Raw genomic sequence first — 54,851 nt, forward strand, 5'->3', positions numbered from 1 at the left:
CACCGAGCGCGATGAGCAGGATGGCCGCGAACGCCGCAACCGTGAACGAGGACATAAGCGAGCGGAAGAAGTTCAACGCGCCCGTGATGGTGCCGACCTGCGGACGGGCGACCGAATTCTGCACCGAGACGACGCAGACCGGAAAGGTGGTGCCGAGGCCAAGCGCAAACGCAGCCATCAGCGTCAGCAGCGCCCAGAGCGGCAACGTCGTCAACGTGAGGCCGAGGCCGCACAGCGCTGCCCAGGACGTTCCTACGATGGCGACCCGCTTGTAGTGCTTGGCCCGCGCCATGGTGCGACCAGCGATGGCCGCGCCGCAGGTCGAGACCGCCGCGAGCGGAATCAGCGCGAGGCCCGCTTCGCTGGCGCTGAGGTGATAGACCGCCTCGTAATAGAGCGGCAGCTGCACCGTGAGGCCCGTGATCGCACCGAGCGCGCAACCGCCGGCCGTCAGCCCGAACGGCACAACCGATCCTCCGAGCAGCGGCAGCGGCAGGAACGGCTCTTCCGCCCGGCGCGCGTGCCACACGAAGGTGACCGCGAGCGCTACAGCGCCGCCCACCATCGCAAGCACGGTGGGCGAGAGCCACGGGAAGCGCGTGCCCCCCCAGGTCAGCACCAGCATGAAGACGACGGCAGAGGCCATCAGCAGCACGCCGCCGATCCAGTCGACCTTGCGCTTGCGGTGGAACACCGGAATCTTCTTCATCCTGGGCAGCAGCAACGCGATCGCCGCCGCCGCGAGCGGCACATTGATCCAGAAGATCATCGACCAGTGCAGATGCTCGGCGAACACGCCGCCGATGACCGGGCCGAGAATGCCGCCGACCATCCAGACGCTGGAGAAATAGGCTTGATACTGGCCGCGCTCGCGTGGGCTCACGACGTCGGAGATCACGGTCTGCACCACCGGCATGATGCCGCCGCCACCCAGTCCCTGGAGACCGCGTGCAAGAATCAGCATCGGCAGGTTCGGAGCGATCGCGCACAGCACCGAGCCCGCGACGAACAGGCTGAGCGAGATGATGATCATCACACGGCGCCCGTAGATGTCGCTGAGCGTGCCGAAAACCGGCGCGACCGCGGTCGAGGCGAGCAGATAGGCGGTGATGACCCAGGAGAGATTGGAGACGTCGTGGAACTGGCGTCCGATGGTCGGCAGCGCGGTGGCGACGATGGTCTGGTCCAGTGCGGCCAGGAACATCGTCAACATCAGGCTGATGACGATGGTGCGGACCTCGTCCTGCGACAGCGGCGCCGGCGGCGCGAGCGAAGGAGCGTCATCGACGCTCAAGACCTCGCTCGGAAGGCGCGACAATTCCTCGGCGATGTCGTCGGGCAATGTCTGGGTGTCGGCAGAACTGCTCTGCCGCTCGAACTTGTTCATCTCGACCGGAAGCCATGAGGCGGCGCAACACCGCGAAGGATTCGTTCTATGCAGTCAATGTAGACAGCAAAGTTCTTCTCAGGCAGGCACCGCGGCGCATGGGAGCATCCCACCCCACGGCCATCGCGAGGACGTGATCTACCTGGTGCGGCGGATCAGTCCTTCGGACGTCGCTTCAGGCGCGCCCGTTTTGGCAGCTGCGCCGGCCACTGCACGATGTGGTTCTCGAGCTCATCGTCCGGAATCTCGACCTCGCTGCCTTCGACCCGTCCGCGTACGGAGACGCCCGCGTCATGCACGGTGTCGGGATCGCCTGACACCAGGGGATGCCACCAATAGAGGTCGCGGCCTTCCGCAACAAGCTTGTAGCCGCAGCTCGGCGGCAGCCAGTTCAGGGTGCGGACATTGGCCGGGGTCAGGCGGACGCAGTCCGGAACCTTGTCGGAACGATTCGCGTAGTCCTTGCAGCCGCAGGTCACCCCATCGAGCAGCTTGCAGCCGACATGGGTGAAATAGATGTCGCCGGTGCCATCTTCCTCGAGCTTGTTCAGGCAGCAGCGGCCGCAGCCGTCGCACAGGCTCTCCCATTCGGGCCCCGACATCTCTTCCAACGTCTTGGTTTTCCAGAAGAATCCTTCCTGGCCTGAAGGTCGTTTGGGAGCTGCGGTCATGCGCCTCAACAAAAGTTCGAAAGAGCTACGGTTGGTGCCATCTAGGGCGTGCGGCCGTGGGGCTGCAAGCAACGCCCGCGTGAGGCCCGTAATGAACCGGGGTCAATTAGGCCTGTTGTTCAAAATCGCAAGCGTGACCATTGGTTTATAGGCCCTGCTCGGCTAGAAGGAACAGCGAGTCCCCACCGTCGCTGGCCGGGCGCCTTGGGTTTGCCGCAACACTCCCGCAAGACGTCTCGATGCCGCCCCCGGCCGGGTGCTTGAACGCTTTCGAACCAAGCCGCAAGGGTTCTAGGTGCGCCAGATCATACCACCGCATTGGAAGGCCCGGATCCGGAATTTCTTCCTGGACCTCGATGCGCGCATCGACTCCTCGCTGTTCTCCTCGGCCAAGGGCATCCGCGAGCTCTACGAGCGCTACTCGACCTTCATGGACCGCTTCTATGTCGGGCGTTGGAAGCGCTGGGTGTTCATCGAGCCGCTGTCGGAGGCCGCGACGCTGGGCCTCGGCGGCCTGGTTGTGATGCTGACCCTGGCCATCCCCGCCTTCCGCGAGACCGCGGACGAGGACTGGCTGAAGAAGTCCGACCTCGCGGTGACCTTCCTCGACCGCTACGGCAACCCGATCGGCAGCCGCGGCATCAAGCACAACGATTCGATCCCGTTGGAAGATTTTCCGGACGTGCTGATCAAGGCGACGCTCGCGACCGAGGACCGCCGCTTCTACGAGCATTTCGGCATCGACATCGCCGGCACCGCGCGCGCGCTCGTCACCAACGCCCAGGCCGGCGGCGTCCGCCAGGGCGGCTCTTCGATCACCCAGCAGCTCGCCAAGAACCTGTTCCTGAGCAACGAGCGCACCATCGAGCGCAAGGTCAACGAAGCCTTCCTCGCGGTCTGGCTGGAATGGCGCCTGACCAAGAACGAGATCCTCAAACTGTATCTCGACCGCGCCTATATGGGCGGCGGCACCTTCGGCGTCGACGGCGCCGCGCATTTCTACTTCAACAAGTCGGCACGTGACGTGACGCTCGCCGAAGCCGCGATGCTCGCCGGCCTGTTCAAGGCGCCGACCAAATACGCGCCCCACATCAACCTGCCCGCCGCCCGCGCCCGCGCCAATGTCGTTCTCGACAATCTCGTCGACGCCGGCTTCATGACCGAGGGCCAGGTGTTCGGCGCCCGCCGCAACCCCGCCTTCGCGGTCGACCGCCGCTACGAGGCGTCGCCGAATTATTATCTCGACTACGCCTTCGACGAGATGCGCAAGCTGGTCGACACCTTCCCGAAATCCTACACTGAGCGCGTCTTCGTGGTCCGGCTCGCGATCGACACCAACGTGCAGAAGGCGGCGGAGGACGCGGTCGAGAACCAGCTGCGCCAGTTCGGCCGCGACTATCACGCGACGCAGGCCGCGACCGTCGTCTCCGATCTCGACGGCGGCATCCGCGCCATGGTCGGCGGCCGCGACTACGGCGCCAGCCAGTTCAACCGCGCCACCGACGCCTATCGCCAGCCGGGCTCGTCGTTCAAGCCTTACGTCTACACCACCGCGCTCCTCAACGGCTTCACGCCGAATTCGATCGTGGTCGACGGCCCGGTCTGCATCGGCAATTGGTGCCCGCAGAACTATGGCCATTCCTATTCCGGCGCGGTGACACTGACGCAGGCGATCACGCGCTCGATCAACGTTGTACCCGTCAAGCTGTCGATCGCGATCGGCCAGAAGGAGCAGCCGAAGGCGCCGAACCCGGCCAAGATCGGCCGCGCCAAGATCGTCGAGGTCGCGCGCCGCTTCGGCCTCAAGGCACCGCTGCCCGACACGCCGTCGCTGCCGATCGGCTCGGACGAAGTCACCGTGCTCGAGCACGCGGTGGCGTACGCGACTTTCCCCAACCGCGGCAAGGCAGTGACGCCGCATTCCGTGCTGGAAGTGCGCACCGGCGCGGGCGATCCGGTCTGGCGCTGGGACCGCGACGGGCCGAAGCCGCGCCAGGCGATTCCCGCCTCCGTAGCCGCCGACATGGCCGGCATGATGAGCCACGTCGTCAGCGAAGGCACCGCGCGCCGCGCAGCCCTCGACGGCATTCCGACCGCGGGCAAGACCGGCACGACGAATGCGTATCGCGACGCCTGGTTCGTCGGCTACACCGGCAATTTCACCTGCGCGGTCTGGTACGGCAATGACGACTATTCGCCGACCAACCGCATGACCGGCGGCTCGCTGCCGGCGCAGACCTGGCACGACATCATGCTCGCGGCGCATCAGGGCGTCGAGGTCCGGGAGATCGCCGGTATCGGCATGGGCCAGAAGCTGCCGCCCGAGCGGATCACCAACGCACAGGCCAATGCGGCGCCGAAGGTGCTGGAGACCAAGCCCGGTCCGCCGCCCGTATTGACCAAGCGCGGCGCCGACGTTTTGGTGCGCGTCGAGAAGCTGCTGGATGACGCGGCCAGGACCGCGGCCAAAGCGGCCGCCACCGACCCCAAGCAAGCCAAACCGGCATCGTCCACGAGCGCGCTCGCCTTCCCGCAGAACTATGCGGAAGAGAATGCGAACGCATCCGCCCCGCGCAAGAACTGACCGAACAAGTGCGGCTGATCCTGATCACATTGACGGCCCTTCTGCTCGCAACCGTGGTGGGCGTCGGCGCGACCTGGATGACGACGACGCGCGGCACCGAGATCGGCGCGCTGACCATCGGCCCCTGGACCGCGCGTCCGCGCACCGGCACCGCCGACGTCGATCCCTATTCGCGCGCCACCATCGTGCGCAACGGCGAGCTGCCTATCGGCACCGGCGACGGCGTCGCCTTCACCGCCACCGCCGACGACAAGAAGAAGGTGCTCGACGGCCGCTGCGACGTCGTGGTCTCCGGCGTGACACCGCCGGCACGGTTCTGGACGCTGACGCTCTATGACCGCAAGGGTCATCTCGTTCCCAATTCGCTGCAGCGCTACGGCTTCACCAGCCAGGAGATCGTGCGGCAGTCCGACGGCTCGTTCGAGATCCGCATCGCCTCGCGCTCGCGCGCCGGCAACTGGCTGCCGACTGGCGGCATCGAACGCTACACGCTGATGCTGCGGCTCTACGACACCCCGGTCGGCGTTGCCACGCGCACCCAGCGCGACGCGCCGATGCCCACGATCACGACGGCGGGCTGCTCATGATCCGGCTGTTGTTCACCATCGTTGCCGGCGTGGTGCTGGGCCTCGTGGTCCATCTCGTCAGCGTGCTGGCGTTGCCGCGGATCGCGACCCAGGACGCCTATTCGCGGCTGACGCCGATGACGAAACTCAACGCCGTCACGCAGCTTCCGCTCGCCGATCCGCAGACCTCGCCGATGCCGTTCATGGACCCGGCCTTTGCGCTCGCGATCTGCCGCTACGATCTGTCGAACGGGCCGATCAAGCTGACGGTCCCCGTCAGCCAGGCCTACACGTCGGTGTCGTTCTACACCCGCAACGAGATCGCCTACTACGCCATCAACGACCGCTCGGCCGGCAAGAAGGTGATCGAGCTCGACCTGATGACCGAGCCGCAGCACAACGAGCTGCCCGAAGACGAAGAGATCACCGCCGCCGACCGCCTGATCATCGATTCCCCCAGCACCACCGGCCTGATCGTGATGAAGGCGCTCGCCCCCGAGCCCGGCCTGATGCCGCAAGCGCAGTCAACCCTCGCTGCCGCGAGCTGCGGACCGCAGACCGAGCCGCCGGCCAAGGCGGAAGCACCGCGCGGACGGCGCTGAGGTGCGGCTTCGGCGGCGCAAAAACAAAAAAACGAAAAACAACCCCATGCACAGTAGCGGGGGTATTGAAATCATTAGCCATTTTGATTGCACCAACTAGGCGTTTGCCGAACCGATACATCCCTGCCCGTCGTGCTGTTCAGCTTTGACACGTCGGGCAAAACACTGGCAGAATGGCATCATCGAAAGTTCACCCGCGCGGAGCAATCCGCCGCGGGTTTTTTCATGCCGGAGCGCAGGTGCCATGATCGAGAAACACTATTGTCCCCCGTGCGGGCGGGACTAGCGACGCTGATGTCCCGAGCACCGGTCTGTTACTTCAAGATCCGTGCTGATTCCAAATCCTCAATTCCGCTCGGTTTGGCGTCAACTGTTCCCGATCACGGACGGCCGGTCACCAAGTGCTAAACGCGGAGATTGAGCAATGCCAAAGCATGACGAAACATCGAAGCAGCGGGAGAAGCGGGAACTCGACGAGGAATTGGACCGGCAATTGCAGCAAACCTTTCCGGCCAGCGATCCGCTGAAGATCACGCGGGGCTCAACCAAACCACAAGCAGCAAAGCCGGCTGCGCGCGACAGCGAACGACGGCGCCGCTAGTCTATCGATCAGCCGACAGAGCGGGAGCCGTGGTCTCGCGGAAAGAAGGGTTCGCCGGCGAGCGATGAGCCGCGGTACGCGTCACGCCTTCGGGTCGGTGCCGATCAGCGGATTTGACATTGTGCGTTCAGAGCCGGCGGGAGGAACAACGAGAACGTCCACACTCAACGAACGCAGGACTTCTTCCGTTACGCTCCCGATCAAGGCCCGAACCAATCCAGATCGCCCGTGCGTCCCCATCACCAGCATGTCAGGCTGCCTCTCCGAAACAGCACGGGTGATGACCTGCATGGGCCCGCCCTCGCCGACCTGGAGAGACCATCGTTGCGTGCCGAGCTTGTTCGCCACCAGAAACTTCGTCAGCTCCTCCGTTGCCTTCAGACGCTCGCTATCGACATATCCGCTGATGACGGCCGCGCTCGCACCGGAGCGGACCAATCGCGCTTTCGTCATCGGCGAGAAGGCGTGAAGGATCGTTGTTGCGCCCTGTGTCAAGAGTCCGGTGGACAGCCCCACGCGGATTGCATCGGCGGATGTATCCGACATATCGACCGGCACCAGAGCGCGTTCATAGCGCCGCTGCGCCTCGTTGTTCACCATCAGAACCGGATACCTTCCTCCGCGAATTACACGCTCGATTGTGGTGCCTGTGAAGATGTCGCGCAGAAACTGCTTACGATGGGCTCCCATTACAACGAGATCCGCGTCGGCTGCTGCAGCCGCTCGCAATATCCCGTCAAAGGGATGGCCCTTGACCACGATCGGGTAGCACTGAACGTTTTGCAGCTCCGGCATGGATGCGATCTGCTCAACCAGCACCCGCTGTGCCTCACGCTCTTCGATGCGGATCAGCTCGGCTGGCTGATCCTCGTCGACGACATGAACAAGGTGCAGAGTTGCATCAGGGGAGCGCGCCAGGAGGCCGGCCTGCCGCAAAGCGCGATTGGACCGCGTCGAGAAATCTGTCGCAGCGACGATATTCATGTCAGAATCCTTACAATTGCGAACGGCCGCCGGCCCGATGGCCTGCCAAGCTCGACCAGCGCGGCAATTCGGTTGCCTTGCGGAGGGCCTATGACGCTGTTGCCTGCCAGCTTCGTTCGTCCGGTTTGGCCTGGACCGACGATCTGGAGCCGAGAAGCAACCAAGCATCGCGCCCCGCGAACATGCGGCGCACGATATCTTTCTCGCTCATAAGCAACTGTTGTACGCGGTGACGGAGGTGAACCTCCCAACGTCACCTTTTAGGATCGTGAGGAATTGGCGCTCGGCGGCGAGCGAATGCCTCGCGGAAGCCATCGGGATCTGAAATCCAGATGAACATGACCCATGAGGTCAGGACGAGCAGCGCGAAGAACACCGACATGAGAAACTCCCGGCTTTGGTTGCAGAAATGTTGAGGTACCATCCCGGACGATCTGAATCGTCCGGGTTACCGGCGGATCTGCAGCTGGGTCCTATAAATCCGGCGTCGTAGCGTTGTAGTCATCACTGCCTCTGTTTGCGGTGCGGCTCGCTTGCGAGCGGCATGTGCATTGCTCGCTCTGCCGGGCACCGAGCTTCCAGCCCTCGCGAACGCGGCATGGACTGAGTTCGGGGCTGATTGCCTCCGATCAGGCGGCCAACATGCAAAGACTTCGGCGAACTCGCCTACTACTCAGCGTCATGCATCATGTACTTAGAGGTGGGCATGCGATGCAGGAAATCAAATGCGACATTTAGCCTGGATTGACCGACTGGCCGGTCAAGGAACCAAAAAATCGCGCGTCTCGCGCTAATTGCCCTCTGGTCCGCGAACTTGCGCACTCTTTTCGGCGGTATCGCGAAATCGCGCTGCGCCCACCAATACGGTCAGCGCAATAGGCGTGGTTACCACGCCAAGCCCGATGATCAGGATTTCGTGCAGCACGGGCCTGCTCTGAAGTACCGAAAAGCAAACGATTGAAGCAGCTGCAATGAATACGGTGCCCAGCGTTGTCCCGAGCGTCGGCGCGTGGACCCGCTCGTAGAATGTGCCGAACCGCAAAAGGCCCAGCGAACCGACCAGTGTGGCGGCGGCGCCGACAAGAAGGAGAAATGCCGTGAGAGCCGCAGCCCAGGGCGGCAGGTGTTCGATGCCGTTCATTCCATCACCTCGCCGCGCAGCAGAAACTTCGCTAGCGCAACCGTACCAACAAAACCGAAGAGGGCCATGGCCAGAGCCGCCTCGAAATAGAGCGTTTCGCCGGATCGAATCCCGAACGTCAGAAGCAATAACATCGCGTTCACGGACAGCGTGTCGAAACCCAGAACGCGATCCTGTGCTCGCGGCCCCCGAAAGATGCGAGCCGCGCCACAGCCGATAGCCAACACCAGAAGTACCTGTGCGGCGACAAGCGCGTAGATCAGCAAGAGCTGGCTCATTCGAATATCTCCAGCAGATGGCGTTCGTAGCGCTGCTTGATCGTGCGGATCCACTCGGCTTCATCGACCAGGTCGAGAACATGGATCATCAACAAGCCCTTCTGTGCATCGAAATTCACCCACAGCGTTCCGGGCGTCGAGGTGATGATGCAAGCCAACATGGCCAGTCCGTAGGGATTGCGCATGTCGAGCGGAATGTTCACGAACCCGGATTTTCGCTGCCGGCGCCCAAAGCCGAGAATGATCCGGCCAACCGCCAAGTTGGAGCGGATGATATCAATCGCTACCAATCCCAACAGGCGGAGAAGGACGCCGGGTCGCCTGACGTGCGTGCTTGGCAGCTCCAGCACGGTGAGGATCCGCCCGCCGACGAGCGCGATCACACAACCGAGGAGGACATGTCCGACCGTGACTGCTTGATTGAGCAGCAGCCACAATGCGAGAAGACAGAAGCTCACCCGCGGAAAGGGCAGGAATCGCGTCATTCGCCACCCGCCTTTCGGCTGCCTTGGACGCTGATCTCCAGGACGTCGCTGACGTAGCCCGCCGGGGCGTGCAGCGATTGCGCCGTTGCCTGCATGAAACGCATCACCGGACCGGCGAGCACTGTCTGGGTCGCGCAAATGATCAACAGGAACATGATGGGCGCCATTTCGATCAGGCGCACACGCGGCACGGTGCGATCTGGCGAGGCCCAGAAGGAGCGGATACCTGCTCGGGTCAGCGCGACCAACGCCGCAAAACTGGACACGAGGAGCGCCAACAGGAGCGCCCATCCACTGCCGGGAACGGCACCGCCCGGATGCATGTCTGAAGGATGAAGCGCCGCCGTCAGCAGCGCGAATTTGGCTATGAACCCCGACAGCGGCGGAAGCCCGGCGATGACCAGGGCGCATCCGATAAAGGCGACGCCGAGCAATCCCATCGTGGCCACAATGGCCATGCCGACTTCCTCTTCGGTATCGTCCGCACCGTGGTCTTCTCCGTAAGCTTCTCGCGTGACGGCGATCACGTCAGCTCCGGGTTCGCGGCCGCGCTCGATGAGTTCGGCCAGAAGGAAGAACGCGCTGATGCCGAGAGTCGAGCTGACCAGGTAAAACAGTGCTCCGCCGGCGACACTGACTTGCCCGGTCCCGGTGGCTGCCAGCACGGTTCCGGAGGATACGAGCACCGAAAAGCCGCCGAGACGGGCGGTGTCCTGGGATGCCAATGTGCCGATTGCTCCGAAGGCGATCGTCGCCACCCCGCCCCACAACAGCCAGTCACTGCCGAAGCCCGCTGACGCGCCGCTGCCCTCACCGAAAAGCAACAGCGATAGACGCAGGATGATATATACGCCGACCTTGGTCATGATCGCAAAGATCGACGCCACCGGTGGACTCGCAGATGCGTAGGCCGTCGGCAGCCAGAAACACAGAGGCCACATGCCGGCCTTGAGCAGGAAGGCCACGGCCAGCATGCCGGCGCCTGCTTCGAGCAAACCGCGGCTCTCCGCAGCGATTGCAGGTATCCGCGCCGAGAGGTCCGCCATATTGAGCGTCCCGGTGACGCCATAGATCAGGCTGACCCCGATCAGGAACAATAGAGACGCGACCAGATTCACGACGATGTAGTGCAACCCGGCCTTCACCCGTGCAAGACCGGAACCATGCAGCAGAAGTCCGTACGAAGCGGCCAGCAACAACTCGAAGAAGACAAACAGGTTGAAGAGATCGCCGGTCAGGAAGGCACCATTGAGGCCCATCAACAGAAATTGAAAGAGCGGATGAAAATGCGCGCCTGTCCGGTGCCAACGGGCAAGAGAGAACACAACCGACGCCAACGCCAGGATGCTGGTCAGGAGCAGCATGAGCGCGGAGAGCCGATCGAGAACGAGGACAATTCCGAACGGAGCAGGCCAATCGCCCAGGCGATAGACTTCCCTGATTCCGGGGTGACCCGAATCAGACATTCCGAGCAAGATCACCGCGACGCAAACGAGTGCAACCGTTGCGGCGACATTGACCGCAGCCACGATGTTGCGGTGCCGCTCTCCATTCAAGAGCAGCATGCCTGCGCCGGCAAGCAGGGGCAGGACGATAGGCGCAACGACGAGATTTGCGATTCCGCTCACGCCTCGGGCTCCTGACCATCGACGTGATCGGTGCGAGCCAGGCCGCGCGACGCGAGGAGAACGACAAGGAACAACGCCGTCGTCGCAAAACTGATGACGATTGCAGTCAGTACGAGCGCCTGTGGTAGCGGGTCAGCATGTTTCGTTGCATCCCCGATCTCCTTTGCGATCAGCACCGGCGCTCCCGTCCGCACCCGTCCCATGGCCACGATGAAGAGATTGACGGCGTAAGAGAGCAACGAAAGCCCGATGATGACTTGAAACGTGCGCGGCCTGAGGATCAGCCACACTCCGGACGCCGTAAGCGCACCTATGCCGATGGCCAGGCTAAGCTCCATTACACCAACTCCTCTTTCGCTCGCTCATCGTGCGCGCGTTGCCCCGCCTGGAGCGGCACGCCATAGCGACGCAGCGATTGATGCGCGATTGCGATGAGCATCAATACCGTGGCGCCGACGACGAGCGAGAACACACCGATATCGAAGAGAAGAGCGCTGGCCGTGGGGACGCGACCGAGCAGAGGCAGTTCGGCATATGCAAAGTACGAGGTCAGGAAGGGGTGTCCGAAAACGCAGGCGGCAGCTCCCGCACACCCTGCCAGCAAGAGGCCGAAACCCATCCAACGCACCGGCATGACGTGAAGACGAGCTTCCACCCACACCGTGCCGCGAGCCATATACTGCAGGATGAATGCTGTTGCCATGGCGATGCCGGCGATGAAGCCGCCGCCCGGAAGGTCGTGCCCGCGCAAGAGAAGGAAAATGGCCACGACGCCGATCACGGGAAACAGCAGCCCCATCATCAATGCCGCGGTAGCAAGCGTGTCTTTGGCAGTGTCGCCCTTCTGTCGATCGGGATGAGCCTCGTCGTGGGCATCCTGGGCATGCTGCTGTTCGGGAACGGGAATGCTTTCGGGGGCCGGACGGAAACGGCGCAAAAGCGCAAAGACGGTCAGTGCGACGACCGCAAGCACGGTGATCTCGCCGAGCGTATCGAACCCGCGAAAATCCACCAGGATGACGTTCACCACGTTGGTTCCGCCCCCCTTCGTGTAGGCGTTTTCCACGAAGTATCGCGAAATGCTGTGGTTGTCCGGGAGCTGCATGGCCGCCAGCGCAAGCGTGCCCAAACCGAGCCCGGCGAGGAGCGCGATGGAGAAATCGCGAACGCGGTGCCACCGAATGCTGTCGGGCGCCTCTGCCGGGCCTGGTCGCGCGATGCGTTTCGGCAGCCACCGCAAGCCGAGCAACAGGAGAACCGTCGTAACCGTCTCAACGACGATCTGCGTCAGCGCGACATCGGGAGCGGATAACCAGACGAAGCTGACGCAGGTGACGAGACCCGCGGTCCCGAGCAGTATCAGCGCCACCACCCGATGAAATTTGGCCTGGACCGCGGCCGCCACCGCGCAGCCAACGCCCACCACCCAGAGTAGTCCAAAGACGAGGTCGAATTCCCTCCTTGACGGTCCCGTCAGCGAGAGGCCGCGGGCGTAGAGGGGCAGCAGAGCAGCGACGAACGCCACGCCAGCCAACAGTCTCAATTGTGGTTGGAGACGCCTCGTGCCGAGATTGGTGGCGAGCCATCGCGCAAACCGCCAGGACAATGTCACCAACACCCAGTCAAAGATCCGCTTGCCATTGATGCGACCGAGCAAGGGCGGTCCCTCATGCGCGAGCAGGTAGGAGCGCAGCATGACGTAGACGCCCAACCCACCGGCCATCGCTACGATGCTCATCAGAAGTTCAGGCGTAATTCCGTGCCAGAGACGAAGGCTGTACTCCGGCATCGCGGAGCCGAGAACCGCCCGGGCAGCCGTATCGAGGATCGGCGCCACTGTGAGAGCCGGCGCGACACCGACGATGAGGCATGCCAGCACGAGCAGTTCGGCCGGAAGTCGCATCAACAGGGGCGGCTCATGTGGAACGCGTGGCAAGCCGGTTGGAGCCGGGCCGAAGAACACGTCGCGAATGAAGCGCAGCGAATAGGCAACCGTGAACGTGCTGGCGAGAGTGACGATGTACGGCAGCGCCTGATCGACGAGGGAATTGTCATGGACCTCGATCGTCTCGGCAAAAAACATTTCCTTCGACAGAAAACCATTCAGCAACGGCACTCCCGCCATTGCCGCGGCAGCCACCATGGCCAGCGTCGCCGTAATCGGCATGAAGGCCCATAGCCCGCTAAGGCGGCGGATGTCGCGCGTGCCGGTTTCGTGATCGATGATGCCGGCCGCCATGAACAGCGATGCCTTGAAGGTCGCGTGGTTCATGATATGGAAAATCGCCGCGATCTGTCCGAATGGGGTATCGAGTCCGGTCAAAAGCGTGATCAATCCGAGATGGCTGATCGTCGAGTAGGCCAATAGCCCCTTCAGATCCTGCTGGAACACGGCGAGAAAGGCGCCCAGAAAAAACGTGATCAGGCCGATCGAGCCCACCAGCCACAGCCATTCATTCGTTCCACCCATTGCCGGCCAGAGCCGCACTAGAAGGAACACTCCGGCCTTCACCATTGTTGCCGAATGGAGATAAGCTGAAACGGGAGTTGGAGCGGCCATCGCGTGCGGCAGCCAGAAATGAAACGGGAACTGGGCGCTTTTTGTGAGAGCGCCGAGAAGGATTAGAACGAGTGCGGGGACATAAAGCGCGTGCGAACGGATCGCGTTTCCGGAAGCCAGCACCTGCTCCAGGTCATAGCTGCCGACGATGTGCCCGATGAGCAGCACGCCGGCGAAGAGGCAAAGCCCACCCGTCGACGTGATCACCAGCGCCATCCGCGCGCCGTCTCTCGCCGCCGCGTTGTGGTGCCAGTAACTGATCAGCAGGAATGAAAAGAGACTGGTCAGCTCCCAGAAAAAAACCAGTTGGAGCAGGTTGCCGGAGAGCACGATTCCCAGCATTGCTCCCATGAAGGCGAGCAGCAGGGAGAAGAACCGCGGAACGGGATCACTGGGTGACATGTAGTACCGGGCATACAGCACCACCAGAAAACCGATGCCGGTGATCAGCATGGCGAAGGCCCATGCGAACCCGTCAAGCCGCAGCACAAATGCGAGTCCAAGTTCAGCGACCCAGTCCGTTCGCCACCCGACAACGCCACCATTCGTCACGTTCGGATAAGCCGCGCCGATGAGGCAAAAAGCTGTAAGTGCGACCGCTCCAGCGAGCCATGCCTCAGCGTTGCGTGCATTGACCCGCAAAAGTGCCGCAATAAAGCTTCCCGCGAAAGGAAGGACGAGAACGGCAAGCAGGAACATTTGCGTTCATTGCCCCAGGCTGCGAGGTGGAGAGATGCTTTCGCTGATCCTCAATTGCTTAGCCGAGGCGGATCGATATCTCCACTGCTAGATTTTAGCGCCATTGTGATGGTTTGGCCGGAAACCGCCATTCCCGCGGACACTGGCTCCGCGATCGAGCGGTTCAGATCCAGTGTGGAAGGGTGCCAGTCGCGGCGGCAACGACGGCGGCGAGAGCGCCCAGCAACGCACAGAATCCGCAGAGCGCGATCCCCCGCCAGCCACTCATCTCGACCGGCTCGGTGTCCTCAGCTGGGCTGACCTCGAAGCGGTATCGCATGTCATGGCGCCCGTTCAGTGTTCCATCGCCAGGTGCAAGCGATCGATGCCGACTATAATAATGGTTCTGTAGAACTACGGCTCACATTCACGTCAAACCGCCGCCCGGGGCCTACCGGTGCGACAAGAGCGTTCGCCTGCAGCAACGTCAGCCTGTCCATCCCACGCGATGTAATCTTCGACGCACGTTCTTGCGCAGCTGGGTAGACCCGCGTGATTGTTCGATGTCTCACTTCAATGACGCTCCTTGTCTCCTCTCGATATTTCGCGTGTACAGGTGCTGTGCGGTTTCGTCGCAATGTTTCCAGGGAAATGAACCACTATAGTCAGAGCAACATGGCTTATGACATCGACATTGATGCGCGCACCGCGCGTTTTGCTCTTCACGCCGGCCGCCTCCAAGCAGGCGGTTAGCCGGACGGTGTTCGCGCCGTCCGGGCTCTTTTCCAGCTTTCGTGACCTCCACTCGAGAGGTCGTCTTGAAGCAGAAGGAGTGCGCCGTGCTGCCTCTTCCGAAAATCGCACTGACCTCATCAGACTATCCGCGGCTCGAACAGCTCGCCCGCCTCGCCGTCCAAAAAGGAGATTTGGACGGGATATTCCTCATGGGCGAAATCAACCGCGCCGATATCGTCGCGGACGAAACGGACAACGTCCGTCCTTTCGTGACGATCGGATCATGGGTCACCCATTGCACGAATTGGGGCGTTCCGCGTCGCACCGTGCAACTGGTCTGGCCCGAGGAGTGCTGGTCGGATCCCGCCTGCATTTCGGTGTTGACCCCGCTGGGTACAGCTTTGATCGGACTGCGGGTCGGCGATCAGATGCCGTACTTCGTCGCCGGATGTCTGAATGTCGTCAGGGTCCAAAGCCTGACCCCATCGGATTCAAAGGTCGTCCCATTCTTCCGGAGAGGGCCGACGCGGTCAGGCAACCCGTTCGATGACGACCCCGGACCAACTGCAGCATAGGAGCGACCAATGCGCAATTTCGAAGCTGAGAGCCGGCGAGAACAGTCGGCGTTGCCGCCGATCAAGATTACTGAGGACGAATCACGGCGCCTCAGTTCCTTGGCCAATTCGAGCATGGATCTGTTTCCGCGAGTGGCCCATTTTCTGGCTCGAGAGATGGAACGTGCCACGGTGACGGACGAGAACAACTTGCGAGGCGTGATCAGGATGGGATCGAAAGTGACCTATCGCGATGACGAGACGGGTGCGAGCCGAGAGATCGTGCTGGTCTATCCGCATGAGGCAAACATCGAGCTCAGTCGGATTTCGATCCTGACGCCTGTTGGAGCGGCTTTGATCGGCCTATCGCCGGGGCAGCGGATCGACTTCGAGACGCCCCACAAGCGCACCAGGGGCCTGACCGTTCTCGCTGTGTCCGAATAAGGCACGTACGTTAAGTCAGACCGAGCATCGCCGTCTTGCGATGTGGGCGCGTAGTCCCGGGGGCGTCGCGCCCGGATCTGGCCCTTTCGTATGAATTCGACAGCGCACACGCCTTGGTTTCGTAGCGCTGTGGATCACCGCGCCTCTCACTATTGCAGGACTGGTCGCCCAACGACTCTGCGCGGCTTCGATCCATCATAGCGAGTTTGCAACGCGGTGTGTCCCCGGAGGACCGGGGCTCAGGGGGTCATGAAGTCCTTCACGAGGACGTCTCAAGTCGCGGCCGTGCGGTTGATCTACACACTCGCTCTTTGGAAAAGACAGGAACATTCCTGCGATTGCCAAGTTTTCCCGATGCCCTTCCCCAAGGGCGACCCCGAGTGGCCCCAGCTCCATGCCCCCCAATAGCCCCGCGAGCTGGGGCCCGTTTTTTTCTCGAAATTTGGGCTCATAACCGGGAACCAAGAACCACCTCTTTAGTTGGGCATCATTCGGAACCGCGCTCCAATAACGTGGTGCCGACACACGAAGGACCTCAGCTGGCCCAGCCCCGAGCTGAAGCCCTTCTTGTGTCGTGCGCGCATTTTTAAGCCGAATTCGGAACGAATATTCGACCCTTGAATCATTCCACGTCAGCTAAGTGTCGGATGTCCAACCGTGTCGCGCTTAAATCAGTTCGCCCGTGAGGCCGCAGCGGCATTGCTGCGCATGGCAAAAACAACAAAAAATCCCACGGTCGCTGCTGGCTTGGTCCAGCGTGCGGCAGACCTGAAAGACCGCACTGGCGAGCTTCCTGCCATTGATGTCGAGGCCATGGCCGAAGAGCCGCCCAAGCCCTTGACGAAGAACTAAGGCTGCCTCGGTCGGAGAAGGCTTCGTCCACTCCCCTCAGGACTGAGCGGGCGGAGTTCCGGTATTCAGAAGTTGAGCTACGGCGGTCACGATTTGCGCAGGTGCAAATGGCTTGGTCAGCAAGATGCTGTTGGGCACGCCGTGGGCGGGCCATTGATCGGCCGCCGCGCCTGTCATGTAAATCACAGAGATGTCCGGATTTAGCTCCCTGGCGCGATGGCCGACTTGCCAGCCATCGAGCTTTCCGAACAAATTTATATCGGTAACGAGTGCGCGATACTTGGTTTGGTTGCCCTGCAGAAGACTAACTGCATCCTCCCCGCTGACGGCGACTTCGGCTTCAAAGCCGCCATCTGACAATGCGTCGGCCACCATGTCGCGGATAAGCTGTTCGTCTTCGACGACGAGGATAGTAACTCCCGTCCCTTGCATGTGGCCCCCTGCGCACCCCGCTGTGCGATCGGGAAGGAACTCGCGATAAAGAGTTATGTTCCATTTTGAACACAGGGAGCAAGGGTCCCCCGCCCAACGGATGTCAGCTCGACTTCGGGAGTGCAGCTTCTTGCGCAACTTCCCGATCAATTCGCGAAAGCCCGCGACATACTCTTGGAGGATGCGTCACCGGGCCTCGTCGCCCTCGCTGACCAGCCGCACGGCCGCAGGCGGCCCTGATCCAGATCGATCTTTTAACTCTCTCAGGGCTGCGGCGCGTCTTCTGGCGGGCTTGGTGGCGGCAGTCCGTATTCCAAGGCGCGCTTTGCCGCCAGCTTTCTGTAAGCCGCGGCCTGGTTCAACAGCTGAGTTTTGAAGGTCGAATCCTGCTCGCCCGCCGCCAATTTCTCCAGACCGACGGCACGCTCCAGGTATTCGTTCAACAGTTTCATCGCCGCCCCCGGCTTTTTTCGGACCCTTAAAAATCTCACGGCGCGAAAAAAGGTCAAGCGGGGAAGTCCGGCTACCGATCCACTCCCTCAGGGTGAGCGCAGTATGGGAATCCTGGTGCCCGTTGAGGCACCAGGCAGTCAGGGAAGGGATGACGGCTAAGGCCCCAGAGAACGGACGGTGCTACGGTGGCCGCCGCCGGCCAGCGGTCAGGATAGTACCGCTGGTCAGACCCTGGTCATTCAAACTGATCCAGAATCTCTCGCACCTTCAGCGCCAGTTTTGCTTGCGAGATTGGCTTCTCCAGCAGGTTGACACCTTCATCAAGCCTTCCCTGATGGACCACGGCATTACGCGAATAGCCCGTCATGTACAGGATCTTCAGTCCCGGTCTAATTTGATGCGCGCGCCTGCCGAGTTCGCGACCATTGATCCCCGGCATGACCACGTCAGTGAGAAGAAGGTCCACCTTCGAGTCGTCTTGCAGGAGAATGGTCAGAGCGGCCTGAGCGCTGCGGGCCGAGAGGACGCGATAGTTGAGATCCCGCAGGACGTCAGAAATATAGACGCGCAGATCCTCATCGTCCTCGACGACGAGAACGGTCTCGGATAGCTCACCCTCGGCAATTTCCTCAGGTGCGATTTCTTCGGGCCGTGTGCTTCCGGAGAAGCGCGGAAAGTACATCTTGATGGTGGTGCCCTGCCCCACCTCGCTGTAGATTTTTGCGTGGCCTCCGGATTGCTTGACGAAGCCGTAGACCTGGCTCAGGCCAAGGCCGGTGCCGTGGCCCGGCTCCTTTGTCGTAAAGAAGGGCTCAAAAGCGTGACTGAGAACGTCGCGCGACATTCCGCCTCCGGTGTCAGTCACGCAAATGGCGACGTACTGACCGGGCGCCAGTTCAGGATTGAGCCGGCAGTAATCATCGTCGGCGGAGATGTTGGCTGCTTCCAAAGTCAGCTTTCCGCCGTCGGGCATGGCGTCACGAGCGTTGATTGCCAGGTTGACGATGGCTGACTCCAGATGATTGGCGTCGGCTTCGATTTCCCAAAGACCCGCACTTCCGACGGTCTGGACTTCGATGCGCTCTCCGAGCGTGCGCTGAAGGAATTCCTGCAGGCCATTGACGTAGTTGTTTACGTTGATTGGCTTGGGATCGAGCGCTTGTCGGCGCGAAAATGCCAACAAGCGACTGGTTAACGCCGCGGCTCTCTGTGCGCCGCGCTTCGCGTTTGCGAGCGCCCGGTTCAGATTGGCTCCGGGCGCCTTGGCGTGCCGCTCAGCTGTTTCGAGATTGCCAAGGACGATCATGAGCAGATTGTTGAAGTCGTGCGCGATGCCACCGCTGAGTTGCCCCACCGCTTCCAGCTTTTGGGATGCGGCGAGTTGCTCCTGAACGTGCTTGAGCTCGTCCTCGGCGCGCTTCCGGTCCGTAACGTCGCGCGTGACTTTGGCAAACCCGACGATGTTTCCGGCCTCGTCCGTGATGCGATCGATGATGACCGACGCCCAGAAGCGGGAGCCGTCTTTTCGCAAACGCCAGCCTTCCGCCTCGAAGCGACCATGCTCCGCCGCCTCTGAAAGCGCACGCTTGGGCACACCGAGTTCGATGTCTTCGGGCGTGTAAAAAGCGCTAAAATGCTGACCGATGATCTCCGGCGGCGCGTAGCCCTTGATCCGCTCTGCTCCGGGATTCCAGGTTGTCACGTTGCCCAGTGGGTCGAGCTGAAAGATCGCGTAATCGACCACGGCCTCGATTAGCTGGCGATAGCGCCGCTCACTATTGAGAAGCTCTTCATGGGCTTCCTGACGTTCGGTAACATCTCGCGTGACCTTGGCGAAGCCGATCACTTCGCCGGCTTGATTGCGGACGGCATCGATGATGACCGATGCCCAGAAACGGCTTCCGTCCTTGCGGACTCTCCATCCTTCGGCGCTGAAGCGGCCTTCTCGTGCTGCGACGCTCAAGGCGCGCTCTGGAAGCCCATTGGTGCGATCATCTGGCGTATAGAAGGATGCGAACGACTTGCCGATGATTTCGTCGGGCGAGTAGCCCTTCAACCGCTGGGCACCGGAGTTCCAGCTGCGGACTGTGCCGTCGAGGTCGATCATGTAGATGGCGTAATCAACGATTGCGTCGATGAGCAGTTGAAGGCGCGCAGTATCGTCGATCCCGTCAAGTTTTGACTGATGGGCTTGCAAATGGTCGACTCCGGTGTCGGGGGAGACCGTTTAACCGCGAAGTCTTTTTATTGTTCCGTGGTGCTGCTTCGTGCGTTGCATGCCTCTGTCGGAATCTGGATCTCAGTTGCACCACTGAGGGAGCGAGGATCTTAACCATCAGGCGGCGCTCCGATCAGTGCTCCTCGGTCGGATACACTCATTTGCAGGGTGTGATGCTTCGCGTTGCGGTCAGCTTGATCCAGTGGACGGGCGGCGCCGAACGTTCCTTTCAGCATGACCGGCACTCCAGCGACGCCTCCAGCTTCCAGATCAGCGGATCGCTTGTGCGGCAGAGACGAGCATGATAGAAAAGGCCATCGGGTCAAACACAACCGCCCGACCAGCTTTCGAGCCAAGCGTTGTTTCGCTCCATTATGGAGGTGAAACATGTCTTGCGACAGCACCACTGGCTCAATCGGCACATCCAGCGCAGCCTTCGTTCCTTCTCCAAGCCCTGCATGGTTCTGGAAACTCACGCTCGCGCTGCTGGACGGCATCACACGGCGCCGCCAATACGACGAGCTTCTCGAACTGGATGACCGGCTTCTCGCGGACATCGGCTTGTCGAGAACAATCGTTGGGGAAGCTCGACGGTGTTACTTCTCAGGTTGGCGCGACAAATCGGATATTGTCGATTCCTGTCGGTGAGCGCCCCACACCTGCGCGTGCGAAGGCGGCGCGTCTGCTTGTCCCTGTGGATCAGACGGCCGCCAGGCTCGTGAAAGGCCGAAGGACTTTTTGACCGCGATCTTGACGTCTTCTCAGAAGTCCAGCTTGTCGCGTATGGCATCAATTCCGGCTTTCGCGCACGCTTCGTCCGCGTCACCGCCCGGCGCGCCGGACACGCCGACCGCTCCGACCAGGGAGCCGCCGGCTTCAACGATCAGTCCTCCGGCAATGACGACCGCTCCGGGAAGGTTGCGAATGCCCGCCTGCATCATCCCCGGCTGGCTGATCGCATTGAGCTCGGTCGTGCTGGTCTTGAACGAGGCTGCTGTCCACGCCTTGCCTGCTGCCGTCGAGGGCGTGTGAGGGCCTGCAAAGCGATCGCGCAACATCACTTGCGTGACGCCGAAGCGATCGACGACGGCAACTGCAACCTGGTATCCACGGGTGCGGCAGTTCGCCAACGCAGCGCGCGCAAGATCGAGCGCCAGTTCTGGACCGAGCGATTTGTAGGCGACCAGACCTTCCTCCGCCCGTACTGGGCAGATGGACGCAATCAGCAGGGCCGTCGCGACCGACAGGCATCGAACGTTCATGGCAATCTCCGGCATAGGTGACCAAAGGCCTATTTGCTCTCACCATATGTCAGATCATCGAACAGGGTCACGCTATCTGCCTTGGTCCACAGGCCGATCATGCCCGCGTCCGGAATGGTGGCGTCTTCCACCTCGAACAATTGCTTTCCGTCATAGCTCACCTTGAACCGACTTCCTGCAAAGTCGCAGCGCAGCAGGTGCCATTGCCCGGACGACACCGGCGCGCTGACGCCATAGCCGCCTCTGCGACCCACGATCTCGAGCGACATTCGAACGCCATTGATCGTCTTGTAGAGAACGACATTGTCCTCCAGCGCGTTAGCCCGGACCACGTAGTAATTGTCGGCATCCTTCGCACGCCAAATGACTCCCGCGGCGCGATCCTCGGAGCCGGCAACGGCCTTGAATTTCACCTCGACGAAGCCGTCACGGATGGACGTATCGCGCTTGATGGCGAGGGGAAACGTCGCCCGTCCGGATTGCTTGAGAACGTTCGGCTTGCTTGGCGCCGTAGCCTCGGCCTCGACGGTCCATTTCGGCTGTCCCTTGCCGGTCATCGTCAAAGTCCACCCGTCGGGCGAAGTTCCGACAGCAGCGCTGTCGAAATTCAGGGTCTCGGCCATGGCATTTCCTCCCATCAACAAAGCCAGCATGGATGGCAGCGCAAGCCTGGCCCATGCAGAAGATTGAATTCGCGCGCGGCCTGCCGCGCTCGATCTGCACTCATCACTCATCGGAGAATGCGAGGAGGCCCCCGTGAAGACGCGGCGCGTCTTCGGATCGAACGCGGCGTGATCGAAATCGCTGTTCAGTCCGTTCGGGATGGCGATGGCGCCCAGTCGCTTCAATAGCATGATGCCCTTATCGATCAGCGGAAAAAGGGAGGGTCGAGACGACCAGCGAGAGCCCCGCCAACAGCAACAGTGCCAACACAGCCTTGCGAAAGGTCTCGTCCTGGATGGTCCCGAACATCTTGAAGCCGGACCAAAGGCCGGCGACCATGAAGGGAACGCCCAACGCGTACAGCACCAGTGTTTCCCTGGTAATGGAGCCGGCCGCTGCCTGGGACAAGGAGATGACCACGAAGGCGATGAACAGCACCGGCTGAAACACGGCCCGCTGCAAATCCTTCGGCCAACCGCGCCATTGGCACGATATCGTGGAGATCACGCCGCCGAGCCCCGTCAACCCGCCAAGCATCCCATTCGAGATGCCTATTGCGATGTCTGCTCCGGTGCCGATTCTCATGGGCGCGAACACAGGGCGCGCCAAGCCGTAAATGGAGTAAATCATCAACAACACACCGACTCCGAACCTCAGATAGAGGGGATTGAGATAGACGAGAATTTCAACGCCAATCGGAATGCCGATGACTGTTCCAAGCGCGAGAGGCCATGCCTTGCGCAGATCCAGGACATGTCGCAGCCTATAAATGCCGTAGCCTTGGGTGAGCAGACCGTACCCCGCGATCAAAGTGGCGGTCTGGATCGGCGTGATGATGTGCAGCCAGACACCAGAGACGACCAGGCCCATCGCGAAGCCAGAGAAGCCGCTGACGAAGCCACCGGCAAGGGCGGCAAGAGCAAAGATAGCGAAGCCAAGTGCGTCCATATGATCGTCCCCGGATCGAGGTGGCGAGCGCTTGGATGGGACTCCATCTCACGGGGAGGTCTCGGTATCCCCGAATCGTCAGTTGTTATGTCAGATGCTTCGCTCGCCCATCGAATAGCTTCGAAGCGTGCCGTCCTGGTCGTAGACGAAGCGATAATGGACTTCGTCCGACATGCCGCGGATTCGACTCGGGTCGCACGACAGCGGCTTCATGACGTAGGTCATGGCAGTCCTCCGTTGAGATCACGGATGAATTTCGAGTTGGATGGTTCACGATCGCTGCCCGCCCGGCAGAGTCCGTCGGCACGGTGATCCCACCGCCGACAGCGAGGCCCTGGCGGGCGCGAGACGGATAAAGCGGCTTGGAGAGGGGATCGGAAAACGGAAGACATGCAGCGTCCTTGTCGAAACCGGGACGCGATTCTTGGGCATGTCGCCTCGCGGGGAGATCGCTTCCCCGTGAGGCAAATATTACGCGCCGGTCGAATTTGTCAATGCCGTCGAAGCTTTGTTTCTAACCACTAGACGGCGCGGATCCGACCAAGCTTCTCGTCACCTGCTGGTGCTCGTGATCGTGTCACCCATATATGTCGCTGTCGGCTTGGACCGCAGAGGATTCGATTTTGTCTCAACGACGCTCGGCGTTGTCTGGCCGGGCCCGCCAATCACGTCCCACCGTTTGATGATCCTGATCCGATTGATTGGCTCGGCCGGCGCGATCGCCATCGGTGCCGCCTTGCGCCTTCCAATCACGTTCGATCTTAACGTCTTCGGCGTTCTTCCTGTCTTGGTCTCGGGCCTGTTCAGCTTGCTCGGGAGTTCGATCCGGCTGCACCGGAACGGTCGCCTGCGCCTGACGTGCAGGAGCCGTCTCGTCGGCGCGTGAGGGACTGAGCGTACAAGACAGTAATACTGCCGCGGTGATCACTAGGACACGCATGCCTACCTCCTCCGTTCGTAGAACGGTAACGACCGATACAAGCTTGGGTTCGGAACGGTCGGAGCCGTTTCAGTGCTGCAATGCGATACTTGCGCGTGAATTTGGCCGGCTCGCATTTCACCGAACCTCTTCGCGCGCAGCTCCCGCCTCGCATCAGCTCTTCGTGCTCGCCGTCTTGTCGAGCGCCGCGCGGAGGCCTTCGGCAAGCTTGACGGCATCGTCGTTGGCCCAGAAGTGCATGAAGAAGAGCCGAGGCTGTTCGTCCAGCATGTGGCTGTGCAGCGCGGTCACCTCGATGCCGTGCGTCCGAAGCGCGAGGATGACCTGGTTCACTTCGTCGCTGGTCAGCACGAAGTCGCCCGTGATGGCCGCCCTACCCGCGCCCGTCGGCTGGAAGTTGATGGCGATTGCGACACCCATGGCGGCGACGGGCGTCAACAGCATGCCGTCCTCCGTGATGGGGTCGCGCCGCTTCACGTTGAACTGGTAGACGCCGCCGTTCGCCTGCCCCTTGACGCCGATGATCTGGTCGAGCTTCGCCGTGTCGAGGTCGATGGCGGGCGGCGGATTCGCCGGCGCCGTGACCGTCAGCGGGGTCTTGCTTTCGGCCAGGGCATCATGGATCGCCGCGGCCAGCTTGACCGGGTCGCCATGTCCGGCGACGTGCATGTAGAACGTCGCCGGGCTCGCACGCAGCAGATGATTGTGCACGGCGGTGATCTCGAGCCCGCTCGCGATCATCTTCGCCATCACCGGATTGATCTCGGTTTCGAGCAGCACAAGATCGCCCATGACCATGGCGCCGCCATGCGCAGGCTTGAACGCGATCCAGCCACCGAGCGCCAGCGCCGGCTTGATCGCGACGCCGTCCAATGTCACGGAGAGATCGGTGCGGGGAAAGCCGAAACGGCGGACGTCGTCCGAGACGGCGGGCTTGCGGCCCAGGGTCTCGTCCACCTTCTGCCAGTCGGCATCCTGGGCATATGCCGGGATGAAGGGGCCGAAGCGAAATGCAAGAAGGCAGACGCCAATGCCGACCACGGCCCAGATGATTCTTTTCATCGTGCTACTCCTCGGCTTAGTTTCGCTCTTTAACCCGACCACTGCTGTCGACGACCAGCGTCACCGCCTTGCCGTTCTTCACCGCCTTGGCGGTGACGCCTTCAGCCGTCGACTTGATATCGCTGACTTGCGCGTAGCCGGCCGCCTGGATCTTGGCGACCAACTCCTCCTGTGTCAGAGCGTGCGCGCTCGACAGCACGCCCGCGATCGCAAGCAACAGGACCGTGCGGAAGATTGCTCGTGTTCGCATGATCATTCTCCTGGTCTTGTCCTGCCCCAAGTGAAGTCCGTTTCGCGATCTTCCCCTACTCGGTGCCAACACGGCGCAACAGGCCGCGGGCATCAATGCGCACAGCGATGCGACCGGCGCGGACGCCGTGCCGAGAAATCGAGCCAGTCTGCTGGATGCAATCGAGGAAAGTATGATGACATGGTGCGCCCTTGGTGATCAGGACGCGATGCTTGGGCATGTCGCCTCACGGGGAGATCGCACATCCCCGAACCCCAAGTAAAAACCCGAGGGCGGCGGCTGTCAACGGGCGTAGGCTTCGGGCGGCCCACCGAAGTCGCCGACGAACGTCACAAAGAATTCACCGCTCCGCGGAACCGCGCCAGCCATGTCTTGAAACTCGCGGACGGCCCCGCTAGTGTCCTTTGCGTGGGGACAAAGCAGACTCCCCGTGAGGCCTCGGTCCAAGCTCTGCGCAGCACGCCATTCGTGGAGCTTGCGCATGGACATCGAACGACACCCTTCTCATCGACACACCGTCGCCATCCTCTCACGCGGAGACGCTGCCGCGCGGCGGGATGCGACGGCGCAAAAAAGCCGCTTCGTACACGTCTTCGAAGCACTCGCCGCCGTCGGCATTGAAGCCCAGCCGGCGATCTATGATGAAAGCTTCGCCGAGGACGTTCGTGAACAATTGCTCGCGATTGACGGCGTGCTGGTCTGGGTCAACCCCATTCAAGACCGTCGAGATCGCGCTGGTCTCGACGCATTGCTGCGAGACGTCGCGGCTCAGGGCGTGTGGGTCAGCGCTCATCCCGATGTCATCCTCAAGATGGGCACCAAGGAGGTACTCTATCGTACCCGCTCGATGGGCTGGGGATGCGACACGGCGTTATATCAAAGCGCCGAGGCCATGCGCGCCGAGTTGCCGACACGGCTCGCCGCTGGTCCGCGCGTGATCAAGCGCAACCGGGGCAATGGCGGCCAAGGCGTCTGGAAGGTCGAGAGTCTGCCGACCTCCTCCATGATAAAGGTGCTGGACGCGACGAAAGACGCGCCCGAGGAACTGACGCTGGATGATTTTCTCCGTCGTTGCGCGGAGTATTTCGAGAACGGCAGCGTGATCGACCAACCATTCCAGCCTCGCTTAAGCGAAGGCGTGGTGCGTTGCTACATGGCGGGCGATCGCTGTGCCGGCTTCGGCTATCACAAGGTCAAAGCCCTGGTCGACTCGCCGGCCGCCCGTTCCGAGGCCGGACCGCGCCTCTACACCTCGAACGCAGAGCCGCGTTTCCAGCGGCTGCGTCGGTTGATGGAAGACGAGTGGACGCCCCAGCTGACGTCGTTGCTGGATATTGCGCGACTTGACCTGCCTGCGATTTGGGACGCCGACTTCATGCTTGGTCCGGTCCTTCCCGACGGGACCGACAGCTATGTCCTCGGCGAGATCAATGTCAGCTCGGTGCATCCTTATCCGGACGAGGCGCCGGCGGAGATCGCGAGGCGAGTTGCCGATCGGCTCCGGCGAAGCTTTGACACATGCTGACGGTCCGCGCGCTCAAGCGCTTGCACCTCTCCGTTTCATTCGACTTGCAGGACGGCGAATGCGTCGCCCTGCAAGGGCCTTCTGGCGCCGGGAAGACCCAGCTCCTTCGCTCGATCGCGGACCTCGATCCCAACGAAGGAATGGTCGAACTGGACGGAACGCTCAGGGAGGCCATGCCCGCTCCGGCTTGGCGCAAGCGGGTGACCTACCTCGCTGCCGAGCCGGGCTGGTGGTCAGACATCGTGCAAGATCACTTCAGCTGCTGGGATGATGCCTTACCGCTGGTCATGAGACTGGGGTTGCCGTGCAGTTGCGGTCCCTGGCCGGTCCAAAGACTGTCGACCGGCGAGCGACAACGGCTGGGGCTAGTGCGGGCGCTGATGCTGCGGTCGCGGGTTCTTCTCCTGGACGAGCCGACATCGGCCCTCGATTCGGCATCGACGGCGGCAGTGGAATCTTTGATCGCGGAACGCATTTCGAACGGAACGAGTGTCGTCTGGAGCACTCACGACAACGCCCAGGCCTGCCGCGTCGGGTCGAGGGTCATTGTGATGAATGCCGACGGCGGGATCGAGGACAATCGGCCGTGAATTACATTCACTTGGCATACGGCGATTTGGTTCTGCCCGCGCTCCTTGTCGTCATGGACGGCGCTCTCTCGCTCGCTCTCCGCCTCAAGCTTGAAAAGCAGCTGGCCATCGCCACCGTGCGGATGGTGCTTCAGCTGGTGCTCGTTGGATACGTATTGACGTTCCTGTTTGCCGCGGTCTCGCCGCTCTGGACCGCCCTCGCCGCCGTCATCATGGTTCTCTTCGCGTCACGGGAAATCGTCGCTCGGCAAAAGCGACGCCTGCCGGGTATCTGGAGCTATGGCTTAGGAGCGGGATGCATGCTGCTGGCGGCCGGTACCGTCACGATGTTCGCGCTCCTGACGGAGCTACGTCCGGATCCGTGGTATCATCCGCGCTATGCGCTGCCATTGTTGGGCATGATCCTGGGCAACACCATGACGGGAATAAGCCTGGGCCTGGACGTGCTGACGAATACACTGGTGCGCGAACGAGCCGCCGTCGAAGCTTGCCTTGCTCTTGGCGGTACCCGGTATCAGGCGTTGCTGCCGGTCCTGCGGGACGCATTGAGAAGCGGCTTCACGCCAATCATGAACAGCATGGCTGCGATCGGCCTTGTCTCTTTGCCGGGGATGATGACCGGTCAAATCCTTGCAGGCGTCGAACCGATCGACGCCGTCAAGTATCAACTCTTGATCATGTTCTTGATCGCCGGCGGGACGGGATTGGGGACGCTCGCCGCCGTGACGGGAGGCGCTCGCCTTCTGACCGATCATCGGCATCGATTGCGCCTCGATCGATTTTCCACCGCCGAGTAGAATTGCGCGACCTCATATCGACTTCGCCCCACCAAGCTGCACCTTCCGCGCCCACAGCAGCGCCAGCGGCCCCAGTGCAATCCCGACCGCGAGGACGCTGAACGCCAAGAGCCAGCCGGTCGCGCTCTGCGGGCCGCCGGCTGCATCGAGGGCGGCGCCGGTGCCCCAGGCGCCGACCGCCGACAGGCCGAAGCCGACCGTCGAATGCAGAGCCAGGGTCGCGCCGCGATGTTCGGACACAGCCGCGGCCGACATGCCGGCGGTCAATGCGCCCGAATCCGCCGGCACGGTCAGGCCATAGACGAGCAGCAGCAGTGCCAGCACCCATGCCGGCGCTGTCGCGTTGAGGCCGATGACCAGCGCGACGCAAGCCGACGCGATCATCACGACCGTGATCGCGCGATGGCGCCCGAATTTCAGCGCGGCCTCGTTGCCGAGGATGCTGGCCGGCATCGAGATCACCGCAAAGCAGAAGCTCAGCACGACGGGGCTCAACCACGACGGGGCGCCTTGATGGGCGACGACGAAGGTCCAAAACCCGACCAGCCAGGTGCGGATGCCGTAGAGCTCGAAGCAATGGGCGCCGTAGCCGAAGATGTATCCGAGCGCCTCGCGATTGGCGAAGACGGGCGCGAAGTTGAGCAGACGCCCCGCCTTCGGCGCGGGCCGCTGCTCCTGCATCAGAAGGCACGCGACGACCATCGCGATCGGACCGAAGCCGGTGACAAGAAAGGCGGTCCGCCATCCCCAACGGTCGGCGATCAGCTGCGCGACCAGGAACGAGAGACCGACGCCGACCGAGAAGCTCGACGTGTATAGCGTGACGGCGCGTGAACTATCGCCGGCGGGAAGCCGATCCGTCAGCGCCTTCAGGCCCGGCATGTAGGCGCCGGCAAATCCAAGCCCTGCCAGGGACCAGATCGCGGTCGCGGACCAAAACCCTTGCGCGAAGATTCCGAACGCTGCGGTCGCCAGCCCGCTGACGATCGAACCCCAGAGCAGGACGAGCCGTGCGTCGATCCGGTCGGTCAATGTCGTCAGCACGGGCACGGCGAGCATGTAGCCGAACGCGTAACCGCTCGCCATCAAGCCGCCTTCGGCCGCCGAGAGGCCCCACGTCGGCATCAGATGCTGCGCCAGATTGGCGGATAGCGTCACGTGCGGCAGCAGATTGCCGACCTGGCCGATGCACATCACCGCGATCAGAGACCGGCCGCTCAAGTTACGAATGCTGTCCTCCCGCCCCCACGCCGAAACGGCGCACGAACCACAATGGATAACTCTCCGGCATCAGCTGCAAGAACCGACTTCATAAACAACCGCACCCCGAAGCGCCGGCCTTCTTTGCTGCTTCGTCGGCGGCGCAACAGGCCGTTGATTCCTGCTTCGCCGGCCCACCGCAACATCCTGATACGGCGCCGGCGGCTTCGACGCCGCCGCGCGTGCAGACGCCGGTCTCCGGTAGCACGAGCTCCACCCTTGCGGCGGCTTTCTTGTCGCCGGCGAGATCGGCCGCAATCGAGCGCACCTGCTCATATCCTGTCATCATGAGAAAGGTTGGCGCGCGACCATACGACTTCATGCCCGCCATGTAGAAGCCCGGCTCTTCGTGCGCGAGCTCGCGGGCGCCGTGCGGGCGCACGGTGCCGCAGCTGTGCTCGTTAGGATCGATCAGCGGCGCCAGGGCGACCGGCGCCTCGATAGCGGGATCGAGCCGCAGGCGCAATTCGGACAGGAACGAAAAATCGGGACGAAAGCCCGTCGAGACGATCAGCTCGTCCACGATCACGCTCCGTCCGCTGCAACCCGAGCCGGCCGCGATCTCGAGGCGGCCCTCGGTCTCAGCCAGATGCGTGACGCCGAATTCGGTTTCCACCCTGATCTTGCCGGAGGCAACGAGCGCAGCGAACGCACTGCCGAGCTCTCCGCGTGCAGCGAGCTTGTCATTCCGGCCGCCACCAAACGCCTTGGCGGGATCGGCGGCGCGCAACAGCCAGATAGCTTGCGTCCCCGGCGCCTCGCCCGCGAGATGCACGAGATCGATCAGTGTGCCCACCGCGGAGTGGCCAGCGCCGAGCACCGCAACGGTCCTCCCGGCATATCTGGCGCGACCGGCCCCCCGGACATCGGGCATGCCGTAGGCGATGTGGCCAGCGCATTCACGCTCGCCGATCGCGGGCAGACCATTACCTCCGGCAGGATTGGGCGAGAACCATGTACCTGATGTGTCGATCACCGCATCGGCGCGCAGCACTTCGGGGCCCTTGCCGTTCTGGTAGCGGATTTCGAAAGGGGCCAGCTCACGCCCCTTCGTCTTCGCCTTGTCGAAGCCGACGCGGCTGATAGCGGAGACACGGCTGGATGTCCGGATCACCTCGCGCAATGGCGTTCGCGTCGCAAGCGGCGTCAGATATCGATCGATCAGCTCGCCGCCGGTCGGATAGGCGCTCGGGTCCGGCGAATTCCATCCCGTCGGCGCGAGCAGGCGCGCGGCGGCCTTGTCGACATTGTACTCCCACGGCGAGAAGAGCTGGACCTGCTGCCACTGGCGCACCGCGTGCCCCGCTTCGGATCCTGCCTCCAGAACGATGGGTGACATGCCACGCTCCAGGACGTGCGCAGCTGCTGCGAGTCCGACAGGCCCTGCCCCGATGATGGCGACCGTCTTAGCGTTCATTCGGCTTCTCCCATACTTCTAAATTCATCGAACAATATCAGCCAAAAAAATCACGCCGCCGTTTGCGTCGTCTTGCATCCGACTTCGTCTGCGCAGCACTCCGCCGCCAGGAAATCGACCAGACCCCGCATCGCGTCGAAGTTTGCGTGGCAAATCAGAGTCGTCGATTCCCGGACCTGGCTGACGAGCCCGACCGAGACCAGGGTCTTGATGTGATGCGACAGGGTCGACGCCGGTACCTTCAGCTTGTCCTGCAAGCGACCGACGGGCATGCCGGAGTGCCCGGCCCGGACCAGGGCCCGGTAGATCTGGAGTCGCGTCCGGTTACCCAAAGCTTCGAGGCGTGCTGCTGCGTCGTCGATCTTCATGGCCGCCACGATGCGCCTGCCGATGTCAACTGTCAAACCATATTTCTAGAATATTCGAAATAACTATTCGGTCGCCCACCATGGAATTCCGGATTGACGCGTTCCAATTAGTTCCATAAGTCTGGATATATGGAAACAGAAGAAGCCGTCCTGGCGCTCGCCGCGCTGTCCCAGCCGACCCGACTGGAGGCGTTCCGAACGCTTGTCCGGCACGAGCCCGATGGCCTTGCGGCGGGCGATCTCGCCCGCCTGCTGGAAGTCCCATCGAACACGCTATCTGCCCATCTGTCGATCCTGACGCGCGCGCGCCTCGTCACCTCCGAGCGGCACAGCCGTTCGATCGTCTACCGCGCCAACCTCACCGAATTCCGCGACGTTGCGGTCTTCCTGCTGCGGGATTGCTGCGGCGGGCGGCCGGAAGTTTGCGAGCCGGTCGTCGAAACCCTGCAAGCCTGCTGCAAGCCGAGACGAAGGGAGCGGAGCCGTGCCTGATCAATTCGATCTTCCGCGCCGCCTCGCGGCCGAGGCGCTCGGCACGGGCATTCTCGTCGCCACCGTGGTCGGCTCCGGCATCATGGCGGAGACGCTGACCAAGGATGTCGCGCTTGCGCTTCTCTGCAACACGTTGCCGACCGGCGCCATTCTGGTCGTCCTGATCACCGTGCTCGGACCGATCTCCGGCGCGCACTTCAATCCGGCCGTCACGCTGGTCTTCACCGGCAAGCGCGAGCTACCGGTGAACGACGCCGCACTTTACGTCGTCGCGCAGATTGCCGGCGGCATCGCGGGAACGATGGCGGCGCATCTGATGTTCGGGCTGCCGCTGCTCGATTTCTCGGCGAAGGTGCGAACCGGGGGACCGCAATGGTTCGCCGAAGCCGTCGCCGCCTTCGGTCTGGTCGCGACGATCGTCGCGGGCATCCGTTTCCAGCGGGCGGCCGTCCCCTGGCTGGTCGGCCTGTACATCACGGCGGCCTATTGGTTCACGGCCTCGACCTCGTTCGCCAATCCGGCCGTGGCTATCGCGAGGTCATTGACCAACACGTTCGCGGGCATACGTCCCACCGACCTGCCCGGATTCATTCTCGCGGAGCTCTGCGGAGCCTTTGCCGCCATGCTGTTGATGAACTGGCTGCTCGGACCGCCCCAGGCGCGAGGCCCCATCCCAATCGCGGAGACTACCTTATGAGCGTCACGATCTATCACAACCCCGCCTGCGGCACCTCGCGCAACACGCTGGCGATGATCCGGCAAAGCGGCGTCGAGCCCGACGTGATCGAATATCTGAAGACGCCGCCGTCGCGCGAAAAGCTCGTCGAGCTCGTCAAGGCCCTCGGCATCTCCGTTCGCGCGCTGCTGCGGGAAAAAGGCACGCCCTACAAGGAGCTCGGCCTCCACGACCCCAAATGGTCGGACGACGAGCTGATCGACCAGATGCTCGCGCACCCCATCCTGATCAACCGTCCAATCGTGGTGACGCCCAAGGGCACACGCTTGTGCCGGCCCTCGGAAGCCGTCATCGATCTCCTGGACAATCCCGTCGGCCGGTTCGTGAAGGAGGATGGCGAGGTGGTCGAGGCGCGATGATTGCCGACATGGCCTCACTCGCGTTTGCCTCGACTTAAAATTTCAGGGTCGTGCGCAATCCGAAAACCGAGGCATTGCGCAATGCCCGTCCCGGCAGCGGACTAGCCGGAGCCGTCGCGCCGCCACCGGGATGGACGATGTATTGAAAGTTCGGCTGAACGGTCCAGCCATCCTTGATCTGGTATTGATAGACGGCCGTGAGCAGCCCCTCGAAGCTTCGCACCGGCCAGCGCGGATCGACGAACCTGGCATAATCGGCGTCGAGCGTCTGGGCCCGTTTTGAGACATGCGCATACCCGGCGGCAATGCCGAACTTGTCGTCGGGGCGTGCATTGCTGAGCCCGATGAGCTCGACGCCGCCATCTGCATAGACATCGACCAGATTGCGGTCAGCCGGCGCGCCGGACACGCGTGCGAAAATGCCGATGCCGCGATCGTCGCTGTTCGGCACCCGATAAATCTGCTGCTCGAAGACCGCCCAGGCTCCAATATCGCCCGACAAGAGCCGCGGTTCCCCGCTGCTCGTTGGCGCGGCCAGCGAGACGCCGTTGGATGCGAAGCGCTGATCCCCGAACGATCCGAAATGACGCCAGCCACCGACCTTGAACTGGCCGGTCAAGTTCGGGTCACCCTTCCTGTTATTCCAGGCATATTGAACCTGGCCGAGCAGAAGCGGCGGATCGTTGACCCGGAAATTGACGCCATACCGGTTACGCTCCTGCGGATCGCCGGAACCGGGCCCGGCCTGGTCGCCGTCGAAAATCGCGCCAAGGACGGACAACTGGTCCGTCACGTTCCACAGGAGGCGCGCGCCCACGGCCGCCAAGGGCGGCGACGGCCCGCCGCTTGGCAAAGCAAGCGACGTGATCGCCGGCCAACCCATCGAGGCGTTGGTGAACACATCCGTGTACTTGGTATTGAAGAACTCGCTGTCGGCCGCCAGCTGCCCGAGCTTGAGCGATAGTTTCTTGTCGCCCCACTGCTTCTCGAAATAGGCCTCGTAGAGTCGCGTCGAGGGCAACGCTTCGATCCCGCTGACGACGAAGAAATTCTGCAGATTCGAGCGCGAGAGGCCTTCGCCGTGGATCTGAAACATGTTGGCGTGAAAGGTCAGCTTGTCGATGCCGACGAGTTTTTCGAAATCCAGATCGACGGCGAGATTGAGCCTGCCTTCGTAGACCGCACCTTTCTTCAGACCGCCGGTCGGATTTCCGAGCACCTCGCCGATATAGGTGGCCGCAAACTTCACCCCGTACTTTTGCCAGGGGTTCGGCAGCAGCCCGAGCGTTTTCTCCTCGATGGTGCTCTCGCCTGTATCGGGATCGGCAGGCTTGTCGTCGTCGGTTTTCTTGTCTTCCTGAGCCGCGGACTGGGCAGCCGCGACCAGGCAAGCCGCAACGATCAACGCCCGCATCGAATACCTGATTGCTCTGGCGGCCACGCTCACCTCCCGAGCGATCAATGACGCACGCCGCTGCCCGACATTCAAGCGGGCCGTCGAACAATGTGCGCCGGCGCGGAAATCCGATTCGCGCGCTGTTAACTACCGCATGCGCGAGGCGGTACTATGTTCACTTTTGCACTTCGACCATCAGATCTTCGGGATCTTCGCCCGCTCCACCACGCCGATCCATTTGCTGATCTCGGTCTCGATCAGCGTCTTCATCTCCTCCGGCGAGCTGCCGCGAACCTCGCCGCCGACGGCGGTCTCCAGGCGCTGCTTGAGGTCGGGATCCCTGAGTGCATCCAGCGTCGCCGCATTGAGTGCGGCGATGATGCCGGGCGGCGTTCCCTTCGGGGCCAGCAGGCCGGCCCAGGTGCGCACGTCATATCCCTTGATCCCGGCTTCCTGAACGGTCGGCACGTCGGGCAACAATGCGGTGCGCGTCGGCGAGGTCACCGCCAGGCCGCGGATCGCACCGGCCTGGATCTGCGGGGCGAGCAGGACCGGCGTGCCGACGATCACCGGAACCTCTCCGCCGAGCAGCGCGGTGACGGATTGGGAATCGCCGCGATAGGGCACGTGCACGATCTCGACGCCGGCGGCTGCGTTCAACAGCTCTCCTGCAAGATGGTGCGTGCTGCCGAAACCGACCGATCCAAAGCTGAGCGCACCGGGCTTCTGCTTTGCCATGGCGACGAGCTCACCCAGCGATTTTGCCGGATAGTCGCTACGCACGGCAATGACGAGCGCGTAATAGACCAGCGTCGAGATCATCTCGAAGCTCTCGGCCGGCTGGTAGGCGAGGCTCTTGTAGGTCGCCGCGGAAATGGCGTGAGCGCCGGTGACGAGCCCGATCGTGTAGCCGTCGGGCGCCGCCTTCGCGATGGCATCCGCGGCGATGTTGCCGCCGGCGCCCGGCTTGGCCTCGACAATGATCGGCTGCCCGAGCTTTTTCGAGAGCCCGTCGGCGATGATGCGCGACAGCGTGTCGGCCGCGCCGCCGGCGGCAAATCCATGCAACAGCCGGATCGGGCGCGACGGATAATTCTCCGCCGACGCCGAAGTGGTTGCGAAAAAACCGCCAAACAGAAAAATCGCCGCAGCAAGCCGCTTCATCCGTTGCATGGATGCGTCCTCCCTTTTGGTTGTTCTATCGTTGGCCGCGACGAGGCGGCGTTTCTTCAACTCGCGTTTGATCCGCTAGCGGGCGAACTCCGTGCATTCAGGCGATGGCGGCATGCCCCAGACGTCGCGCGGCAGGCCGACCCAGACTTTTGGCCGCTGCGGTCGATCGCGATGCCAGGGACGCGGCTCGAAATAGCCGAGCGCCTCGTCGGTCATGCGGTCGAGATCGAAGAACAGCTCGACCACATGCCCGTCGGGATTGCGGTGGTAGATCGCGGTGTTGTGCCCGGGGCCATGACGCACCGGCCCCCAGAGAACCGGCAGCTTGTGCCGCGCGAGATGATCGCAGGCCTCGTGCATGTGGGCGGCACCACGCAGCTCGAACGCGACATGATGCAGGCCACGGACGGGCGCGCGGGCGAAGTTCAGCGTGTGATGTTCGAAGCCGCTGCGCATGAACACGAAGCGATCCTCGATCCAGTCGGAGACGCGCAGGCCCATCATGTTCGCGTAGAACTCCGAAGCCGCGCGCGGATCGGGCGTAGCAAGCGCGACATGGCCGATCTTGCTGACGGCAAGCGCTCCGATCCGCTCCTGCGCGGGCGTCGGCGTCCAGCCCTGGATCAACTCGAAGCGCGTTCCTTCGGGATCGCTGAACGACAGCAGCCTGGAAACGCCAGGCAGGGGATCGCTCTGAAGTTCGGGCCGCAGATCGGCCTGCTTCAGCGCCGCGCCGAGCGTCTCGATCTGGACATCGGGAGCTATCTCGAAGGCGATGCTCGTCAGCGCCGCGTGGCCGGGTTCGATCACCAGCGAAAGCTGCTCGGCATCGTTGGCGAGGAAGATGCGGTTGCCGTCGCGGCCGACGAGGCCAAGACCGATCGCGGCGCGGTAATAGTCGAGCAACCGCTCGGGATCTGGCGAGGCAAAGCTCGCGTGCCGGAGCCGGGTGAAGCGTGCAATGGGTGCTTGTGTCGTCATTGTGCGATCCACCCCCTCATGGCGTCATGATGATCTTGCCGAGCGCGGAGCCCTGCTCGAGCAGCGTGTGGGCCTGCCTGACCTCGTCGAGCTTCAGGACCGCCGAGATCGCCGGCTTGATCGCATTGCGGCTCAGCGCGTCAATCACATTGCGCATGAGCGCGCGACGCCCGTCGCGATCGTGGTCGTAGATATGAAAGGAGAAGCAGCGTATCGCCGGGCAGATGTCGAGATGGTCGCGCATCGCCGCCATCAGGTTTTCTTCCGGCAACCCGGCGAAGGCGTTGTACGACAGCAGCGTCCCCCATTTGCCGAGCGCGCCGAGATAGCCGGTGAACTCAGGCCCACAGACGTGATCGAGCACGAGGCCGACGCCCTCGCCCTTGGTCAGCTCGCGGGCCCGCGCCACCACGTCTTCGCGGCGGTAGAAGATGATCTCATCGGCGCCGTTGCCCCGCGCGAATGCGGCCTTCTCCTCGGTGGAGACCGTGCCGATGACATTCATCTGTGCGAGCTTGGCAAGCTGTACCAGCGCGGTGCCGACACCACCCGCCGCCCCGATCACCAGCACGCTCGCCGGTGCGCGCGGATGGCGGCACTCGTGCAGCAGCGCGTAAGCGACCTGGTAGTTCGACAGGCACACGGCCGCCTGCAGATCGACATTGTCGGGCAGCACATGAATGGCGTCCGCAGGCGCGACCACATAGTCGGCGTAGCAGCCGCCGCGCTGCGACAGGTCGCGTGCGCTCAGCAGCACCTTCTGGCCGATCGCAAGCCCCTCGACGCCGGACCCGAGCGCGGCGATGCGGCCGGCGACGTCGTTGCCCGGATTGGCCGGCAGTGGCGGCATCCATTTGTAGACGCCACGCCGGATCAGCACATCGGGCTGCCCAACGCCGAACGCTTCGGCGCGAATCTGCACCTGGCCTGGTCCGGGCACAGGCACCGGAAGCTCAACCAACTCGAGTGCATCCGGCCCACCCGGCTGACGCACCAGCACCGCTCTCATGATGTCACACGCCTCCCCAGCTATATTTTCGAAAATCATACCGTTTACGAAAATTATTGCAAGATGGTCGTTGGCGCGGCATGTTGAGCCATCGATTCAAATGACAGAAATCATGTCCGAAAGCGCCATTCGCTCCCGCAAGGAATTCGGCAAGACCGTTGCCGCCGACATCACCCATCGGCTGCGCGAGGAGATCATTGCCTGCGGCCTGGCGCCGGGCGAGCCGCTGCGATTCGACGTCCTGCGCGAACGATTCGGCGTAAGTTTCACGACGCTGCGCGAGGCGCTGACGGCGCTTACCGCCGAAGGCCTGGTCGACGCGCAGGAGCAGCGCGGATTTCGGGTGGCGCCGGTCAGCCGCCAGGACCTGGTGGAAGTCACCGATGCCCGGGTGCTGATCGAGGTGGAATTGATCCGCCGCGCGATCGAGCGGGGCGACGACGACTGGGAAATCGCCGTCATCTCGACCCTGCACAGATTGAAGCGAATCGAGCAGCGCGATCCGGAACATCCCCTGCGCGATCCCGAATGGAAGATCGCCCACCGCCAATTCCACCAGGCGCTGGTGTCCGCCTGCGGCTCCGCGACACTCCTCGCCATTCGCGCCGATCTGTTCGATCGCGCCGAGCGCTATCGGCACCTTTCGGCCAATTTCCGCCCCCGCCCGCGCGACAAGGCCGGCGAGCACCAGGCGATCATGCAAGCCGCCATCTCGCGCAATCCGGATCTCGCGGTGCAGCTGATCGAGGCGCATATCCGCACGACCGCCGACAACGTGGCGACCTACGCCGCGCATCTGCTCGATACCGAATAGGCGGCAACGGCTTTTTATCGCCGCGGGCTTGCGCCTCGCCTGATTTTCGAAAATAATAGGCAAGATCGAAAATGCCAACCTTTGAGGCGTACCATGAAGCTGCTGTCGTTCTTGGATGGGAATCGGGAGAGCTGGGGCGCCGTTGCCGAGAATGGCGTGGTGGATCTCGGTCGCGCCCTGCCCCAGTATCCTGTTCTCGCGGACTTCCTCGGCAGCGACGACTATGCGCGGCGCGAGGCCATCGTCGCCGGGCACAAGCCCACAATGGCGCTCAGTGACGTCAAATATCTGCCGGTGATCCCGCGTCCGGAGAAGATCGTCTGCGCCGTGCGCAATTATCTCGACCACCACAATGAAGCCGTGGCGTTCGGGATGAAGCGCGAGATCACGGAATTTCCGCCGATCTTCCTCCGGGTCTGGCGCTCCCAGGTCGCGCACAACGCGCCGGTGATCCGGCCGAAAGTCTCGGACAATTTCGACTGGGAGGGCGAGCTTGCCGTGGTCATCGGCAAGAGCGGCCGTCACATCAGCCAGGCCGACGCCTGGGATCACGTGGCAGGCTATTCGATCTACAACGACGTCAGCGTGCGCGACTGGCAGCGTCACGCCCAGCAGATCGCCTCCGGCAAGAACTTCGTCGGCACCGGCCCGTTCGGACCATGGCTGGTGACGCCGGACGAGATCGGCGATCCCACCAAATTGAAGCTCGAGACGCGCGTCAACGGCGCGGTGGTGCAGTCGTCCGACACCTCGATGCTGATCTTCTCGATTCCGCGGCTGATCGAGTACAGCTCGACCATCTTCGACCTCGTCCCCGGCGACGTCATCGCCACCGGCACGCCGGCCGGCGTCGGCTTCACTCGCAAGCCGCCTGTTTTCCTCACGCCCGGCGATGTGGTCGAGGTCGAGATCGAGAACATCGGCGTGCTGCGCAATCCCGTCGTCGACGAAGCATAGCGCCTGCGCATGTCGTCTCAAGACGTGTCCCATGACATCCGCAAGACCGCGCTTAGCGTCGAGACCACCTGGCACGAGCGCGGTCCCCGGCTGGAGAAGCCTCTGCTGGTCGGGACGGCCATTGCGGTGATCCGCAATCCTTTCGCGGGCCGCTTCGAACCCGACCTGATGCCGTTTCAGGCATCCTTGCGCGAACTCGGGCGCGAGCTCGCAACACGGCTGATCGCGCAGCTCGGCGGCGCCGCGCAGATCGAAGCCTATGGCAAGGGCATCATCGTCGGCGAGGACGGCGAGCTCGAGCACGGCGCGGTCTGGCACGAGGCCGGCGGTCAGGGCATGCGCGAGGTGCTCGGTCAGCCCAAGGCGATCGTTCCGGCGGCGAAGACCATCGGCGGTCCGGGCACGCGGCTCATGGTTCCGCTCGGGCACATCCACGCCGCCTATGTCCGCAGCCATTTCGGCACCGCGGAGATGACGCTGTGGGATTCACCACGGCGCGACGAGATCGCCTTCGGGCTCGTGATGGCGACCGGCGGCCGGCCTCACGCGCGCATCGGAGGCCTCGCGGCATCCGCGATCTCCGCGCACGACGGACAGCGCTGACGGGCGCGATCAATGCGCGTTGCAGCGGCAACGCTCGTAATCGACGGGATCATGGCTGTTGACGATCGTGACGCGTTCGCCGTGGTTCAGCTTCAGCGCGCGCAGTCGCACCTGGTTGGCGATCCGCATGCCGCGGTCCATGTCGGCGCGACGCTGGAAATAGCCCAGCACCAGCGGCATGCGGGGCGATGCGTCGAGCTGGCCGTGATGGAAATAGCTGTCGCCGGCGTGCAGCAGCCATTTGTCGCCTGATCGCACCGCGATACCGCAATGGCCGAGCGTATGGCCGGCGAGCGGGATCATCAGGATGTCCGCCTCTGCGTCGCCGAGGGCGCGCACGCCCTTGAAACCGAACCAGTCTTCGCCGGCTTCGCCATAGAATGTCCAGCTCGGTCCATGGCTCCACTGCCCGGTGACATAGCGCCCTTCCGGCGGCGCCGGCTTGCGCTGCACCGCCATGTCGTATTCGGCGCGATGGACATGGATCGCGGCATGCGGGAAGTCCGGCACGCCGCCAGCGTGATCGCGGTCGAGATGGGTCAGCAGCACATGGCGCACGTCCTTGGGGGAATAGCCGAGTGCCTTCACCTGTTGCACCGCCGTCTCCGCCGGATCGAGCCTTGGCGCGGTCTGCCGCAGCCATCGTCGTCCCAGCCGATCGGGCGTTGCGATATCGCCAAGTCCAATGCCGGTATCGACCAGGGCGAGCCCGTCATTGGTCTCCACTAGCAGGCAATGGCAGACCATGCGGGCGCGCTGGAACAGGCTGCCGGTGCCGTTCACGAGGCGCCGCCCCATCGGGCACATCGTGCCGGTGTTGAGATGGTGAATTTTCATCGCGCGTTCCCTGCCTGTTGTGAGCAGAGCGTTCTTGTCATCGTTAGATCCATAGGTAAAATATCGAATATTGATAATATCTCTAGGCATATCCTATGGACATACGCGAACTCCGCTACTTCGCCGCCGTCTACCGCGAGCGCAACCTGACCGCGGCGGCGCGCGTCTGCTTCGTTTCGCAGCCGTCGATCTCCACCGCGATCACCCATCTGGAGGCCGAGCTCGGCACCACGCTGTTCATCCGGCACAAGAAGGGCGTCGCGCCAACCGCCTCGGCCGAGCAGTTTCACACGCTCGCCCGCCGCATCATCGACGAGACCGACGCGGCGCGCAGCCTGTTCAGGAGACCGAGCACCAAAACCAATGTGACGCTCGGCCTGATGCGCACGCTCGACGTGCCCCGGACGATCGCACTGCTCAAGCCGCTGACGGCGCGCGCCGACATCGCACTCCGCCTCGTCGGCAGCGACGAGCGCGCCGACGCGCGGATCATCTCCAAGAGCGTGCTGCGCGCTGACGAACATTTCGTGGCGCTGTGGAGTGAGCGCTATGTCGCAGCGCTGCCGCCGTCGCATCCGCTGGCCCTGAAGGAGAAGCTTCGCACCGCCGATCTCGCCGGCGTCCCCTTGATCGACCGCTGCCATTGCGAGCAAAGCGAGTTCTTCCGCCGCAACCCGCAGGCCCGACAGACCGCGGCGATCGCGCAATCAGAGGATTGGGCCATGGCGCTGGTCGCAGCCGGCGTTGGCATCGCCATCGTCCCGGAAGGCGTAGCGCGCGGCAATCCGGATGTCGCGGTGCGCGAGATCGAGGTCAAGGTCAAGCGCGAGGTCGGGCTCGCCTATCGCGCATCCGTGCCGCTACCGGATGCGCTGAAGGATCTTGTCAGCAAGCTCCGGAAGCAGCGGCGCAAGCCCGCGGGGCAACGATCGCGCGCCCGCGGAAAATCCTAACCCTTCGAGACGACCGCACGGCCGTAGGGCGGCTGGGCCGCGACCGGCGGGTTGGCGGTCTGGGCGGCGAGTTCGCCGATCAGGCGGTCGGCATCGGCGGCCATGCCGTCGGGCGCCTGGATCACCAGCCGCTCCAGACCCCAGCGATAGGACGACACGCGCTGCTCGAGGCACTGCTGCACCCACTGGATGATCAGCGAATTCTCCTGCATGCGCTCGACCGCGTCCTCCTTCTCCTTCGGCGAGAGGGAGGAGACGCGCGCCATGCTGGCATTGCGCTTCTTGTCGAGGTCGATGACGCGGATCGCGGAGGCGAAGAACGGCTCGAAGCGGGTGATGTCGTTGCGCACGTCTTCCATCAACTGCGTATAGCGCGAAGAATGCGAACGGTGCGGCTCGTCGATCAGCGTGCGACCATACATGGTGCGGTCGAACACGATCGTTTGCCGCCAGGGCGAGGGCAGCGCTTTGTAGTCGCCGAACACGCTCTTCCAGGCGGGCCGCGACAGCGGCGGCTCGATCAGGGGATAGGCGAGGTCGCGAAGCTGGCGCTCCTCGTCGGTGAGCTGGAATTGGGATGGCTTCAGGCCAACGCTGGAGGTGACTTCCGCGCCCAGCCAGCGATGCATGTCGTCGCTGCGCATGTCGGCACGGGTCCGGCCGAAATCGCCGCCACTACAGGCGGCAAGCGTCGCGCCCAGCACTGCGAGCATGAGGGCCGTTACGATGGGCCGGATCTGACGGAGGTTCTCCGGCATTGCAAAGTCCGAAGGCTAACGGCGACGACGACGGCGCCCCGGCGCTGTGCCCTGCTCCGGCCCGTGATCGCCGCTGGTTTCGTCGCTCTCGCGCTCGATGCGGATCACGGGAAGGATCAAAATCGTGCCCATGTCCGCGCGCGGAGCCACGTCCACCGACGCGCCCACCCGGCGACCGGCCGGAAATTCGATGATGGTCCCCATATCAGCTCTCTTCAATTGCCGCGCGACCCGGCGCGCCTCTGCAACATGGGGATCATTAAGATCAGTTCATGGTTAACGGGGTGTAAACGTGCCGGCGGCACCGTAACCGCACGGGCGGGACCCACCGTCCCGTTGCGGCACGAGAACGCTTCAAAGCAGGCGTTCGGCTTCACGCCTCGTTTTCCTTAACGAGCCTTTAAAGGAGCCCGCGATAGGCTCCGGCGAGTATCTCTTCCAGGTCGCGTATCTCTCCATGACCAAGTCGTTGTTTCCAGGATTCGACGGGCTGATGACCCTCTCCCGTCGCGAAGGCGTCGATGTTCGTCCGACGCTGCTGCGCGTGCTGACCGACCTCTATGTCCAGTCGAGCACCCACAGCGACGACGAGCAGCGCCAGTTCGTCGAGCTCGCCACACGACTGATCGACCAGGTCGACGACGCGACGCGCGCGGCCGTCAAGGCGCGGCTTGCGATCTATCCGTCGACGCCCGCCCCGATCATGCAGAAGCTCGGACTGTCGGCCGCGCAGGAGGGCCGCAGGGTTCCGCTCGCGCGCGAAACCCCGGCGCCCGCCTCTGCTCCCCCTCCTGCCCCCTTGCCGGTTCGCACGCCAAGCGACGCCGAGCTGCGCATGGCCTCGAACATGGCAATGCAGCCAACGGACGCGGCCGATATCCACGACATGTTCTTCCGCGCCGGCGCCCCCGAGCGCGCGCTGATCCTGCACAATCTGGCGCAGACCCCGCTGAAGGCGGCGCCGCGGATTCCGATCGTGCGCGCCAAGCGCGCGATCCAGATCCTCGAGATGGCGGCGATCGCGGGCGATGTCGAGAATTTCACCTCCGAGCTCGGCGACAGCCTGATCCTGCCCTCGCGCGTCGCAGCCCAGATCGTCGACGATGCAAGCGGCGAAGCGCTCGCAGTCGCCGCGCGCGCGCTCGACATGCCGAGCCCGGTGTTCCAGCGTATCCTGCTGTTCTTCAAGCCGGAGATCGGCAACTCCGTGACCGACGTGTACCGGCTGTCGCGTCTTTACGATCGCCTCAGCGATCGCGCGGCGCTGGTGATGCTGGCCGCCTGGCGCGGCTCGACGCTCGCCGTCACCCGCGCAAAGTACCAGCCCTCGCTGCATGACAGCGAGCGCCAGCGCGCACGTGTGGGCGCAAGCCAGACGCGCCCGGGCGTGCAGCCCGGCTCCGCGCCCGCGGTGCGGACAGGGACTGACGGATCGGATCGTTAGGCCTTCGCCAGCTCGAGAAAATGCCGCCCGGCGCGGTCTTCGGTCTCGACGATCCAGATATCGGAGTCGAAGCGGATTTCCTTGGTCAGGCGCTCCTCCACCGCGGGCTCCGGCATCGGTTGCGGCGCAAGCGGCACAAAGAAGCGATCGACCGGCCGACCGTCGTCATAAGAGGTCTGCGGCGCCGGCACATAGAGCATCGCATTGCCGTCAAGCAGCGAGACCTTCACGAACACCGCACCCGCCTCCTCCGCGCCGCGACGCCGCACCGCGCCGTACACGCCCTCGGTCTGGCACCGGCGCAGATAGGCTGAGACCCAGATATTTGATTTCAAACGCATGGAGCGCACGATAGGACAGCGCTGCAATCAGCACCAGCCTTCGCAACAGTCACGACTATTCGACGGGGTGTCCGATCGCGGCGCCGAGCTCGCGGAGCAGGCGGTCGGACAGCTGGCCGGTGACCTGCATCTTGTGCTCGCGCTCGAATTTCTGGATCGCGGACTGGGTCTCGGCGCCCATCGCCCCCGTGATCTTCAAATTCCCGTAGCCATATTCGGACAGCGCGCGCTGCACGCCGGCGATGCGCCGCGCGGCCGGGCTCTGCTGCACGGGGATCGGCGCCGGAGGACGCGTGACGGAGGGCGGCGCCGAAATCGTTTGCTTGACCAGATTGGTCATGGGATCGCCCGAGCGCGGCGTCGATGCGGTCGCCTCGACGGGCCTCTCCGGCGGCTTTTCCGCAGGTCTGGGTTCGGCACGAAACTCCGTCGCTCTCGGCTCGAGCGGCGAGGTATCGGCGCCGACGGGACGCGGACGCGGCAAGGGGTTCGACAGCGCCAGGGACGACGGTGCGGGAAGATTGATCACGGTGCCGAACATCGGCGCTGGATGCCGGCCGGTCTGCAGGAACAGCGCATTGGCAACGATCGCGCCGATGGCGGCAACGGCGACGAGACCGGCCAGGGTATCCTTGGGGCTATGCAGCAGCACGCGCAGCACGAGATTGCGCTCGGTCTCGACATCGATGACCGCGGCCTTGGCGCCACGGCGGCGCGGAGCGGCTTCGTCCTTGGCAGACTTTTTAGGCACTTTTCTTCACCAGAGCGGGTTGGTCCTGAACTTGGTCGTGAGGATGGTCCTGAACTTCCTGGCGTAGCACCGGCGTCAGGGTCGCGATCTTGCTCTCGCTCGCCTTGCTGTCGGACATCTTGCCATCAGAAGTCTTCATATCAGACGTCTTGGCTTGCGGCGTGTAGACGAGCGGCAGCTTGACGGTGACGGCAGTGCCCTCGCCGAGCCTGCTTTGTACCGTCAATTCGCCGAGATGCAACGCCACCAGGCTCTTCACGATCGAAAGTCCGAGGCCGGTGCCTTCGTGACGGCGCTGATAGGTCTTGCCGGCCTGGAAGAACGGCGCGCCGATGCGCTTGAGATCGTCAGGCGCGATGCCTATACCGGTGTCGCTGACGCGCAGCGCAAGCTGCGAGCCCGAGACCGCGGCCGTGACGGTGACCTGACCGCCACGCTCGGTGAACTTGACGGCGTTCGCGACGAGGTTGAGCACGATCTGCTTGAAGGCGCGCGGATCGCCGGTCATGACAGGCAGGTCCTGCGGCGCATCGGTGACGAGATCGACGCCGTTCTCCCGCGCCTTCAGCGCCAGCAGATTGCAGCAATGCATCAATGATGCACGCGGCGCGAACGGTTCGGACGCCATCTCGAAATTGCCCGACTCCATCTTGGACATGTCCAGGATGCCGTTGACGACCGAGAGCAGATGCTGGCCGGAATCGTTGATGAGCTGGGCGTATTCCCTCCGCTGGGCCGCGCCCAGCATCAAGGTCTGCTCCTGCGTGATCATCTCGGAGAAGCCGATGATGGCGTTCAGCGGCGTGCGCAGCTCATGGCTCATGGTGGCGAGGAAGCGCGTCTTGGCGGCGTCCGCCGCCTCTGCAGCGCTGCGCGCCTGATCGAACGCCTGCTCCCCCAGCTTGCGGTCGGTGACATCGCGCATCACGGCGACGACATCGGCCTCGCGCGTGGCATCACGGCCCAGATCCTGATCGAGCGGGCGGCAGCGCATCTCGACCCAGATGAAATCAACCTGGCCGCGCTCCGAGCCGGCACGCTCCCGGCGCAACCGGAACTCAACGCTACGCACGTCGCCGCGCGCGGCATCGGACAGCGCCGTCAGATACGCCGGCCGATCGGCGACATGGACGCGATCGAACAGGCCGTGGCCGAGCAGCTGCGCGACGGGCACGCCGAGCATGGCTTCCACCGCCGGTGAAATGAACTGCACCGCGCCGTTGCGCTGATGCCGCGAGATGACGTCGCTCATGTTCCGCGCCAGGAGGCGGTAACGCTCTTCCTCACGCAACAGGAGCGCAACGCTGGTGCGCGCGAGCGATTCCGCTCCGAAGGCCAGACCTGCGGCATAGAGCGTCGCCGAGGCGACGCCGAACGCTATCAGCACGCCGCGTTCCGCAGCGCTGGTATCGCCAATCGTCAGCCAGCCGAGCTGGCTGACGAGGATCAGGATGCCGGCGCAGGACAGCGCCAGCAGCGAGGCAAAGGCCGCGACGCGGCGCGAGGCCGACAGCGCAGCTTCGAGGGGAACGACAACCAGCCAGATTGCGGCGAATGATTCGATGCCGCCGGTCGTCACCGCAACCGCCATGATCAGGCCCGAGAGCGCCAGCGACGACAGCACATGCGCGCCTTCGTAACGGCCGGTGCGCGACAGGAACCAGGACAACAGGATCGGCGCAATCAGCCAGGCGAAGGCTGCCACCTCGATCGCGCTCGGCGCGCCGCGCATGGCGAGATAGACCGGGAATGCGGCAAAGGCGGCTAGGCTGCCGAGCAGCCGCGGGGCCATGAAGGCACGATGGCGCGCTCGCGTCAGCGCGTCGTAACGCGCGGAGGGATGCAGCAGCGCATCGAGACAATCGCGGATGATACTCAAAACTGTCACGGGTCTCGCGCTTCGGCTCATTCGTCGGGAAGACGCGCCGGAACGCCTCCTTATCGTTGAGCCACCGTGTCAGAGCGACCTTAAACGAACACTAAGGCATCGCGGCGCGCCGCCGGACACCCCGTCATCGCAGGGCTTTTTAGACGATTTGACGACGTCATCGGCGAGGATGGTGAACACAGGGTTTCACCGTGATGCGCATGGTTTCGAAATGGTGGACGGGCGTGGCGGCAGCGCTCACGGCACGGACGTCAATCGAAAATTTACGACACCATCGATAGCAAAGATTCTTGAGTCAATTTTCCGCGAATTAAGCGGAAGGCAATCACTTGCGATTTATCGAGAGTTGCTAGGTCCGACATCCGCGGAGATCGCCGCGGCGGGATCTAACATACAGGTCGCAAGATGCGCTTTCTGCTTCGCATCACATTCTGGCTCGGGCTGGTGCTGGTGCTCCTGCCGCGGGACAAGACGCCCGAATCGGACAAGCTGCCGCAGATCGGCGCTGCCGACGCGGTGCAGGCTGCGACCGCGGCCGTCTCCGACATGACCCAGTTCTGCAAGCGCCAGCCAGCGGCCTGCGAGGTCGGCGGACAGGCCGCCACCATCATCGGCCAGCGGGCGCAGGACGGCGCAAAGAAGATCTACCAGATCATCAACGACAAGAAAGAGCAGCTCGAGAAGCCCGACAAGAAGGCGCCCGACCACACCGGCTCGATCGCGCTGGCCGGCGAAGGCGATCTTGCTGCGAGCGAGGCGCCGCGCGACACCCTGTCCCAGGACGACCTCGCGCTGGAATGGCGCGGCCCGGCGCCCGCGACAGCGAATTAGGGCCCAAACCCTATCGATTTCGGCGCTTTGCGTCCCTATATTGGCCTGAACGGGAACTTTGGGCCAGCATGACGACGATCGATGAAATCAGGGATAATTTCGAGATTCTGGACGAGTGGGACGACCGCTATCGGTACGTCATCGAGCTCGGCCGCACCCTGGAACCGATGTCCGAAGCCGAGCATTCGGCCGAGAACAAGGTGAATGGCTGTGTCAGCCAGGTCTGGCTTCAGAAGCTGATTGATCGTCGCGATGACGGCGCGCCGATCCTGACATATCGCGGCGACAGTGACGCCCACATCGTGCGCGGGCTGGTCGCGATCGTGCTGTCGCTTTACTCCGGCCGCACGCCACAGGAGATTCTTGCGACCGACGCCATTGCCGTATTCGACGAGTTCGGCTTTCGCGACCATCTGACGCCGCAGCGTTCCAACGGCCTGCGCTCGATGGTCGAGCGGATCAAGACCGACGCGAAAGAGGCGCTCGCGGAAGCGTCGTAGAAACTCTACTTCCGCTTCCGCTGCTGCTGTCCCAGTCCCATCTGCTTCGCAAGCTGCGAGCGGGCCACCGCATAGTTCGGTGCGACCATGGGATAGTCGGCCGGCAGGCCCCATTTCTCGCGATATTGCTCCGGCGTCATGTTGTATTGGGTGCGCAGATGGCGCTTCAGCGACTTGAAGCGCTTGCCGTCTTCCAGACAAACCAGATAATCGGGCGCGATCGACTTCTTCAGCGAGACCGCCGGCTTCGCTGGCTCGAGCGGCGCCGTCTCGGTGCGGCCTGACGAAACGCGCACCAGCGCGCCATGCACCTGGCTGATCAGATTCGGAATCTCAGCCGCAGGCGTTGGATTGTTGCTGAGATAGGCCGACACGATGCCCGCCGTCAGCTCAACGAAATTCTTAGCCCCAGCATCCGACATAAGCCCCGCCTTTCTCCACCTTGCGTCTCACGCGAGAGACGACGCCAAAGTATTCCGTGTCAACAATACGTTCGGCTGAAATGGGACGACTAAGGAATCCGGGCTGATTACTGACGAAGTGACAAGAACACCACCGCTTTACTTGTCTACGCTAGCCTTTGCCTGCACCAGATTTGCCTGCGCCCGCTCTCAAGCGCCGCGCTGGTCGAGGTGGGAGCGCAGCTCGTCGATCGAGGCAAAGCGCATCATCCCCTCAGGCATCTGGGCTTCGATCGAGCCATCGGAATAGAGCGAATAAGCCATGCCGTCGACGATGCCGGATTTGAGCACGGTCACAGGCGCCTGCTCGGCCGCAGCCGCAGGCTCGGGTGCGGGCGGCGGAGCAGGCTCAGCGAAGGTCGACGGCGAGCGCGGTGGCGGGCGCCGCGCGGCGGCCGGCGGCTCCGGAGGCCTCATACGGTCCGGCTTCGGCCAGGCGTCGTCAAAGCTCGCAGGCGGCGTCTCCGGGGCGGCAGGCTCCGCCGACGGCTCGGCATGCGGCAGCGGCGGCAAGCCCTCGCCGGTCTTCGCTTCCGCGCGCTCACGCTCCTTGCGGGAGGTCGAGGCGAACAACAGGTTGCGCCGGCGCGGCGGTTCCGGAACCTCAGGCGGGCTCGGAGCTTCCGGCGCTGGCGGCGGCTCGACGCGCGGACGCTCGCGCGCGGCTGCTTCGTTCTGCCAAGGCGGCGGTCCTGCGGCCGGCAATGGCGGCGCCGGCTCCATCTTCTCGGCGCCCGCCGGCTCAGGCGCGGGGGCAGGCGTCCCGGCCATCCCGAGACCCGGCAGCACGGGCCTGACCCGAACGTCGGATGGTGCAATTGATCCAGCCAGCCGGCGAGCGATGCCCTTCAACTCCGCGACCACCACGTAGAGGCCGGCCAGTAACAGTCCGGAGCAGACGCCGATGGTACCGGAGATTATGAGGGTACTGCCGAGACTGAATTCCCTGACGGTGAAGCCGAACAGGATCGCAAGGAGGCCCGCCAAAACGGCGAAAATCCCCGCGATCAACAATGCCAACGCCATCGAACTCACCCCCGGCCGCGCAGCCATACGCGACACTCGTCACGCCACGATACCGTCATCCGGTGTTCCACGCCAACGTCGAATTATAGGCTGCGTTCCTAAAGGAAAGGAAATCAGGGACTTATTCACATTCCCTTCAGCTACGGCTCGCTACTTCTAGGCTGCTCTCAAGTTGGTCGGATTTGCTGCGTTGCATCAGGAATTTAGCCATAATGCCCAATTACTTGGTAATGGAACTGCGCTATAGGGATTCCGGGGAGCAGGCCCGCGCGCACCAGCAGGGCCAAGAGGGGATTCCGGGTCACCAATAGCCATGACATCCATCACGACTTCGGCGATCGACACGCCTCTGCGGCGCTCGGTTGAACGGACTTGCGACGATCTCGCCATGCTGGTGCTGGCTGCGGTCGCCGTCATTGCAGGCTTGACCTTCCGCGACTATGGGCTCGGCTGGGACGACTACACCCACGCCGAATATGCCGACCTGCTGCTGCGCATGTTCGGTTCCGGTTTCAAGGACACCGCGGCACTCTCCTTCGCCAACCTCTATATGTATGGCGGCGGCTTCGACATGGTCGCGGCCCTCCTGCACAAGGTGATTCCGCTCGAGCTGTTCGAGACGCGCCGTCTGGTCGGCGCCGTCGTCGGCGTGATCGGACTTGCCGTGACGTGGCGGCTCGGCCGCCGTATCGGCGGCCCGCTTGCGGGACTTGCCTCACTCTTGCTGCTCGCGCTCTGCCCCATCTTCTACGGCCACATGTTCATGAACCCGAAGGATGCGCCCTTCGCCGTGGCCATGATCATCCTGATGCTGGGCCTTGTGCGCCTCGCCGAGGAATATCCGCGGCCTTCGCCGCGCACGATCTTGATCGTCGGCCTTGGTGCCGGCCTCTCGCTCGGCACCCGCATCCTCGGCGGCCTTGCGCTGGTCTATGCCGTAATCGGCTTCATGCCGCTGTTCCTGGAGGAACTGCGCAGCGAGGGCCTGCGCGAGTCGGTCCGACGCTTCGCTCATGTCGTCTACGTGCTGCTGCCCGGCCTCGTGCTCGGCTATCTCGTGATGGGGCTGATCTGGCCGTGGTCGATCATGGAGCCCGGCAATCCCTTCGAGGCGCTGACCTACTTCTCGCACTTCTTCGAGAAACCCTGGAAGGAGATGTTCGACGGCGCGATCGTATCCGTGCCTGACATGCCCTGGTCCTATCTGCCGACGCTGTTCGCACTTCAGTTGCCCGAGGTGATGCTAGTGCTGACGTTCGGCGCCGTGATCGGCACCTTGGTTATGCTGCCCCGCCGCGAGGTCCCAGCCCGCCGCAAGACCATCCTGCTGATGCTCACGCTCGCCGCGACGCTGCCGCTCGCGATCGCGATGGTGAAGCGACCGGCGCTGTACAATGGCATCCGCCATTTCGTCTTCGTGATCCCGCCGATGGCGGTGCTCGGCGGCGTCGCCTTTGGCTGGGCCATGGAGCGCCTGCGCGCCAATCATCGCACCTGGCAGCCGGTCGTGCTCGCCACCTTCTGCTTTGGCCTTGCGCTCTCGCTCGCCGAGATGATCCGCCTGCATCCCTATCAATACACCCACTTCAACCACATCGCCGGCACCGTGCGCGGCGCCGACGACCGCTTCATGCTGGATTATTGGGGCCTCGCGCTGAAGCAGGCCTCCGACGAATTGCGCGAGCAGCTGGTCGAACGCCAGGAAGTGCCGCCGCGCAACCGGAAATGGAAGGTCGCCGTGTGCGGTCCGCAGCGTCCCGCCCAGGTCGCGCTCGGCCCCGACTTCACCATTGGCTGGGATTCCAATGCCGCCGATTTCGCCATGACGCTCGGTGAGTTCTACTGCAAGGGCCTCACCGCCCCCGTGCTGGTCGAGATCAAGCGCGACGACGTGGTGTTCGCCCGCGTCTACGATATCCGCGGCAGCAGCATTTCCAGCCTGCTCTCGATCCCGGCGCCGTAAAAATTCTTCTCTCTTGTAGGACCGTAGCCCGGATGAGCGCAGCGACATCCGGGGCCTATCAGGCAGCCCCGCATGTCGCTTCGCCCATGCGGGCTACGCTGGACTGCCGCGCTTTGTGTGCCTTGCTGGCAGGTCGCGGCAGGACTACGCTCCCTCCCTGCAACAACGATGTTCGGAGAGATCAGCCATGTCGCCAGCGGAAGCGCGCCTGAAGGAAGTGCCGTCGAACATGACGGAGGCCGAGTGGCAGCAACGGGTCAATCTCGCCGCCTGCTATCGCCTCGTCTCGCTCTACGGCTGGGACGACTTGGTCGACACCCACATCTCAGCGCGCGTGCCCGGCCCCGACCATCATTTCCTCATCAACCCCTACGGGCTGATGTTCGACGAGATCACGGCGTCGAGCCTCGTCAAGGTCGATCTGCACGGCAACCAGCTCTCCGAGAGCGAATACAGCGTCAACCCCGCCGGCTTCACCATCCACTCGGCGATCCACGAGGTTCGCGAGGACGCCATCTGCGTGCTGCATCTTCACACCCTCGACGGCACCGCTGTCTCGAGCAGCGCCGAAGGCCTGCTGCCGCTGAACCAGACCGCCCAGCTCGTCACCCACGACCTCGCCTATCACGACTATGAAGGTATCGCCCTCGACCACGACGAGCGGCCGCGGCTGCAGAAGGACCTAGGCGACCACAACCACATGCTCTTGCGCAACCACGGCACGCTGACGGTCGGGCGCTCGGTCGCCTCGGCCTTCGAGCGCATGTATCACCTCGAGCGAGCCTGCTCGATGCAGGTGCGTACGCGCGCGCTGGGCACGCCGGTCTACCCGGTCGACGATGTCGCGATCGACAAGAACACCGAGCTGCTCGCCAACCGCGACCGCGCCGAGCTGCGCGCCACCAACCTCGTGTGGCCACCGCTGCTACGCAAGCTGGACCGCGAGCTTCCGGGCTACCGCTCTTGAAATTTTCGGGATTTGGTGTAGGGTAACGGTCAACGAACCTCTACGCCTTTTGGAATGAAACGCCGCCCAATTCCGGGCGGCGTTTTTATTTGGCCCCGTCATTGCGAGGAGCGAAGCGACGAAGCAATCCAGGCTGGCGCCGGAGAGAGATTTCTGGATTGCTTCGCTACGCTCGCAATGACGAGGAAAGAGCGCCCTACTTCACCTCCGCCAGCGCCGCGAGGATGCGGGCCCAGGAACGGATGCCTTTCTGGAAACTGCGGAGGTCGTACTTCTCGTTCGGCGAGTGGATATTGTCGTCGTCGAGGCCGAAACCGACGAGCAGCGAATCCAGCCCAAGCGTACGCTTGAAGTCCGCGACGATCGGGATCGAGGCGCCCGAGCCCATCAACACGGTCTCCTTGCCCCATTCCTCGGTCAGCGCGGTCTTGGCCGCGGCGAGCGGCTTCATGTTCCAGTCGAGCGCAATCGCAGGCCCGGCAGAGTGGTCGCCGAACTCGACCTTGCAGTCTCCCGGAATGCGCGCCGTCACGTACTCACGGAAAGCCTTGCGGATCTTTTGCGGATCCTGCCCTTCGACCAGTCGGAACGAGACCTTGGCCGAGGCGTGCGACGGGATCACCGTCTTCGAGCCCTCACCGATATAACCGCCCCAGATGCCGTTGACGTCGCAGGTCGGACGCGTGGAAGCTTGCTCGACCAGGAGCCTGCCCTTCTCGCCGGCCGGTATCGATAGCCCAACGGGCTTGAGGAATGTGTCCGGCGTGAAATCGAGCTTCTTCCACTGCGCGAGAATATCCGGCGGCGTGTCCTTCACCCCATCATAGAAGCCCGGAATGGTGATGCGATTGTCGTCGTCGAACAGCGCGCCGAGAATTTTGGTCAGCACCCGGATCGGGTTCATCGCGCTACCGCCGAACACGCCGGAATGCAGGTCGCGATTGGCGGCGGTGATCTTGAGCTCCTCATAGAGCAGGCCGCGCAGCGAGGTCGTGATCGCCGGCGTGTTGCGGTCCCACATGCCGGTGTCGCAGACCAGCACGTAGTCAGCCTTAAACTCGTCCTTGTTGGCTTCGATGAAGGGCACGAAGTTCTTCGAGCCGACTTCTTCCTCGCCTTCAATCAAAAACGTGACGTCGATCGGCAGCGACCCCGTCACCTTCTTCCAGGCGCGGCAGGCCTCGACGAAGGTCATGACCTGGCCCTTGTCGTCCTCGGCGCCGCGCGCCACGATGATCTTGCGGCCATCGGCATGGTCGGTCACAACAGGCTCGAATGGCGGGCGGTGCCAGAGCTCGAGCGGATCGACCGGCTGCACATCATAGTGGCCGTAGAACAGCACATGCGGACGGCCGCCCGCGAAGCTCTTGCCGACGACCGCGGGATGGCCGGCGGTTGGCCTCACTTCAGTGGCAACGCCGAGGCTCGCGATGTCCCTGGCAAGATGCTCGGCCGCCGCCTTGCAATCGGCCGCGAAGGCCGGATCGGCGGAGATCGACTTGATCCGCAACAGCGAGAACAGGCGCTCCAGGCTGTTGTCGAACTCCTTATCGATGTGGTCGAGCACGGATTGAAGCTGCGCATTTGCCATTGGTCGTATTCCCTGCGTTCGAATCCCAAGACGTCGGGGCTCAAGATGTCTTCTCAAGAACTATCGGCTTTTAGCGCTGCCGCGGCGTTGGGGCCAGCCGCAACCGGCGGATGCCGGATGTGCCATGCGAGACTAGCTGCGAGCACCGCCGTGGCGACGAGGTTGTTGCCCCAGGCCTGCAAGACATTTGGAAACCACGGCAGCGCCAGCAGCATGAGGATGCCGGCGGCGCCAAGGGCGAGCCAGGTTCCAAGGCGCACGTTCGCCCGCTCGTCGAAGGCGGCACGATGCATCAGCACCGTCATCGGGAAGAACAGCCACATGAAGTAGTATTGCCGCGCCAGAGGCGATGCCACCGTCATCAGGCAGAACAGGATGCCGAGTTCCTCGGCGTCCGAACGCGCCGTGCGCCGCGCTTGCCGTGGCATGACCGCGACGAAGCCGAGTCCGAGCAACGCCGACAGCGCCAGCACGATCCAGTTCGCCGTCCTGTAATCGACGTCGATGACATTCATCGTGCGCGGCGGCTTGCTCGGATCCTCCTGATTGTAGTTGATTGGCCGGACCAGCCGGTGCGTGACAGCAATGAGTGACTGGTTCACCCACGACCAGTTCTGCTCGTCGCGCTGGCCAAATCCTTTTTCCGAACTCGACCCGACCATGCCCTGATACCAGGTCTTGACCTCGGCGGCGTTGCGCTCGAAGCCGCGAATGGGGGCCGGCACGATATAGAGAAGTATGCCGGCGAACGCGACCGTAGCGACGGCGGCTCCCCACTTTCGCCGCCAGACCAGATAGGGCAGCACCGCAATGGGAAACACCTTGATGGCGGCGGCGAGCGCGAACATGAAGCCTGCGAGCCAGGAGCGCTGATGCTGCAAACTCCAGAAGCCGTAGAGCATCATCGCCAGCAAGACGAGGTTCGGCTGGCCAAGATCGAACATGTCGAACACGAAGGTCACGGTGACGAGAGCGGGCAGCGCCTCCAGCCAAGGGCCAGGCGTCCGGCCCGAACCGCTCATGGCATTGGAGAGCATCCCGGTGTACCACCACGCCGCAATATTCAGGATCGACAGCACGCTGTA

Annotated in this window: 61 protein-coding genes (2 of these 61 running past the window's edge); 23 read left to right on the plus strand and 38 right to left on the minus strand. The window is 63.3% G+C overall.

The annotated features are described in order from the left end of the window. Positions 1–1,387, minus strand: partial view of an MDR family MFS transporter gene (locus IVB07_RS25630; protein WP_018458540.1) — the 5' portion only. The gene continues 194 nt to the left of window position 1, outside the view; the window shows 1,387 of its 1,581 coding nt (coding positions 1–1,387); the start codon lies at positions 1,385–1,387; its stop codon lies beyond the left edge, outside the window. A gap of 155 nt (positions 1,388–1,542) precedes the next feature. Further along, complete coding sequence (locus IVB07_RS25635; RefSeq protein ID WP_026233606.1) at positions 1,543–2,058, minus strand: YcgN family cysteine cluster protein; 516 nt, start codon at positions 2,056–2,058, stop codon at positions 1,543–1,545. A gap of 295 nt (positions 2,059–2,353) precedes the next feature. Here IVB07_RS25635 and IVB07_RS25640 point away from each other — a divergent pair, with 295 nt between their 5' ends. The 4 genes from IVB07_RS25640 (at position 2,354) to IVB07_RS25655 (ending at position 6,411) form a co-directional block, all read left to right on the plus strand. Continuing rightward, on the plus strand, positions 2,354–4,642 hold the full coding sequence (locus IVB07_RS25640) for a PBP1A family penicillin-binding protein (RefSeq protein WP_085352296.1): 2,289 nt from the start codon (positions 2,354–2,356) through the stop codon (positions 4,640–4,642). A gap of 8 nt (positions 4,643–4,650) precedes the next feature. After that, complete coding sequence (locus IVB07_RS25645; protein WP_018458537.1) at positions 4,651–5,229, plus strand: DUF1214 domain-containing protein; 579 nt, start codon at positions 4,651–4,653, stop codon at positions 5,227–5,229. Then, the gene (locus IVB07_RS25650; RefSeq protein ID WP_018458536.1) at positions 5,226–5,810 is read left to right on the plus strand and encodes a DUF1254 domain-containing protein; all 585 of its coding nucleotides are present in this window, start codon (positions 5,226–5,228) and stop codon (positions 5,808–5,810) included. Before IVB07_RS25645 ends, IVB07_RS25650 begins: the two co-directional genes overlap by 4 nt. A 424-nt stretch (positions 5,811–6,234) precedes the next feature. Further along, a complete protein-coding gene (locus tag IVB07_RS25655; RefSeq protein ID WP_018458535.1) occupies positions 6,235–6,411 on the plus strand; it encodes a hypothetical protein in 177 nt (58 codons plus the stop codon). 81 nt (positions 6,412–6,492) lie between these two features. Here the strand turns inward: IVB07_RS25655 and IVB07_RS25660 are convergent, their stop codons facing one another. The 9 genes from IVB07_RS25660 to IVB07_RS25695 form a co-directional block, all read right to left on the minus strand. Continuing rightward, entirely contained in the window at positions 6,493–7,395 is a 903-nt protein-coding gene (locus IVB07_RS25660) for a universal stress protein (RefSeq protein ID WP_018458534.1), read from the minus strand. A 253-nt stretch (positions 7,396–7,648) separates the two neighbouring features. Next, the gene (locus tag IVB07_RS40455) at positions 7,649–7,777 is read right to left on the minus strand and encodes a hypothetical protein (RefSeq protein WP_018458533.1); all 129 of its coding nucleotides are present in this window, start codon (positions 7,775–7,777) and stop codon (positions 7,649–7,651) included. 408 nt (positions 7,778–8,185) lie between these two features. Further along, complete coding sequence (gene mnhG / locus IVB07_RS25665) at positions 8,186–8,536, minus strand: monovalent cation/H(+) antiporter subunit G (RefSeq protein WP_018458532.1); 351 nt, start codon at positions 8,534–8,536, stop codon at positions 8,186–8,188. Continuing rightward, entirely contained in the window at positions 8,533–8,814 is a 282-nt protein-coding gene (locus tag IVB07_RS25670) for a K+/H+ antiporter subunit F (protein WP_018458531.1), read from the minus strand. The genes mnhG and IVB07_RS25670 overlap by 4 nt, the downstream gene beginning before the upstream one ends. Continuing rightward, positions 8,811–9,299, minus strand: coding sequence for a Na+/H+ antiporter subunit E (locus IVB07_RS25675; RefSeq protein WP_018458530.1), 489 nt, complete (start codon positions 9,297–9,299; stop codon positions 8,811–8,813). The genes IVB07_RS25670 and IVB07_RS25675 overlap by 4 nt, the downstream gene beginning before the upstream one ends. Further along, positions 9,296–10,927 carry a monovalent cation/H+ antiporter subunit D gene (locus IVB07_RS25680; protein ID WP_018458529.1) on the minus strand — a complete coding sequence of 544 codons (1,632 nt, stop codon included), beginning with the start codon at positions 10,925–10,927 and terminating at the stop codon, positions 9,296–9,298. The genes IVB07_RS25675 and IVB07_RS25680 overlap by 4 nt, the downstream gene beginning before the upstream one ends. Continuing rightward, positions 10,924–11,265, minus strand: coding sequence for a Na+/H+ antiporter subunit C (locus IVB07_RS25685; RefSeq protein WP_018458528.1), 342 nt, complete (start codon positions 11,263–11,265; stop codon positions 10,924–10,926). Before IVB07_RS25685 ends, IVB07_RS25680 begins: the two co-directional genes overlap by 4 nt. Next, the gene (locus tag IVB07_RS25690; RefSeq protein ID WP_018458527.1) at positions 11,265–14,186 is read right to left on the minus strand and encodes a monovalent cation/H+ antiporter subunit A; all 2,922 of its coding nucleotides are present in this window, start codon (positions 14,184–14,186) and stop codon (positions 11,265–11,267) included. The genes IVB07_RS25685 and IVB07_RS25690 overlap by 1 nt, the downstream gene beginning before the upstream one ends. A 163-nt stretch (positions 14,187–14,349) precedes the next feature. Then, positions 14,350–14,505: a hypothetical protein gene (locus IVB07_RS25695; RefSeq protein WP_018458526.1), complete on the minus strand. Its 156-nt coding sequence runs from the start codon at positions 14,503–14,505 to the stop codon at positions 14,350–14,352. A 478-nt stretch (positions 14,506–14,983) separates the two neighbouring features. Here IVB07_RS25695 and IVB07_RS25700 point away from each other — a divergent pair, with 478 nt between their 5' ends. From IVB07_RS25700 to IVB07_RS25710, 3 genes are all read left to right on the plus strand, one after another. Then, positions 14,984–15,475, plus strand: coding sequence for a GreA/GreB family elongation factor (locus IVB07_RS25700; protein ID WP_018458525.1), 492 nt, complete (start codon positions 14,984–14,986; stop codon positions 15,473–15,475). Positions 15,476–15,484: 9 nt separating this feature from the next. Then, on the plus strand, positions 15,485–15,898 hold the full coding sequence (gene rnk / locus IVB07_RS25705; protein WP_247766740.1) for a nucleoside diphosphate kinase regulator: 414 nt from the start codon (positions 15,485–15,487) through the stop codon (positions 15,896–15,898). 657 nt (positions 15,899–16,555) lie between these two features. After that, on the plus strand, positions 16,556–16,750 hold the full coding sequence (locus tag IVB07_RS25710) for a hypothetical protein (protein ID WP_026233604.1): 195 nt from the start codon (positions 16,556–16,558) through the stop codon (positions 16,748–16,750). A 36-nt stretch (positions 16,751–16,786) separates the two neighbouring features. Here IVB07_RS25710 and IVB07_RS25715 read toward each other — a convergent pair whose 3' ends face one another. From IVB07_RS25715 to IVB07_RS25725, 3 genes are all read right to left on the minus strand, one after another. Continuing rightward, on the minus strand, positions 16,787–17,182 hold the full coding sequence (locus IVB07_RS25715) for a response regulator (protein WP_085352290.1): 396 nt from the start codon (positions 17,180–17,182) through the stop codon (positions 16,787–16,789). A gap of 263 nt (positions 17,183–17,445) precedes the next feature. Next, a complete protein-coding gene (locus tag IVB07_RS25720; RefSeq protein ID WP_247363431.1) occupies positions 17,446–17,634 on the minus strand; it encodes a hypothetical protein in 189 nt (62 codons plus the stop codon). Positions 17,635–17,870: 236 nt separating this feature from the next. Continuing rightward, positions 17,871–19,832 carry a PAS domain-containing sensor histidine kinase gene (locus IVB07_RS25725; RefSeq protein ID WP_247300173.1) on the minus strand — a complete coding sequence of 654 codons (1,962 nt, stop codon included), beginning with the start codon at positions 19,830–19,832 and terminating at the stop codon, positions 17,871–17,873. Positions 19,833–20,240: 408 nt separating this feature from the next. Between IVB07_RS25725 and IVB07_RS25730 the strand changes: the two genes are divergently transcribed. After that, positions 20,241–20,501 carry a DUF1127 domain-containing protein gene (locus IVB07_RS25730; protein WP_083926524.1) on the plus strand — a complete coding sequence of 87 codons (261 nt, stop codon included), beginning with the start codon at positions 20,241–20,243 and terminating at the stop codon, positions 20,499–20,501. Positions 20,502–20,614: 113 nt separating this feature from the next. Here IVB07_RS25730 and IVB07_RS25735 read toward each other — a convergent pair whose 3' ends face one another. From IVB07_RS25735 to IVB07_RS25760, 7 genes are all read right to left on the minus strand, one after another. Next, positions 20,615–21,115 carry a heme-binding protein gene (locus IVB07_RS25735; RefSeq protein WP_026233603.1) on the minus strand — a complete coding sequence of 167 codons (501 nt, stop codon included), beginning with the start codon at positions 21,113–21,115 and terminating at the stop codon, positions 20,615–20,617. A gap of 29 nt (positions 21,116–21,144) precedes the next feature. Next, the gene (locus tag IVB07_RS25740) at positions 21,145–21,738 is read right to left on the minus strand and encodes a hypothetical protein (protein ID WP_039800453.1); all 594 of its coding nucleotides are present in this window, start codon (positions 21,736–21,738) and stop codon (positions 21,145–21,147) included. Positions 21,739–21,976: 238 nt separating this feature from the next. Then, positions 21,977–22,726: a sulfite exporter TauE/SafE family protein gene (locus IVB07_RS25745; RefSeq protein ID WP_018458517.1), complete on the minus strand. Its 750-nt coding sequence runs from the start codon at positions 22,724–22,726 to the stop codon at positions 21,977–21,979. 90 nt (positions 22,727–22,816) lie between these two features. Beyond that, on the minus strand, positions 22,817–22,951 hold the full coding sequence (locus IVB07_RS40460; RefSeq protein ID WP_018458516.1) for a hypothetical protein: 135 nt from the start codon (positions 22,949–22,951) through the stop codon (positions 22,817–22,819). Between the two features lie 403 nt (positions 22,952–23,354). Continuing rightward, positions 23,355–23,666, minus strand: coding sequence for a conotoxin (locus IVB07_RS25750; protein WP_240543400.1), 312 nt, complete (start codon positions 23,664–23,666; stop codon positions 23,355–23,357). A gap of 153 nt (positions 23,667–23,819) precedes the next feature. Next, complete coding sequence (locus IVB07_RS25755) at positions 23,820–24,728, minus strand: DUF1259 domain-containing protein (protein ID WP_018458514.1); 909 nt, start codon at positions 24,726–24,728, stop codon at positions 23,820–23,822. Between the two features lie 16 nt (positions 24,729–24,744). Beyond that, the gene (locus IVB07_RS25760) at positions 24,745–24,978 is read right to left on the minus strand and encodes a hypothetical protein (RefSeq protein WP_026233600.1); all 234 of its coding nucleotides are present in this window, start codon (positions 24,976–24,978) and stop codon (positions 24,745–24,747) included. Between the two features lie 481 nt (positions 24,979–25,459). Between IVB07_RS25760 and IVB07_RS25765 the strand changes: the two genes are divergently transcribed. From IVB07_RS25765 to fetB, 3 genes are read left to right on the plus strand one after another with little or no spacing between them, the layout of a single operon-like run. After that, on the plus strand, positions 25,460–26,503 hold the full coding sequence (locus tag IVB07_RS25765; protein ID WP_026233598.1) for a Cj0069 family protein: 1,044 nt from the start codon (positions 25,460–25,462) through the stop codon (positions 26,501–26,503). Next, positions 26,497–27,093: an ABC transporter ATP-binding protein gene (locus tag IVB07_RS25770; protein ID WP_018458508.1), complete on the plus strand. Its 597-nt coding sequence runs from the start codon at positions 26,497–26,499 to the stop codon at positions 27,091–27,093. Before IVB07_RS25765 ends, IVB07_RS25770 begins: the two co-directional genes overlap by 7 nt. Continuing rightward, positions 27,090–27,890, plus strand: coding sequence for an iron export ABC transporter permease subunit FetB (fetB, locus tag IVB07_RS25775; protein WP_018458507.1), 801 nt, complete (start codon positions 27,090–27,092; stop codon positions 27,888–27,890). Before IVB07_RS25770 ends, fetB begins: the two co-directional genes overlap by 4 nt. Positions 27,891–27,902: 12 nt before the next feature. Here fetB and IVB07_RS25780 read toward each other — a convergent pair whose 3' ends face one another. From IVB07_RS25780 to IVB07_RS25790, 3 genes are all read right to left on the minus strand, one after another. Further along, the gene (locus IVB07_RS25780; RefSeq protein WP_247364716.1) at positions 27,903–29,084 is read right to left on the minus strand and encodes an MFS transporter; all 1,182 of its coding nucleotides are present in this window, start codon (positions 29,082–29,084) and stop codon (positions 27,903–27,905) included. Positions 29,085–29,199: 115 nt separating this feature from the next. Further along, positions 29,200–30,567, minus strand: a complete 1,368-nt coding sequence (locus tag IVB07_RS25785) for an NAD(P)-binding domain-containing protein (RefSeq protein WP_018458505.1) — start codon at positions 30,565–30,567, stop codon at positions 29,200–29,202. Between the two features lie 50 nt (positions 30,568–30,617). Beyond that, the gene (locus tag IVB07_RS25790) at positions 30,618–30,935 is read right to left on the minus strand and encodes a helix-turn-helix domain-containing protein (protein ID WP_018458504.1); all 318 of its coding nucleotides are present in this window, start codon (positions 30,933–30,935) and stop codon (positions 30,618–30,620) included. A 129-nt stretch (positions 30,936–31,064) separates the two neighbouring features. Here IVB07_RS25790 and IVB07_RS25795 point away from each other — a divergent pair, with 129 nt between their 5' ends. Genes IVB07_RS25795 through arsC form a run of 3 tightly spaced genes read left to right on the plus strand, consistent with a single transcriptional unit; the run spans position 31,065 to position 32,522 of the window. Continuing rightward, complete coding sequence (locus IVB07_RS25795; protein WP_018458503.1) at positions 31,065–31,427, plus strand: metalloregulator ArsR/SmtB family transcription factor; 363 nt, start codon at positions 31,065–31,067, stop codon at positions 31,425–31,427. After that, a complete protein-coding gene (locus IVB07_RS25800; protein WP_018458502.1) occupies positions 31,420–32,124 on the plus strand; it encodes an MIP/aquaporin family protein in 705 nt (234 codons plus the stop codon). The genes IVB07_RS25795 and IVB07_RS25800 overlap by 8 nt, the downstream gene beginning before the upstream one ends. After that, positions 32,121–32,522 (plus strand): arsenate reductase (glutaredoxin), encoded by a 402-nt coding sequence (gene arsC / locus IVB07_RS25805; RefSeq protein WP_018458501.1) that lies wholly within the window; start codon positions 32,121–32,123, stop codon positions 32,520–32,522. The genes IVB07_RS25800 and arsC overlap by 4 nt, the downstream gene beginning before the upstream one ends. A gap of 34 nt (positions 32,523–32,556) precedes the next feature. On the opposite strand, the gene IVB07_RS25810 is transcribed toward arsC, so the two are convergent. The 4 genes from IVB07_RS25810 to IVB07_RS25825 all read right to left on the minus strand — a co-directional run bounded on the left by IVB07_RS25810 (position 32,557) and on the right by IVB07_RS25825 (position 37,081). Beyond that, positions 32,557–33,936 (minus strand): carbohydrate porin, encoded by a 1,380-nt coding sequence (locus IVB07_RS25810; protein WP_247375655.1) that lies wholly within the window; start codon positions 33,934–33,936, stop codon positions 32,557–32,559. A gap of 177 nt (positions 33,937–34,113) precedes the next feature. Further along, positions 34,114–35,091 (minus strand): tripartite tricarboxylate transporter substrate binding protein, encoded by a 978-nt coding sequence (locus IVB07_RS25815; RefSeq protein WP_026233596.1) that lies wholly within the window; start codon positions 35,089–35,091, stop codon positions 34,114–34,116. A gap of 75 nt (positions 35,092–35,166) precedes the next feature. Further along, the gene (locus IVB07_RS25820) at positions 35,167–36,072 is read right to left on the minus strand and encodes a VOC family protein (RefSeq protein ID WP_018458498.1); all 906 of its coding nucleotides are present in this window, start codon (positions 36,070–36,072) and stop codon (positions 35,167–35,169) included. A gap of 16 nt (positions 36,073–36,088) precedes the next feature. Then, positions 36,089–37,081: a zinc-dependent alcohol dehydrogenase family protein gene (locus IVB07_RS25825; protein ID WP_247300175.1), complete on the minus strand. Its 993-nt coding sequence runs from the start codon at positions 37,079–37,081 to the stop codon at positions 36,089–36,091. 112 nt (positions 37,082–37,193) lie between these two features. Here IVB07_RS25825 and IVB07_RS25830 point away from each other — a divergent pair, with 112 nt between their 5' ends. From IVB07_RS25830 to IVB07_RS25840, 3 genes are all read left to right on the plus strand, one after another. Continuing rightward, positions 37,194–37,895, plus strand: a complete 702-nt coding sequence (locus tag IVB07_RS25830; RefSeq protein ID WP_018458496.1) for an FCD domain-containing protein — start codon at positions 37,194–37,196, stop codon at positions 37,893–37,895. 93 nt (positions 37,896–37,988) lie between these two features. After that, positions 37,989–38,852, plus strand: a complete 864-nt coding sequence (locus IVB07_RS25835; protein ID WP_018458495.1) for a fumarylacetoacetate hydrolase family protein — start codon at positions 37,989–37,991, stop codon at positions 38,850–38,852. A gap of 9 nt (positions 38,853–38,861) precedes the next feature. Further along, positions 38,862–39,455: an amino acid synthesis family protein gene (locus tag IVB07_RS25840; protein WP_018458494.1), complete on the plus strand. Its 594-nt coding sequence runs from the start codon at positions 38,862–38,864 to the stop codon at positions 39,453–39,455. Between the two features lie 9 nt (positions 39,456–39,464). Here IVB07_RS25840 and IVB07_RS25845 read toward each other — a convergent pair whose 3' ends face one another. Further along, complete coding sequence (locus IVB07_RS25845) at positions 39,465–40,292, minus strand: MBL fold metallo-hydrolase (RefSeq protein WP_026233595.1); 828 nt, start codon at positions 40,290–40,292, stop codon at positions 39,465–39,467. 95 nt (positions 40,293–40,387) lie between these two features. Here IVB07_RS25845 and IVB07_RS25850 point away from each other — a divergent pair, with 95 nt between their 5' ends. Beyond that, entirely contained in the window at positions 40,388–41,245 is an 858-nt protein-coding gene (locus tag IVB07_RS25850) for a LysR family transcriptional regulator (RefSeq protein WP_018458492.1), read from the plus strand. Here IVB07_RS25850 and IVB07_RS25855 read toward each other — a convergent pair. Together IVB07_RS25855 and IVB07_RS25860 are read right to left on the minus strand one after the other, a co-directional pair. Then, positions 41,242–42,003: a hypothetical protein gene (locus IVB07_RS25855; protein WP_018458491.1), complete on the minus strand. Its 762-nt coding sequence runs from the start codon at positions 42,001–42,003 to the stop codon at positions 41,242–41,244. The genes IVB07_RS25850 and IVB07_RS25855 overlap by 4 nt on opposite strands. 15 nt (positions 42,004–42,018) lie before the next feature. Beyond that, positions 42,019–42,207, minus strand: a complete 189-nt coding sequence (locus tag IVB07_RS25860) for a hypothetical protein (protein WP_018458490.1) — start codon at positions 42,205–42,207, stop codon at positions 42,019–42,021. Between the two features lie 253 nt (positions 42,208–42,460). On the opposite strand from IVB07_RS25860, the gene IVB07_RS25865 reads away from it, so the two are divergent. Further along, a complete protein-coding gene (locus IVB07_RS25865; protein ID WP_018458489.1) occupies positions 42,461–43,447 on the plus strand; it encodes a DUF2336 domain-containing protein in 987 nt (328 codons plus the stop codon). Here IVB07_RS25865 and IVB07_RS25870 read toward each other — a convergent pair. Genes IVB07_RS25870 through IVB07_RS25880 form a run of 3 tightly spaced genes read right to left on the minus strand, consistent with a single transcriptional unit; the run spans position 43,444 to position 46,448 of the window. Further along, on the minus strand, positions 43,444–43,788 hold the full coding sequence (locus IVB07_RS25870) for a DUF1491 family protein (RefSeq protein ID WP_018458488.1): 345 nt from the start codon (positions 43,786–43,788) through the stop codon (positions 43,444–43,446). The two genes, IVB07_RS25865 and IVB07_RS25870, sit on opposite strands and share 4 nt — an antisense overlap. A 55-nt stretch (positions 43,789–43,843) precedes the next feature. Next, a complete protein-coding gene (locus IVB07_RS25875; RefSeq protein WP_018458487.1) occupies positions 43,844–44,539 on the minus strand; it encodes a peptidoglycan-binding domain-containing protein in 696 nt (231 codons plus the stop codon). Beyond that, positions 44,532–46,448: a PAS domain-containing sensor histidine kinase gene (locus tag IVB07_RS25880; protein WP_088930786.1), complete on the minus strand. Its 1,917-nt coding sequence runs from the start codon at positions 46,446–46,448 to the stop codon at positions 44,532–44,534. The genes IVB07_RS25875 and IVB07_RS25880 overlap by 8 nt, the downstream gene beginning before the upstream one ends. Before the next feature lie 384 nt (positions 46,449–46,832). On the opposite strand from IVB07_RS25880, the gene IVB07_RS25885 reads away from it, so the two are divergent. Continuing rightward, positions 46,833–47,258 carry a DUF5330 domain-containing protein gene (locus IVB07_RS25885; protein WP_018458485.1) on the plus strand — a complete coding sequence of 142 codons (426 nt, stop codon included), beginning with the start codon at positions 46,833–46,835 and terminating at the stop codon, positions 47,256–47,258. A 68-nt stretch (positions 47,259–47,326) separates the two neighbouring features. Continuing rightward, complete coding sequence (locus tag IVB07_RS25890; protein ID WP_018456863.1) at positions 47,327–47,758, plus strand: SufE family protein; 432 nt, start codon at positions 47,327–47,329, stop codon at positions 47,756–47,758. A 5-nt stretch (positions 47,759–47,763) separates the two neighbouring features. Here the strand turns inward: IVB07_RS25890 and IVB07_RS25895 are convergent, their stop codons facing one another. Together IVB07_RS25895 and IVB07_RS25900 are read right to left on the minus strand one after the other, a co-directional pair. Continuing rightward, entirely contained in the window at positions 47,764–48,180 is a 417-nt protein-coding gene (locus IVB07_RS25895; protein WP_018456864.1) for a MucR family transcriptional regulator, read from the minus strand. Positions 48,181–48,369: 189 nt separating this feature from the next. Beyond that, positions 48,370–49,245 carry a hypothetical protein gene (locus IVB07_RS25900; RefSeq protein WP_018456865.1) on the minus strand — a complete coding sequence of 292 codons (876 nt, stop codon included), beginning with the start codon at positions 49,243–49,245 and terminating at the stop codon, positions 48,370–48,372. Positions 49,246–49,558: 313 nt separating this feature from the next. Between IVB07_RS25900 and IVB07_RS25905 the strand changes: the two genes are divergently transcribed. Continuing rightward, the gene (locus tag IVB07_RS25905) at positions 49,559–51,208 is read left to right on the plus strand and encodes a glycosyltransferase family 39 protein (RefSeq protein ID WP_247300178.1); all 1,650 of its coding nucleotides are present in this window, start codon (positions 49,559–49,561) and stop codon (positions 51,206–51,208) included. Positions 51,209–51,395: 187 nt separating this feature from the next. Further along, complete coding sequence (locus IVB07_RS25910; protein WP_018456867.1) at positions 51,396–52,175, plus strand: class II aldolase/adducin family protein; 780 nt, start codon at positions 51,396–51,398, stop codon at positions 52,173–52,175. Between the two features lie 196 nt (positions 52,176–52,371). Here IVB07_RS25910 and IVB07_RS25915 read toward each other — a convergent pair whose 3' ends face one another. Continuing rightward, positions 52,372–53,766 carry a M20/M25/M40 family metallo-hydrolase gene (locus IVB07_RS25915; protein WP_018456868.1) on the minus strand — a complete coding sequence of 465 codons (1,395 nt, stop codon included), beginning with the start codon at positions 53,764–53,766 and terminating at the stop codon, positions 52,372–52,374. 53 nt (positions 53,767–53,819) lie between these two features. Next, positions 53,820–54,851: the 3' portion of a glycosyltransferase family 87 protein gene (locus IVB07_RS25920; RefSeq protein ID WP_026233257.1), read on the minus strand. Its footprint extends 297 nt past the window's final position; the window shows 1,032 of its 1,329 coding nt (coding positions 298–1,329); its start codon lies beyond the right edge, outside the window; the stop codon is at positions 53,820–53,822.

Source organism: Bradyrhizobium sp. 172, from assembly GCF_023101065.1.
In the GTDB taxonomy this organism is placed as follows: domain Bacteria; phylum Pseudomonadota; class Alphaproteobacteria; order Rhizobiales; family Xanthobacteraceae; genus Bradyrhizobium; species Bradyrhizobium canariense_D.

Excerpts from the sequence above, each read along its gene's own strand:
- IVB07_RS25635 (WP_026233606.1), bottom strand. The coding sequence starts at position 2,058 with ATGACCGCAGCTCCCAAACGACCTTCAGGCCAGGAAGGATTCTTCTGG.
- IVB07_RS25650 (WP_018458536.1), top strand. The coding sequence starts at position 5,226 with ATGATCCGGCTGTTGTTCACCATCGTTGCCGGCGTGGTGCTGGGCCTC.
- IVB07_RS25655 (WP_018458535.1), top strand. The coding sequence starts at position 6,235 with ATGCCAAAGCATGACGAAACATCGAAGCAGCGGGAGAAGCGGGAACTC.
- IVB07_RS25660 (WP_018458534.1), bottom strand. The coding sequence starts at position 7,395 with ATGAATATCGTCGCTGCGACAGATTTCTCGACGCGGTCCAATCGCGCT.
- IVB07_RS40455 (WP_018458533.1), bottom strand. The coding sequence starts at position 7,777 with ATGTCGGTGTTCTTCGCGCTGCTCGTCCTGACCTCATGGGTCATGTTC.
- mnhG (WP_018458532.1), bottom strand. The coding sequence starts at position 8,536 with ATGAACGGCATCGAACACCTGCCGCCCTGGGCTGCGGCTCTCACGGCA.
- IVB07_RS25670 (WP_018458531.1), bottom strand. The coding sequence starts at position 8,814 with ATGAGCCAGCTCTTGCTGATCTACGCGCTTGTCGCCGCACAGGTACTT.
- IVB07_RS25675 (WP_018458530.1), bottom strand. The coding sequence starts at position 9,299 with ATGACGCGATTCCTGCCCTTTCCGCGGGTGAGCTTCTGTCTTCTCGCA.
- IVB07_RS25685 (WP_018458528.1), bottom strand. The coding sequence starts at position 11,265 with ATGGAGCTTAGCCTGGCCATCGGCATAGGTGCGCTTACGGCGTCCGGA.
- IVB07_RS25690 (WP_018458527.1), bottom strand. The coding sequence starts at position 14,186 with ATGTTCCTGCTTGCCGTTCTCGTCCTTCCTTTCGCGGGAAGCTTTATT.
- IVB07_RS25695 (WP_018458526.1), bottom strand. The coding sequence starts at position 14,505 with ATGCGATACCGCTTCGAGGTCAGCCCAGCTGAGGACACCGAGCCGGTC.
- rnk (WP_247766740.1), top strand. The coding sequence starts at position 15,485 with ATGCGCAATTTCGAAGCTGAGAGCCGGCGAGAACAGTCGGCGTTGCCG.
- IVB07_RS25715 (WP_085352290.1), bottom strand. The coding sequence starts at position 17,182 with ATGCAAGGGACGGGAGTTACTATCCTCGTCGTCGAAGACGAACAGCTT.
- IVB07_RS25720 (WP_247363431.1), bottom strand. The coding sequence starts at position 17,634 with ATGAAACTGTTGAACGAATACCTGGAGCGTGCCGTCGGTCTGGAGAAA.
- IVB07_RS25730 (WP_083926524.1), top strand. The coding sequence starts at position 20,241 with ATGTCTTGCGACAGCACCACTGGCTCAATCGGCACATCCAGCGCAGCC.
- IVB07_RS25735 (WP_026233603.1), bottom strand. The coding sequence starts at position 21,115 with ATGAACGTTCGATGCCTGTCGGTCGCGACGGCCCTGCTGATTGCGTCC.
- IVB07_RS25740 (WP_039800453.1), bottom strand. The coding sequence starts at position 21,738 with ATGGCCGAGACCCTGAATTTCGACAGCGCTGCTGTCGGAACTTCGCCC.
- IVB07_RS25745 (WP_018458517.1), bottom strand. The coding sequence starts at position 22,726 with ATGGACGCACTTGGCTTCGCTATCTTTGCTCTTGCCGCCCTTGCCGGT.
- IVB07_RS40460 (WP_018458516.1), bottom strand. The coding sequence starts at position 22,951 with ATGACCTACGTCATGAAGCCGCTGTCGTGCGACCCGAGTCGAATCCGC.
- IVB07_RS25750 (WP_240543400.1), bottom strand. The coding sequence starts at position 23,666 with ATGCGTGTCCTAGTGATCACCGCGGCAGTATTACTGTCTTGTACGCTC.
- IVB07_RS25755 (WP_018458514.1), bottom strand. The coding sequence starts at position 24,728 with ATGAAAAGAATCATCTGGGCCGTGGTCGGCATTGGCGTCTGCCTTCTT.
- IVB07_RS25760 (WP_026233600.1), bottom strand. The coding sequence starts at position 24,978 with ATGCGAACACGAGCAATCTTCCGCACGGTCCTGTTGCTTGCGATCGCG.
- IVB07_RS25765 (WP_026233598.1), top strand. The coding sequence starts at position 25,460 with ATGGACATCGAACGACACCCTTCTCATCGACACACCGTCGCCATCCTC.
- IVB07_RS25770 (WP_018458508.1), top strand. The coding sequence starts at position 26,497 with ATGCTGACGGTCCGCGCGCTCAAGCGCTTGCACCTCTCCGTTTCATTC.
- IVB07_RS25780 (WP_247364716.1), bottom strand. The coding sequence starts at position 29,084 with ATGTGCATCGGCCAGGTCGGCAATCTGCTGCCGCACGTGACGCTATCC.
- IVB07_RS25785 (WP_018458505.1), bottom strand. The coding sequence starts at position 30,567 with ATGAACGCTAAGACGGTCGCCATCATCGGGGCAGGGCCTGTCGGACTC.
- IVB07_RS25790 (WP_018458504.1), bottom strand. The coding sequence starts at position 30,935 with ATGAAGATCGACGACGCAGCAGCACGCCTCGAAGCTTTGGGTAACCGG.
- IVB07_RS25795 (WP_018458503.1), top strand. The coding sequence starts at position 31,065 with ATGGAAACAGAAGAAGCCGTCCTGGCGCTCGCCGCGCTGTCCCAGCCG.
- arsC (WP_018458501.1), top strand. The coding sequence starts at position 32,121 with ATGAGCGTCACGATCTATCACAACCCCGCCTGCGGCACCTCGCGCAAC.
- IVB07_RS25810 (WP_247375655.1), bottom strand. The coding sequence starts at position 33,936 with ATGCGGGCGTTGATCGTTGCGGCTTGCCTGGTCGCGGCTGCCCAGTCC.
- IVB07_RS25815 (WP_026233596.1), bottom strand. The coding sequence starts at position 35,091 with ATGCAACGGATGAAGCGGCTTGCTGCGGCGATTTTTCTGTTTGGCGGT.
- IVB07_RS25820 (WP_018458498.1), bottom strand. The coding sequence starts at position 36,072 with ATGACGACACAAGCACCCATTGCACGCTTCACCCGGCTCCGGCACGCG.
- IVB07_RS25825 (WP_247300175.1), bottom strand. The coding sequence starts at position 37,081 with ATGAGAGCGGTGCTGGTGCGTCAGCCGGGTGGGCCGGATGCACTCGAG.
- IVB07_RS25830 (WP_018458496.1), top strand. The coding sequence starts at position 37,194 with ATGTCCGAAAGCGCCATTCGCTCCCGCAAGGAATTCGGCAAGACCGTT.
- IVB07_RS25835 (WP_018458495.1), top strand. The coding sequence starts at position 37,989 with ATGAAGCTGCTGTCGTTCTTGGATGGGAATCGGGAGAGCTGGGGCGCC.
- IVB07_RS25840 (WP_018458494.1), top strand. The coding sequence starts at position 38,862 with ATGTCGTCTCAAGACGTGTCCCATGACATCCGCAAGACCGCGCTTAGC.
- IVB07_RS25845 (WP_026233595.1), bottom strand. The coding sequence starts at position 40,292 with ATGAAAATTCACCATCTCAACACCGGCACGATGTGCCCGATGGGGCGG.
- IVB07_RS25850 (WP_018458492.1), top strand. The coding sequence starts at position 40,388 with ATGGACATACGCGAACTCCGCTACTTCGCCGCCGTCTACCGCGAGCGC.
- IVB07_RS25855 (WP_018458491.1), bottom strand. The coding sequence starts at position 42,003 with ATGCCGGAGAACCTCCGTCAGATCCGGCCCATCGTAACGGCCCTCATG.
- IVB07_RS25860 (WP_018458490.1), bottom strand. The coding sequence starts at position 42,207 with ATGGGGACCATCATCGAATTTCCGGCCGGTCGCCGGGTGGGCGCGTCG.
- IVB07_RS25865 (WP_018458489.1), top strand. The coding sequence starts at position 42,461 with ATGACCAAGTCGTTGTTTCCAGGATTCGACGGGCTGATGACCCTCTCC.
- IVB07_RS25870 (WP_018458488.1), bottom strand. The coding sequence starts at position 43,788 with ATGCGTTTGAAATCAAATATCTGGGTCTCAGCCTATCTGCGCCGGTGC.
- IVB07_RS25880 (WP_088930786.1), bottom strand. The coding sequence starts at position 46,448 with ATGAGCCGAAGCGCGAGACCCGTGACAGTTTTGAGTATCATCCGCGAT.
- IVB07_RS25885 (WP_018458485.1), top strand. The coding sequence starts at position 46,833 with ATGCGCTTTCTGCTTCGCATCACATTCTGGCTCGGGCTGGTGCTGGTG.
- IVB07_RS25890 (WP_018456863.1), top strand. The coding sequence starts at position 47,327 with ATGACGACGATCGATGAAATCAGGGATAATTTCGAGATTCTGGACGAG.
- IVB07_RS25895 (WP_018456864.1), bottom strand. The coding sequence starts at position 48,180 with ATGTCGGATGCTGGGGCTAAGAATTTCGTTGAGCTGACGGCGGGCATC.
- IVB07_RS25900 (WP_018456865.1), bottom strand. The coding sequence starts at position 49,245 with ATGGCGTTGGCATTGTTGATCGCGGGGATTTTCGCCGTTTTGGCGGGC.
- IVB07_RS25905 (WP_247300178.1), top strand. The coding sequence starts at position 49,559 with ATGACATCCATCACGACTTCGGCGATCGACACGCCTCTGCGGCGCTCG.
- IVB07_RS25910 (WP_018456867.1), top strand. The coding sequence starts at position 51,396 with ATGTCGCCAGCGGAAGCGCGCCTGAAGGAAGTGCCGTCGAACATGACG.
- IVB07_RS25915 (WP_018456868.1), bottom strand. The coding sequence starts at position 53,766 with ATGGCAAATGCGCAGCTTCAATCCGTGCTCGACCACATCGATAAGGAG.